General features: G+C 65.1%; 47 protein-coding genes and 8 pseudogenes (2 of these 55 cut by a window edge). 27 read left to right on the top strand and 28 right to left on the bottom strand.

Features of this window, described 5'->3' with window-relative positions; genetic code table 11:
• Nucleotides 1-1,035, top strand: the end of a protein-coding gene (locus OG331_RS03165; RefSeq protein WP_406191360.1) for a hypothetical protein. The gene continues 1,179 nt to the left of window position 1, outside the view; only the last 1,035 of its 2,214 coding nucleotides appear in the window; its start codon lies beyond the left edge, outside the window; the stop codon is at nt 1,033-1,035.
• Between the two features lie 224 nt (nt 1,036-1,259).
• Here the strand turns inward: OG331_RS03165 and OG331_RS03160 are convergent, their stop codons facing one another.
• The 4 genes from OG331_RS03160 to OG331_RS03145 form a co-directional block, all read right to left on the bottom strand.
• Complete coding sequence (locus tag OG331_RS03160; RefSeq protein ID WP_406191358.1) at nt 1,260-1,622, bottom strand: hypothetical protein; 363 nt, start codon at nt 1,620-1,622, stop codon at nt 1,260-1,262.
• Between the two features lie 2 nt (nt 1,623-1,624).
• Nucleotides 1,625-2,017 carry a hypothetical protein gene (locus OG331_RS03155; RefSeq protein ID WP_406191356.1) on the bottom strand — a complete coding sequence of 131 codons (393 nt, stop codon included), beginning with the start codon at nt 2,015-2,017 and terminating at the stop codon, nt 1,625-1,627.
• A 184-nt stretch (nt 2,018-2,201) separates the two neighbouring features.
• The gene (locus tag OG331_RS03150; RefSeq protein ID WP_406191354.1) at nt 2,202-2,579 is read right to left on the bottom strand and encodes a hypothetical protein; all 378 of its coding nucleotides are present in this window, start codon (nt 2,577-2,579) and stop codon (nt 2,202-2,204) included.
• A 307-nt stretch (nt 2,580-2,886) separates the two neighbouring features.
• Nucleotides 2,887-3,909 (bottom strand): tyrosine-type recombinase/integrase, encoded by a 1,023-nt coding sequence (locus tag OG331_RS03145; protein WP_406191352.1) that lies wholly within the window; start codon nt 3,907-3,909, stop codon nt 2,887-2,889.
• A gap of 522 nt (nt 3,910-4,431) precedes the next feature.
• Between OG331_RS03145 and OG331_RS03140 the strand changes: the two genes are divergently transcribed.
• Nucleotides 4,432-7,236 (top strand): AAA family ATPase, encoded by a 2,805-nt coding sequence (locus OG331_RS03140; RefSeq protein ID WP_406191350.1) that lies wholly within the window; start codon nt 4,432-4,434, stop codon nt 7,234-7,236.
• Between the two features lie 651 nt (nt 7,237-7,887).
• Here the strand turns inward: OG331_RS03140 and OG331_RS03135 are convergent.
• Genes OG331_RS03135 through OG331_RS03115 form a run of 5 tightly spaced genes read right to left on the bottom strand, consistent with a single transcriptional unit; the run spans nt 7,888 to nt 12,570 of the window.
• Nucleotides 7,888-9,177, bottom strand: coding sequence for an ABC transporter substrate-binding protein (locus tag OG331_RS03135; protein WP_406191348.1), 1,290 nt, complete (start codon nt 9,175-9,177; stop codon nt 7,888-7,890).
• Nucleotides 9,170-10,207 carry a branched-chain amino acid ABC transporter permease gene (locus tag OG331_RS03130; protein WP_406191346.1) on the bottom strand — a complete coding sequence of 346 codons (1,038 nt, stop codon included), beginning with the start codon at nt 10,205-10,207 and terminating at the stop codon, nt 9,170-9,172. The genes OG331_RS03135 and OG331_RS03130 overlap by 8 nt, the downstream gene beginning before the upstream one ends.
• Nucleotides 10,204-11,070 (bottom strand): branched-chain amino acid ABC transporter permease, encoded by an 867-nt coding sequence (locus OG331_RS03125; RefSeq protein WP_406191344.1) that lies wholly within the window; start codon nt 11,068-11,070, stop codon nt 10,204-10,206. The genes OG331_RS03130 and OG331_RS03125 overlap by 4 nt, the downstream gene beginning before the upstream one ends.
• An 11-nt stretch (nt 11,071-11,081) precedes the next feature.
• Nucleotides 11,082-11,852 carry an ABC transporter ATP-binding protein gene (locus OG331_RS03120; RefSeq protein WP_406209657.1) on the bottom strand — a complete coding sequence of 257 codons (771 nt, stop codon included), beginning with the start codon at nt 11,850-11,852 and terminating at the stop codon, nt 11,082-11,084.
• On the bottom strand, nt 11,797-12,570 hold the full coding sequence (locus OG331_RS03115; RefSeq protein WP_406191342.1) for an ABC transporter ATP-binding protein: 774 nt from the start codon (nt 12,568-12,570) through the stop codon (nt 11,797-11,799). The genes OG331_RS03120 and OG331_RS03115 overlap by 56 nt, the downstream gene beginning before the upstream one ends.
• 882 nt (nt 12,571-13,452) lie before the next feature.
• Here OG331_RS03115 and OG331_RS03110 point away from each other — a divergent pair.
• Nucleotides 13,453-13,735, top strand: a pseudogene (locus tag OG331_RS03110) (transposase); the annotation flags it as partial.
• Nucleotides 13,736-13,828: 93 nt separating this feature from the next.
• On the opposite strand, the gene OG331_RS03105 reads toward OG331_RS03110, so the two are convergent.
• From OG331_RS03105 to OG331_RS03085, 5 genes and pseudogenes are all read right to left on the bottom strand, one after another.
• Nucleotides 13,829-16,636 (bottom strand): ATP-binding protein, encoded by a 2,808-nt coding sequence (locus OG331_RS03105; RefSeq protein ID WP_406191340.1) that lies wholly within the window; start codon nt 16,634-16,636, stop codon nt 13,829-13,831.
• 617 nt (nt 16,637-17,253) lie between these two features.
• Nucleotides 17,254-17,452: pseudogene (locus tag OG331_RS03100) on the bottom strand (hypothetical protein); the annotation flags it as partial.
• A gap of 361 nt (nt 17,453-17,813) precedes the next feature.
• Entirely contained in the window at nt 17,814-19,628 is a 1,815-nt protein-coding gene (locus tag OG331_RS03095; RefSeq protein WP_406191338.1) for a flavin-containing monooxygenase, read from the bottom strand.
• A 266-nt stretch (nt 19,629-19,894) separates the two neighbouring features.
• The gene (locus tag OG331_RS03090) at nt 19,895-22,534 is read right to left on the bottom strand and encodes a response regulator (protein ID WP_406191336.1); all 2,640 of its coding nucleotides are present in this window, start codon (nt 22,532-22,534) and stop codon (nt 19,895-19,897) included.
• Nucleotides 22,535-22,591: 57 nt separating this feature from the next.
• The gene (locus tag OG331_RS03085; protein WP_406191334.1) at nt 22,592-23,776 is read right to left on the bottom strand and encodes an FIST signal transduction protein; all 1,185 of its coding nucleotides are present in this window, start codon (nt 23,774-23,776) and stop codon (nt 22,592-22,594) included.
• Nucleotides 23,777-24,591: 815 nt separating this feature from the next.
• Here OG331_RS03085 and OG331_RS03080 point away from each other — a divergent pair.
• Both OG331_RS03080 and OG331_RS03075 read left to right on the top strand, forming a co-directional pair.
• A complete protein-coding gene (locus OG331_RS03080) occupies nt 24,592-24,957 on the top strand; it encodes an Hpt domain-containing protein (RefSeq protein WP_406191332.1) in 366 nt (121 codons plus the stop codon).
• A 96-nt stretch (nt 24,958-25,053) separates the two neighbouring features.
• A complete protein-coding gene (locus OG331_RS03075) occupies nt 25,054-25,203 on the top strand; it encodes a hypothetical protein (RefSeq protein ID WP_406191330.1) in 150 nt (49 codons plus the stop codon).
• Nucleotides 25,204-25,397: 194 nt separating this feature from the next.
• Here OG331_RS03075 and OG331_RS03070 read toward each other — a convergent pair whose 3' ends face one another.
• The 3 genes from OG331_RS03070 to OG331_RS03060 all read right to left on the bottom strand — a co-directional run bounded on the left by OG331_RS03070 (nt 25,398) and on the right by OG331_RS03060 (nt 27,919).
• Entirely contained in the window at nt 25,398-26,054 is a 657-nt protein-coding gene (locus tag OG331_RS03070; protein ID WP_406191329.1) for a hypothetical protein, read from the bottom strand.
• Nucleotides 26,055-26,339: 285 nt separating this feature from the next.
• A complete protein-coding gene (locus OG331_RS03065) occupies nt 26,340-27,425 on the bottom strand; it encodes a hypothetical protein (RefSeq protein ID WP_406191327.1) in 1,086 nt (361 codons plus the stop codon).
• A gap of 2 nt (nt 27,426-27,427) precedes the next feature.
• Nucleotides 27,428-27,919 (bottom strand): hypothetical protein, encoded by a 492-nt coding sequence (locus OG331_RS03060; protein WP_406191326.1) that lies wholly within the window; start codon nt 27,917-27,919, stop codon nt 27,428-27,430.
• 306 nt (nt 27,920-28,225) lie between these two features.
• Here OG331_RS03060 and OG331_RS03055 point away from each other — a divergent pair, with 306 nt between their 5' ends.
• The 4 genes and pseudogenes from OG331_RS03055 to OG331_RS03040 all read left to right on the top strand — a co-directional run bounded on the left by OG331_RS03055 (nt 28,226) and on the right by OG331_RS03040 (nt 30,202).
• Nucleotides 28,226-28,768 (top strand): winged helix-turn-helix domain-containing protein, encoded by a 543-nt coding sequence (locus OG331_RS03055; protein WP_406190674.1) that lies wholly within the window; start codon nt 28,226-28,228, stop codon nt 28,766-28,768.
• Nucleotides 28,693-29,295, top strand: coding sequence for a transposase (locus OG331_RS03050; RefSeq protein ID WP_406191324.1), 603 nt, complete (start codon nt 28,693-28,695; stop codon nt 29,293-29,295). Before OG331_RS03055 ends, OG331_RS03050 begins: the two co-directional genes overlap by 76 nt.
• Before the next feature lie 315 nt (nt 29,296-29,610).
• Nucleotides 29,611-29,790: pseudogene (locus OG331_RS03045) on the top strand (ISAs1 family transposase); the annotation flags it as partial.
• Nucleotides 29,791-29,839: 49 nt separating this feature from the next.
• On the top strand, nt 29,840-30,202 hold the full coding sequence (locus OG331_RS03040) for a hypothetical protein (protein WP_406210904.1): 363 nt from the start codon (nt 29,840-29,842) through the stop codon (nt 30,200-30,202).
• 116 nt (nt 30,203-30,318) lie between these two features.
• Here OG331_RS03040 and OG331_RS03035 read toward each other — a convergent pair whose 3' ends face one another.
• Nucleotides 30,319-30,597: a hypothetical protein gene (locus tag OG331_RS03035; protein WP_406191323.1), complete on the bottom strand. Its 279-nt coding sequence runs from the start codon at nt 30,595-30,597 to the stop codon at nt 30,319-30,321.
• 63 nt (nt 30,598-30,660) lie between these two features.
• On the opposite strand from OG331_RS03035, the gene OG331_RS03030 reads away from it, so the two are divergent.
• On the top strand, nt 30,661-30,783 hold the full coding sequence (locus OG331_RS03030; RefSeq protein WP_406191321.1) for a hypothetical protein: 123 nt from the start codon (nt 30,661-30,663) through the stop codon (nt 30,781-30,783).
• A gap of 57 nt (nt 30,784-30,840) precedes the next feature.
• On the top strand, nt 30,841-31,299 hold the full coding sequence (locus OG331_RS03025) for a hypothetical protein (RefSeq protein ID WP_406191319.1): 459 nt from the start codon (nt 30,841-30,843) through the stop codon (nt 31,297-31,299).
• A 186-nt stretch (nt 31,300-31,485) separates the two neighbouring features.
• On the opposite strand, the gene OG331_RS03020 is transcribed toward OG331_RS03025, so the two are convergent.
• Entirely contained in the window at nt 31,486-31,896 is a 411-nt protein-coding gene (locus OG331_RS03020) for a hypothetical protein (protein WP_406191317.1), read from the bottom strand.
• 695 nt (nt 31,897-32,591) lie between these two features.
• Between OG331_RS03020 and OG331_RS03015 the strand changes: the two genes are divergently transcribed.
• On the top strand, nt 32,592-33,788 hold the full coding sequence (locus OG331_RS03015) for a S8 family serine peptidase (protein WP_406191315.1): 1,197 nt from the start codon (nt 32,592-32,594) through the stop codon (nt 33,786-33,788).
• Nucleotides 33,789-33,934: 146 nt separating this feature from the next.
• On the opposite strand, the pseudogene OG331_RS03010 reads toward OG331_RS03015, so the two are convergent.
• The 3 genes and pseudogenes from OG331_RS03010 to OG331_RS03000 all read right to left on the bottom strand — a co-directional run.
• Nucleotides 33,935-34,228, bottom strand: a pseudogene (locus tag OG331_RS03010) (phosphotyrosine protein phosphatase); the annotation flags it as partial.
• A gap of 52 nt (nt 34,229-34,280) precedes the next feature.
• The gene (locus OG331_RS03005) at nt 34,281-35,588 is read right to left on the bottom strand and encodes an ABC transporter substrate-binding protein (protein ID WP_406191313.1); all 1,308 of its coding nucleotides are present in this window, start codon (nt 35,586-35,588) and stop codon (nt 34,281-34,283) included.
• A 361-nt stretch (nt 35,589-35,949) separates the two neighbouring features.
• A complete protein-coding gene (locus OG331_RS03000; RefSeq protein WP_406191311.1) occupies nt 35,950-36,264 on the bottom strand; it encodes an ABC transporter substrate-binding protein in 315 nt (104 codons plus the stop codon).
• 223 nt (nt 36,265-36,487) lie between these two features.
• Here OG331_RS03000 and OG331_RS02995 point away from each other — a divergent pair, with 223 nt between their 5' ends.
• Nucleotides 36,488-36,712: a hypothetical protein gene (locus OG331_RS02995; protein WP_406191309.1), complete on the top strand. Its 225-nt coding sequence runs from the start codon at nt 36,488-36,490 to the stop codon at nt 36,710-36,712.
• A 115-nt stretch (nt 36,713-36,827) separates the two neighbouring features.
• Here OG331_RS02995 and OG331_RS02990 read toward each other — a convergent pair whose 3' ends face one another.
• Both OG331_RS02990 and OG331_RS02985 read right to left on the bottom strand, forming a co-directional pair.
• Entirely contained in the window at nt 36,828-37,226 is a 399-nt protein-coding gene (locus tag OG331_RS02990) for a hypothetical protein (protein WP_406191307.1), read from the bottom strand.
• Between the two features lie 483 nt (nt 37,227-37,709).
• Nucleotides 37,710-38,141, bottom strand: coding sequence for a hypothetical protein (locus OG331_RS02985; protein ID WP_406191305.1), 432 nt, complete (start codon nt 38,139-38,141; stop codon nt 37,710-37,712).
• Nucleotides 38,142-38,351: 210 nt separating this feature from the next.
• Here OG331_RS02985 and OG331_RS02980 point away from each other — a divergent pair, with 210 nt between their 5' ends.
• The 4 genes and pseudogenes from OG331_RS02980 to OG331_RS02965 all read left to right on the top strand — a co-directional run bounded on the left by OG331_RS02980 (nt 38,352) and on the right by OG331_RS02965 (nt 40,599).
• On the top strand, nt 38,352-38,582 hold the full coding sequence (locus tag OG331_RS02980) for a cold-shock protein (RefSeq protein ID WP_406191303.1): 231 nt from the start codon (nt 38,352-38,354) through the stop codon (nt 38,580-38,582).
• A 238-nt stretch (nt 38,583-38,820) separates the two neighbouring features.
• Nucleotides 38,821-39,084: pseudogene (locus OG331_RS02975) on the top strand (transposase family protein); the annotation flags it as partial.
• Nucleotides 39,085-39,106: 22 nt separating this feature from the next.
• Nucleotides 39,107-39,901, top strand: coding sequence for an ISAs1 family transposase (locus OG331_RS02970; RefSeq protein ID WP_406209655.1), 795 nt, complete (start codon nt 39,107-39,109; stop codon nt 39,899-39,901).
• Between the two features lie 356 nt (nt 39,902-40,257).
• Nucleotides 40,258-40,599 (top strand): hypothetical protein, encoded by a 342-nt coding sequence (locus OG331_RS02965; protein ID WP_406191301.1) that lies wholly within the window; start codon nt 40,258-40,260, stop codon nt 40,597-40,599.
• A gap of 1,149 nt (nt 40,600-41,748) precedes the next feature.
• Here the strand turns inward: OG331_RS02965 and OG331_RS02960 are convergent.
• Complete coding sequence (locus OG331_RS02960) at nt 41,749-42,168, bottom strand: hypothetical protein (RefSeq protein ID WP_406210901.1); 420 nt, start codon at nt 42,166-42,168, stop codon at nt 41,749-41,751.
• A 137-nt stretch (nt 42,169-42,305) separates the two neighbouring features.
• Nucleotides 42,306-42,992 (bottom strand): annotated as a pseudogene (locus tag OG331_RS02955) (ISAs1 family transposase); the annotation flags it as partial.
• Between the two features lie 469 nt (nt 42,993-43,461).
• Between OG331_RS02955 and OG331_RS02950 the strand changes: the two are divergent.
• The 3 genes from OG331_RS02950 (at nt 43,462) to OG331_RS02940 (ending at nt 46,104) form a co-directional block, all read left to right on the top strand.
• On the top strand, nt 43,462-44,004 hold the full coding sequence (locus OG331_RS02950) for a winged helix-turn-helix domain-containing protein (RefSeq protein WP_406190674.1): 543 nt from the start codon (nt 43,462-43,464) through the stop codon (nt 44,002-44,004).
• The gene (locus tag OG331_RS02945; protein ID WP_406191299.1) at nt 43,929-44,531 is read left to right on the top strand and encodes a transposase; all 603 of its coding nucleotides are present in this window, start codon (nt 43,929-43,931) and stop codon (nt 44,529-44,531) included. The genes OG331_RS02950 and OG331_RS02945 overlap by 76 nt, the downstream gene beginning before the upstream one ends.
• Before the next feature lie 145 nt (nt 44,532-44,676).
• Nucleotides 44,677-46,104, top strand: a complete 1,428-nt coding sequence (locus OG331_RS02940) for an IS1380 family transposase (protein WP_406191297.1) — start codon at nt 44,677-44,679, stop codon at nt 46,102-46,104.
• A gap of 651 nt (nt 46,105-46,755) precedes the next feature.
• Here OG331_RS02940 and OG331_RS02935 read toward each other — a convergent pair.
• On the bottom strand, nt 46,756-46,977 hold the full coding sequence (locus OG331_RS02935; protein ID WP_406191295.1) for a hypothetical protein: 222 nt from the start codon (nt 46,975-46,977) through the stop codon (nt 46,756-46,758).
• A 169-nt stretch (nt 46,978-47,146) separates the two neighbouring features.
• On the opposite strand from OG331_RS02935, the pseudogene OG331_RS02930 reads away from it, so the two are divergent.
• A pseudogene (locus OG331_RS02930) lies at nt 47,147-47,557 on the top strand (transposase); the annotation flags it as partial.
• A 493-nt stretch (nt 47,558-48,050) separates the two neighbouring features.
• Here the strand turns inward: OG331_RS02930 and OG331_RS02925 are convergent.
• Nucleotides 48,051-49,058 (bottom strand): hypothetical protein, encoded by a 1,008-nt coding sequence (locus tag OG331_RS02925; RefSeq protein ID WP_406191293.1) that lies wholly within the window; start codon nt 49,056-49,058, stop codon nt 48,051-48,053.
• A 165-nt stretch (nt 49,059-49,223) separates the two neighbouring features.
• Here OG331_RS02925 and OG331_RS02920 point away from each other — a divergent pair, with 165 nt between their 5' ends.
• The 6 genes and pseudogenes from OG331_RS02920 to OG331_RS02895 form a co-directional block, all read left to right on the top strand.
• Entirely contained in the window at nt 49,224-50,141 is a 918-nt protein-coding gene (locus tag OG331_RS02920) for an RNA-guided endonuclease TnpB family protein (protein WP_406191291.1), read from the top strand.
• Nucleotides 50,142-50,470: 329 nt separating this feature from the next.
• Entirely contained in the window at nt 50,471-51,052 is a 582-nt protein-coding gene (locus OG331_RS02915) for a Uma2 family endonuclease (RefSeq protein WP_406191289.1), read from the top strand.
• A 129-nt stretch (nt 51,053-51,181) separates the two neighbouring features.
• Nucleotides 51,182-52,491: pseudogene (locus OG331_RS02910) on the top strand (transposase).
• Between the two features lie 2,738 nt (nt 52,492-55,229).
• The gene (locus OG331_RS02905; RefSeq protein ID WP_406191287.1) at nt 55,230-55,760 is read left to right on the top strand and encodes a hypothetical protein; all 531 of its coding nucleotides are present in this window, start codon (nt 55,230-55,232) and stop codon (nt 55,758-55,760) included.
• An 811-nt stretch (nt 55,761-56,571) separates the two neighbouring features.
• Nucleotides 56,572-56,880, top strand: coding sequence for a hypothetical protein (locus tag OG331_RS02900; RefSeq protein WP_406191285.1), 309 nt, complete (start codon nt 56,572-56,574; stop codon nt 56,878-56,880).
• A gap of 96 nt (nt 56,881-56,976) precedes the next feature.
• Nucleotides 56,977-57,671, top strand: the 5' portion of a protein-coding gene (locus tag OG331_RS02895; protein WP_406191283.1) for a hypothetical protein. It continues 34 nt past the right edge of the window; only the first 695 of its 729 coding nucleotides appear in the window; its start codon is at nt 56,977-56,979; the stop codon falls past the right edge of the window.

Raw genomic sequence — 57,671 nt, 5'->3', positions numbered from 1 at the left:
GCAATCCTCACATGGGGGCGCGATTACGCCACAGACAGTGAGCGCGGTTTCGTCATCTGCGAGGAGGAGATCTACATCTTCACGCTAAACGCTGCCTTCACCAGGAAGAAAAACGGATCACTCGAATATGTCAATCCCATAACGCCGGCGCTGTGGGAGAACGCGCCTGCCGAAGACGGCGACGTGAGCCAGTACTGCCTCATCCATCACTCATCCATGTCGCTTGGAGCTGACGTCCTGGCGGCCGGGACGCTGGTTTTTGATGACGGCGGGTACATTATCTCAGTAACCGATCAGAGCGGGCACTATGTGCCGGGCGAGAACGCGACGACCCGGGGCACTCTGTGGCTCCAAGCGAAGAAACTCATCGGGCCGGAGACGTCTATTAAGCTTCACGAGATAGAACCCAAGCTCAAGCAGAAGGAACTCGCACGGGACCGGAGCAAAGCGAGCCGCGCACACCACCGCGACCTTGAGGGGAGATTGAAAGAAAAGGCAGCAGAAAGACGGAAGAAGGCGGCGTATCCTGAATATGAAAAGGAATATGCAGACTATCAAGAGGAGGTGCGCAAGTGGGAGGTCGAACTCGCTAACGCGACTCTGCGTGCGGAGGGCAAGGACGAGGACGAGGGCGACAGGATAGTCGGGGAAGTATTGCAAATGCGGCCCAAACCTCCCACGCCTCCGGCGGATCCGGGAGAGGCAGGAGTGTATGAGGGAATGAAGGAGGAGAAGGAGGAGAAGGAGGAGGAGAAGGAGAAGGAGGAGGAACGGCCCTCCAGGAGCCTACCCTCGTCTAGGCCTAGGGATCGCAGGCGTGATGCCGTTAAACTCACAAACACAGGGTTTATGCTGCGGAGTACGCCTCCTAGTACGCGTGATGATTCGCCTCCTGATACGCGTGATGCGTCTCCGGGGACGCCTCCAAAGAAGCCGGAGAAGAAGAAGGGAAGCGGTAAATTCAGTATCAGGATACTGACGGGGAAGAAGAAGAAGAAGAAGGAAGAGGAGGAGGAGAAGAAGAAGAAGGATTGAAGGCCTGTGGGTTTGTAGCGGAGCTTTAGGCCAAGCCGTGAAGTTACGGTGGTACGGCTCCTCCTTCCTGGTCTTCGCCGGGTCGGGGTCCGCCGTCAGGTGACGGCGGGAAGCTTCGTCGCGTGGTGGCAGGCGGTGGCGAACGCCGATGCCTACGGCCACGATTGGTCCAGGTGGAGGGTGCGCCTGGGCGTGGGTGGTGCGTGCGGGCAGGTGGTAGAGCTTCATTCTGATCGTCTCCGGTTCGGCCTTGGCCAGTTGGGTTCGTCATGCGGGAGAAGCAGACGTGTCCGGACGTCGAGGTCGGCGGCGATCGTGGCGGCCAGGACCCAGGTTGTGTTGAGCTGCCAGGATTTCGAGGGCAGCGGTCCCAGGCCGACCCGTTTGATCGCTTTCACCCGGTCTTCCACCTCGGCATGGTCACGGTAGAGGGCGTCGACGAACCACACCTGCCCGGAGCCGGGCACTGTGGACAGTCCGTTGCGGGCGGGGATGTTCGGGGCGACGATCTGGTAGCGCCAGCCTGTGCGTTTCTCGAAGTCGGTCAGTTTCTTCAGGTCCCGGCGTGAGGGTTTGACCCGGCGCACGATCAGCCGCGTTTCCTCCGGCCGGTCAGGTCGCGCAGGCCGGTGATCTCGGCGACCTGGTAGGAGACCGTCTCGCCGTCGGGCCCCTTGATCTCGTGGATCTCGCCGTGCTGTCGCAGTGCGGCCGTCCACACCTGTTCCGGCAGCAGCGCGATCGCTTCTGCGTCCTTGGTGTGGATGGCCCAGCCCGTCACCCAGCGCACCCGGCGCCGGCTCGTGGTCAGGGACTGGAGGTGGTCGAGGACGTCATGGCTGAAGGCCGCACCGTCGATCCTGATCAGCAGCTTCGACCACAGCGGCAGCGGGAGCTGACGCAACGCGGCGGCCAGGAAGCTCTTGTGGTCGACGACGTCGTTGGCGGCCGGGTTGCCGGCCGCAGCAGCATCGCCAGGCACTCGCGGGTGTTGGCAACCCAGGCCCCGAGCGGGTGATGCCCCCACGTTCCCTTGAACGTGCCCGCCGCCCCTTGTTCCTGCTGCTGCAGGTCACGACGGTGGCGTCGAGATCGAGGACGTACCAGCCGGTCAGCTGCCGACCGCACACCGAAATCCAGGGGAAGCCTCCGGGACGCAGGGCGAGCTACGTCCACACCACGCGGCGTATCGCGGCACGTATGCGCTCGATCCTCGCCGCGACCGGGCCGTCGGCCGAGGCCAGGCACCGTCGCAGCGTGCTGTCGGAGACGGGACGCGGAAACAGGTGCCGCCAGTGCCGCTGAAGTTGCTCGGCTTCCAGAACGTTCGTCGCGCCGAGCGCCATCGCACAGGCCAGCCGGACCAACACGACGCCCCGGTCCCGCCGGCCCCGCCCGACACCCCGCGGAAACGCGGCGGCCAGGGCACGGGCGAGCCCGACACGATCGGCGACCTTCCGCAGCAGCACCACGCCCGCGTGACCGATCAGGTTCTTGTCATCGGCCCGCACGTCCAGCCGCTGGTCCCAAGCGGTAGTCTTCACCCGTTGGGTGCCTCTCCACGCGACGTTCTTGATCTAGACAGTCCAGATCATCGCAGTTCGGAGGCACCCTTCTTCTGTTGGGGCATCAGATCCCCCTTGCAGCTGAATACATGAGGTTAGGCACCGTTAGGCGCGCCGAGTGTCCGAGGGGGGTTTCATCCAGGGCCCTTGCAAGGCAATGTCGCGAAGTTTGGGTCCGGCCGGGGTCGTCAAGGGCTTCGGTGAAGTCGGTGTAGGCGGGCAGGGCTCCTGCTATGAGAGGTAGTCGACCAAGACAACTCTCGGTAACAGGAGCCCTGTTGATGCCTTACTCTGCCAGTTCTGCACGCCTGGATGTGTACGCTCCCGGGCACTCGTCGCGGGTCTCGCAGAGTTGGAGCCACTCGGCCAGCGAGATCCGGTAGCCGGAGGTGCTGATCGGTCTGTCACCGCGGAGGTTCGCGTCGGTGCGGGGGAAGAGGACCGACACCCCCTCGGGCCACTCCTCCAGGACTCGGCGCTGGTGGTCACGGAGCTGTTGTTCGAGTTCTTCATCGATGGGGACCAGCGCCTCGCGCTTCATCTTGTGATTGAAGTAGCGCAGGTAGGGCGCCCCTTCGGCGTCATCGACGACGGGGTCGAGCGGCAGGCTGATGGCGTCGGTGATGCGCAGGCCGCAGCGCATGAGGACGAGCGTGATCAGCCGTCGTGCGGGGTCCTGCCGGCGGGCGAGGTTGGCGGGGTCTTCCAGCTGGGCCATGACGTACTCGGCCACGGACCGGGGCAGCAGGGGCGGCGGCGTGGGGTAGTCCTCGGGGACGAAGGCCGCGTTGCCCGGCAGTGTCTCGTCCCAGCGGTGCACGCGGATCGTGCGCAGGAAGGTGTTGAGGTTGCTGATGTGCGCGTTGTGTGTGCTGCGGCCGCCCATCGCAGCATGGAGATCTGCCAGATAGCGTTCGAGTAAGGCGCGGTCGACCTGGGCGAGTCCGGTCACCCCTGCCGGGAGGAACGCGGAGAACCGGGCGACCATGCGCACTCCCGCGCGTACGGTGCCGGCACCGAGGCCGCCGGACAGCCGCCAGCGTGCCCAACGCTTGGCCAGATCCCGCAGCCAGGACTGGGTGATCTTCTCGAAGGTGATCGTCGATGTGTGCGAGTGGACGATGCCGAGATTGCGCAGCCGCCAGACGGGGCGGGGATATTCCGCTTCCCAGCCGCGACCGTAGACCAGTTCCTCGATGCGCCGGCGGGCGCCAGGAAGGAACCCAGCCCGTGGCCCAGTTGTCGGACGGACCGCGGAAGGTCTTCCAGAAATCTTCCGGCTCGTCGAGAAGGGACCGGACGTGGGCATCGGCGAGGGCGTTGACCAGGCGCTGGGCCCATGCGGGCCTGATCTTCTTGGTGGCTTCGTCATGGCGGCACTGCAGCGCGTACTGCATCTCCAGGCGTAGTTGCACGGGCAGTCTGCGCAGGTCGATGTGCTCGGACCCGCCGGGTCCGCTCTCCTCGTAGGAGGCGCTGAAGTCCTCGCTGTCGGGGCGTCCGAGCGCCTTCCAGCGGCCGTCGTGTCCCGTGCAGAACGCCGAGGTTCCCCTCACCCACAGGTCGCAGTAGCTGATCCGGCAGACCTCGGGCAGCGGTGAGTGCCCGGGGCTCGCGCACCCGGGCCCGGACCGCGGCTCATCTGCCGGCTGTCATCGACCAGGATGACCAGGTCATCGCGATGTCTGACAACGCCCTCGGCGCTGATCGGTCCTATCCTCGAAGGGGGCTGCCGTGGGGTTGTGGGAAGCCGGTGACGAGCATGAGTCTGGGGCCCGCTGAGGGGATTCCGTCAGTGACCGGTGGGCTGGTCGGCGTGGGGAGTGCTGTTGTGTCGGGGGTGTGGGAAACGGGCTTCGCGGGGCGGGAGGAGGAGCTGGAGACGGTGGCCCGCTGTCGTGGGGAGGCCGTTGCCGGGAGGCCGTGGCTGGTGGTGGTCGAGGGGGCCTCGGGGATCGGGAAATCCGCGCTGGTGCGCCGGGCGCTGGCGCCAGGCAAGGATGGGATGCGGGCCTGCTGGGCTGGGTGCGACCGCAGCGAGCAGGACTTGCCTTATGGGGTGGTCGATCGGCTACTGCGTCGCCTGCCGGCAGGTACTTCCGGTGTGCAGGAGCTGGCGGGTTCACTGGCGCCAGCTGCCTCGCCGCTGGCGGTGGGCGCCGATCTGCTGGCGGTGGTGGCCGCCGTGAGCGATGGCGGCCCGCTGGCGGTGGTCGTGGATGATGTCCCGTGGGCGGATGAGCAATCGGTGAAGGCGCTGGGGTTCATGGTGCGCCGCCTGTTCACCGAATCGGTCCTGGTGGTGCTCATCGCCAGGACCGGCGAAGCTGGCTCCGGCGGCACCCCCGCCGGGGGTGGATCGGGCTGGCAGGGCCTGGCCCGGGGCGCTGCGCCGGTGCTTCCGCTGCGTCTGAAGGGCCTGGGCAGGGGCGAGACGGCCCGGATTGTGGCCGGGGCGGGCTTCGGGGGGCTGGGGCGGGCGGCTGTGGACCGGTTGCACGAGTGGACTGCTGGGCATCCGCTGTATCTGCTGTCGCTGCTGGCCGAGGTCACTCCCGAGGCGCTGGCCGACCGCAGCCGCCCGTTGCCGGTGCCCTCCAGTCTGGAGGCGGTCATCCGCAAGAGTCTGGGGCGGCTTCCGCAGGAGTCGCGCCGCTTGGTGGAGGCCCTGGCCGTGCTGGATACCACCGTGCCGCTGGGCATCGCCGCCCAGCTGGCCGACTTGACTGACGCTTCTGGGGCGTTGGGGCCGGCCCTGGCCCTCGGGCTGCTGCGGTGGCAACCGGACAATCCCACCACCCCACTGCGCATTCACCACCCGTTGCAGCGCAACGCCGTCTACCAGGCCCTTTCCCCCACCCGCCGCCGCGCCCTGCACGCCGTCGCTGCCACGCTGGTCGGAGCGGACCAGGCCTGGGCCCACAAGGTGGCCGCCGCTTCCGGCGCTGCCGCCCAGTCTCTGGTTGAGGAGCTCGCCGCGGAAGCCGACCGGCTGGCCGACCATGGCTACCTGGACCGCGCCGCCACCCTGGAGCTGTGGGCAGCAGACCTTTCACCTACCCGCGACGGCCACGAACACCACCTCCTGACCGCCGCCACCCACCTGCTTGTCGGCGAACTGCCGGCCCGTGCCCTTACCTTGCGTGACGCCGTTGAACACTGCGTCCCCACTGCCCGCTGCGATGCGATCCTCGGCCGGCTCGCCTCGGTGAGAGGCGATTTCGACAGCGCCGAGCAGCTGCTCACCCACGCTGTTGCCACTGCCTCCGACGCCCAGACCCACTTGCTCGCCAGCACCTGGCTCGGCTCCAGCTGCATCCTGCAGATTGACGGGGCCGGGGCTGCCGCCGCCTTGCGCCCGGTCGTCGACGCCGTGCCGGCGGGGCCTGCTGCTTGCAGGGCGCGCGGCTCCCTCGCCACGGCGGTCGGGTTCGCCGACGGCCCGCGGGCCGGTCTGGAAGTGATCGCCGAGGCCGGCCTGCCCGAGCACGCCGACTCGGTGCCCAAGCCCGAGAGCAAGTTGCTGTATTTCCGGGGACTTCTGCGGATGCTCGCCGGACAGCTGTCGGCTGGCGCCGAGGATCTGACTACGCTCATCGCCCGCCAGCACGCCGACGCCAACATCCCGGTGTGGCCCTCCGATCATTACGCGCTGGCCCTCGCCCGCTACCTCACCGGACACCCGCAGGATGCCGCCATCAGCGCCGAACAGTCACTGCTAGTCGCCGACACCGCCGCGCAGCCATGGGGCCTGCCCCTGGGCCATGCCGTCGCCGTCCTCGTCCATGCCCTGCAGGGGCGTTGGGAACCAGCGTTGGAACACCTCGGAGCCTGCCGCCGCACCGCAAGAACCTTCCCGGCGTTCTCTTCCTTCTTCCTGATGCTGGCCGAGGCGACGCTGGCCCAGGCCAGGGCGGACCACCGGGCCATGCTCCAGGCGCTCCGACCGCTCGATGACCCGACCACCGTCCCCCCCGGCATGCGCACCAGCTTCCTCGTGTTGTGGGCGCCCCTGCTCATCGAGGCTGTCACCGCCGACCAACAGCCCTTGCCAGAGGACCTGCACCGAGCCGAAGACGCCCTCCACGCCAGCGCTGGCCTCGCCCGCAATACGCCCGCGCTGACCGCGACCTCACATTGGCTGCACGCCCGCCTCGCTGCCGCCCACGGCGACACCACAACCGCCCTGACCCACTACCAGGCCGGAATCAACGCCCCCACACGAGCGGGCGACGACATCCCCCTGCACCGCGCCTTCCTCCACCACGACCTGGCCCGCCACCTCTTGGCCACCGACGGCGACCGTACCCAGGCCACCAACCACCTCCGACTCGCCCACAAGATCTACACCACCCTCGGTGCCACCCCCTACACCCAACGCGCCGCCGACGACCTCACTCGCCTCCACCCCCACACCCACCCCACAGCCACACCCACTCATCTCCCCGCCAATGCCCTCACCGAACGCGAGCACCACGTCGCCCACCTCGCCGCCCAGGGCATGACCAACCAGGAAATCGCCAAGGAGCTCTTCCTCAGCCCCAAAACCATCGAATACCACCTCAGCCACGTCTACACCAAACTCGACCTCACCAGCCGCCGCCAATTGCGCGCCCTCCAATTCACCGCCGCATGACCCCCGAGGCTGAACGGAAAATCGATCTTCGGCAGGGCAGGCGGCAGCATCCGGGCCGTGTGCGGACCGGATGTCGGTGCGGTGGGCGGTCAGTCTGTGGTTGGGGTGAGGGCGACTTGGTGGCCGAGGGCCTGGAGCTGGCGGACGAGATCGCGGGTTTGCGGGCGGGACTGAGGTGGCGGGGAGTTTGAGGGGAACGGAGAAGCTGATCGGCGTGCTCAAAGGCGACAGTGTGTGGCCCCTCGGACGGCTCCCTCACCAGACTGCTATACGGGCTCACAGCCCAAGCACCAAGCGGCGTCGGCGGACAGCCCACGTACCGATTTTCACGCTCGCGAGGCGTCATCCGCAGGTGAACGGAAGACTGCTATATCGAGTCAAGCCGCTTGAGGAAGATCGTTAAGGTATGCTCCGCTATCCCGGTTGGAGCGTTCCAGGATCTTGAGCCTGAACCGCCCGGGTTTGATGGAGACATCGAAGACCCCGGGAGGATGCCGATCATGGCTGCTCCCCGTAGATACCCCGACGAGCTGCGTGAGCGTGCGACGCGTCTGGCGGTCGAGGCCTGCAAGGACCCGCTCGGCCGGGCTGGTGCGATCGAGCGGATCGCCGACCAGCTGGACGCACACCGTGGCCCTGCGCGGTGCCGGGCTACCTCGTGGTGGGGATGCCGTTAGCCGGAGGGGTAGCCGGCGAAGCGTCATAGGGTACGACGGGCCCATTGCCGTTATCGGTGGTCATGGGTGGGCCTTGGTACTCGATGGCGGTGCCCTTGATGCTGCCGACGCGGGTGCCGGTGCCGCCGGCGTGAGAGGTCTTGCTGAAGGCAAACGGGACGAAGCTCGGCCCGGTGAATCCGCCCTTCTCCATGGCGCTAACCATAGATTGCCGGGTCAGGTCAGGCCCGGCTACTTGAAGCGCCTGGACGAAGGTATAGGCAGCGGTCATGCCTGCGACCATGGCTGTGGTGAGCGGCAATGATGTCGCGTACTCGTTGCGGACCTTGGTGAAGAGTTGAATCCAGGGGTTTCTTGTTTCGTTGGGCAGGGGCGCCGCCGCGTCGGTGATGATGCCCTGGATCAGCGAGGTGGCGCTCTGGTCGGGGGTAGCGTCCTGCAGCAGACGCACGAGTGTGGTGGGCTCTCCGCCGCTGCTGGTACTCAGCACCAGCTGGGCACTGTTGCCGAGTTTGAGCTGGGCCTTGCGCAACTGTGCTGTGTACTGCGGGATTCCGAACGCCACAATCACGTCGGCCTTGGCCTGATCAATGGCCGCAACCTGGGGGGTGATGTCGAGGTTGCCGGGCTGGTAGACCTGACGGGAGACAACCGATGCAGCCGGGATTTCCTTGTCCAGTCCCTTGATGCCGTCCTGGCCCAGCTGGTCGTCCTGGGTGAAGTAGGCGACGCGTTTGCCCGGGAAGTTCTTCTTGATGTAGGCGCCGAGGATCTTGCCCTCGCGGACGTAGTCGGTGAGGTAGCCGAAGGTGTAGGGATACTTCTCGGGTGCATCCCAGCAGGTGCAGCCAGATGTCACGAGGAGGTCGGGCACCTTCCGGGCGTTGAGATAGTCCACGACCTTGGTGTGCGTCGGTGTGCCGAGGCCGTTGAAGATGGCGAACACCTTGTCCTGCTCTACGAGCTGGCGGACCACGCTGACAGTTCGGACGGGATCGTAGGCATCGTCACGATACTTGTAGATGATCTTACGTCCGTGCACGCCGCCACGGGCATTGACGTAGTCGAAGTAGGCCTTGGCCGCTGGCGCGACGTCGCCGAATCCCGGAGAAGCCGGCCCCGTCAGCGGCTGATGGCTGCCGATCGTGACGGACGTGTCGGTCACCCCCGTCGAATCGCCGCCCTCGGACGAATCGCTGCTGCAGCCGGCCGCCATAACCACGCATGCTGTCAGCATTGCGACGACACTTGATCGCTTACTCATCGCTTCCCCTTGCTCGGCGAAATGTCATGAGGGAGAGCATCCGGGGCCCCGCGCGGCGGCAAGCCTTGGCAAGTCCTCCCTGGATCCCGGCCGGAAAGATAATGATCATGGTGGTGAGGATTACTCCGAACACCCCATTAGGCAGGTTGTTCTCCACACGGACCGGAAGCTCCAACGCTACGGAGAAATTCGACACCCAGATCGGAACCAGCACCAACAGCAGCGAGCCCCAGATCGCACCCATAAGGCTGCCAAGGCCGCCGATGACGACCGCGGCGATCAACATCAATGACAAGATCAATGTAAACGCTCCTGGCGCAGCAAGCGAGGTCACCCACGCAAGCAGACCTCCCGCCAGACCACCGCAGACAGCTGAGACGACAAAAGCAATCAACCGTACCCGGGCAACGCGAATGCCGCTGAGTGCCGCCGCCGCCTCGTCGTCACGCACTGCCCTCAGTATCCTTCCGTACCGGCTTGCGGATAGATTTGCCAGCAGCCACAAAACAACGGTGGCACTGGCACCAGCAACCCATGCCTGCCACTGCGCCACAGGGATGCTCGTGCCGAACACGGCTGGCAGCGGGCCGATCGGCACCGACAGCCCGTTCTCCGCCTGGAGTACAGGCCGCAGGGGTCCAAGATTGGTCAAGGACGGCAACGCCAATGCCAGCGCAAGTGTCGCCCCCGCCAGGTAGTGTCTCCGCAGTCGCGTACAGACCAGGCCCACCAGCATGCCCACCCCGCCCGCCGTCGCCGCAGAGGTGACCAGGGCCAGAATCAACGAGGACCGCTCGCTGTTGAGCAGCAATGCTGTCGTGTAGGCGCCCACCGCTATGAATGCGCCTTGCCCGGCGGAGATCTGGCCGCTGAGCCCGATGAGAACGGTCAGCCCCGCGGCAGCGCAGAGCATGCAGGTGGCCCGAGTGAGCTCGAACTGCCAGTACGGTGACACTAGAGAGGTCAGGACACCCACGGCTGCCAGGCCCGCAATGGCGAAAACGGTGTGCCGCACAAAGGTCCTTTTCATACCTTTCTCCCGGCTGCGGAACCGAACAGCCCGGCGGGCCGAATTGCGAGTACGGCGATAAGGAATCCGAAAGTGGCGAGCGGGCCGAGGGCCGGGCTGGCGTAACCCGAGATGAGACTCAGTACGCAGCCGAGCACGATACCGCCGACGACGGCACCGACCGGGCTCTCCAGGCCGCCGATGACCGCTGCAGTGAACCCATAGATCAACACCGGGTCGAACTGACTGGGGCCGACGGAAGTGGTTGGGGCCACCAGTACTCCGGCCAGAGCCCCGACCATGGCTGCCAGCGCCCAGCCCAGGGTGAGCATCCGGTTCACCCGAACGCCGAGCAGTTGTGCAATCTCCGGTTCGTAGGCGGTGGCGCGCATACGCAGGCCTACAGCGCTGAAACGGAACATGACCACCAGTGCAGCCAGCGTGGCACAGACCGCGCCTACTGTGAACAAATCGGCTGGTGACAGCAGCAGGCGAGCTCCGCCGATCGTGAAGCCCTGGACGCTGAACGCCGTTGGATACGACCGCAGAGTCGATCCCCAGATCATGCCGGCTACAGCTTCGAGCACGATCAGAAGGCCGAAAGTAAGGATGACGGAGTTGTACAGATGCCTGCCCTCGACCCAGCGGATCAAGAAACGCTCAGCAGCAGCGCCTAAGACAAGCCCGGAAACGAGTGCTGTGATCAGAGAGAGCCAGTAGGACCCGGAATGCTGCAGCACGGTCCACGCAATGAACGTCGTCAGCATCAACATGCTGCCCTGCGCAAAGTTGATGACCTGGGTCGTACGCAAGATCAGCACCACGGCCAGCGCGACAGCCGCGAGCACGAACCCCTCCGTGAGGCCGGCCAGGATCAGATTCAAGAACCTCAGCACTAGAACCCCAGATAGGCACGGCGCAGCCGGTCCATGAGCTGTTCGTCAGCGGCGAGCGTTGCGGCGTCGGCGTCCAGGACTACACGGCCCAGATCGAGCACGACGGATCGGTCGGCGATGGCCAGAGCACTGCGTGCGTTCTGCTCAGCCAGCACCACCGTGTACCCGCTCTCGTCCCGCAGTTGGCGGACGCTGGCCAAGAGCTGAGCAACGACCAGAGGTGCCAGGCCCAGCGACGGTTCGTCCAAGACAAGGGCCCGAGGCCCCCCCATCAAGGCCCGCCCGATCACCAGCATGCGCCTTTCGCCACCGGAGAGAGTCGAGGCGAGGCGGTCCCGGCACTCGACTAGGGCAGGGAACAACGCATAGACACGATCGGCGGTGGCCCGGCGCTCCCTGGACCCACCCGGCGCGATCAGCCCGCCCAGCCGCAGGTTTTCCTCGACGGTGAGTTCCAGAATCACGCCCTGTCCCTCAGGGACGTGCCCCAGCCCAAGGCGGGCGATGTCTTCAGCAGGCCGGCCGCTGATCTCCCGTCCGACGAAGACGATGCTGCCCGCCGTCGGCTTGACCAGACCGCTGATCGTACGCAGCAACGTCGTCTTCCCCGCCCCGTTGGCGCCGAGCACAGCGGTAACTGTGCCCTCCCGGGCGCTTAGCGTCACCTGGTCCAGGGCTCGAACCGCCCCGTAGTCGACCGTGAGGTTACGGATCTCAAGCACTACTGCCGCCGACCCCCTTACCCAGGTACGCCTGAACCACCTCAGCATCGTTACGCACGACGTCCGGCGGGCCATGGGCGATCAACTTCCCGAAGTTGAGCACCGCGACGTTGTCACAGACCCTCATCACGAGGTCCATCCGGTGCTCCACCAGCACCACAGAGGCTTCGAGACTGGGCAGTAGCTCCGCCAGCTCCTGAATCTCCGCACTGGAAAGTCCAGCGGCAGGTTCATCGAGCAACAACAGTTCCGGCTCGGCAACTAGCGCCCGTGCCAGTGCCACCCGCTTACGGATCCCATAGGGCAGCTCGCCCGGCATCCGGTCCGCTGTGTCGCCGATACCAAGAGCTGCAAGCCGCTCCCCGGCCCGCGCCCGCAGGGCTGCCTCGTCACGATCCGCCCGGCGCAGCGCCAAAAGCGCGGAGAGCAGCCCCGCCCGCGCGTGGGCGGTGGCCCCGGCCATCACATTCTCCACCACCGTGAGACCGGGGAAGAGCCCCAGACCCTGCAGGGTCCTGGCGATACCCAGTTCAGCAAGACTGTGGGTCTGGTGCCGAAGCAGGTTCCGTCCCTTCCAGATGACCGAACCGGATTCTGCCCGGACAAATCCACACACCACGTTGAACAGCGTGGTCTTACCCGCCCCGTTAGGGCCAATGACACCCAGAACCTGCCCCGGCAGGATGCTCAGGGAAATCCCATCAAGGACTTTCACTCCATTCAAACGCACAGTCACGCCAGCGAGTTCCAGCAGGGGAGGCGCCATCAGTATCTCCGGCAGCCAAGCGGCGAGGCAGGTTTGGCCGGGTGCAGATTATCAACCCATGCCGTTGATGGATTGCTGCTGGAACTCATCATGCCTTCATATGGCTTAACTCTCCAACCTCATGTGACCGTTGACCGTTATAGTCAATCCGCACCGGCGCAACCGTCCGAAAACGTCAGCGGCGGACATTCTTCCAGCCTACGTCAAGGAGCCACGTCAACCGGGACGACTCGCCCGAGGTTGAACCGTTCCGGGTTCGGCGGAGATGGTATGCCCGGTTCTGATGGAGCCGGGTAGCTGGACAATTGACTTCCAGCAGGTGCTTCACATTGCCGGCTGGGGCGTGGGATGAATCTTCGGATTGTCCGTGTGGGAAGAGTGCGGGGGCGTGTCGGATGTGGTGCCGTCGTACCGGAATCACCGCCATCCGGTGGAGGTCATCTCGCACTGTGTGTGGCGGTACTTCCGAGGGATCTCACCCCACTTCAGACCCCACCGGCCGGTACCGCTTCGAGATGATGGTCCGCCTCACCATCTGGAATCACATCACCAGCGCCACCAGCCTGCCCACCACCGGCTGAGCCACAAGCCGCCGGCCTCCGCCATGCCCTCAGCCGGCCACGCCCCCAACAACGTGACAATGCCGCGACGTTGCCCCATAGACCGCCCAACGAGCGGTCACCACAAAGGGGACCGTCGCAATCGGCAGCCTTGCTGACCAGGTTGAAGAAGCCACGGTCCTGCTCAGATGCCGTGGGCTTCTGTCATTGTCGGTCGGCGAGGATAGCCGGACTTTGTGCTGAACGGTCAGCAGTTTGCAGGATCGCGTAAACCAGTCAGGAACTCACATGTTCGCCAACTCGCCTTCAGGTCAACTCTATTCTGTGGTACGACTCCTGGGCAGAGATGGTGCCCCTCCTCTCCTTCGACGTCGAGATCCGCAAGGTGATCTGTTCGACGAACGCGATGGAGAGTGCGAACGCCCGCATCCGCAAGGCCGTGAGGGCTCGTGGGCACTTCCCCTCGCCGAAACGCCGCATTGAAGTGCGCCTGCATGGCGCTGACGAGCATGGACCCGACCGGCAAGGGCCGACGCCGCTGGACGATGCGCTGGAAAGCACCGCTGAACGCCTTCCGGACCGCCTTCGAAGGCCGACTCACCCCCCTGCCGGCCACTGAACCTCAACAGCCACGATCAGCCGTTGATCGGACAGACCCGGGCGGGCAGCTCGTCCTGGGACCATCCAGCAGCCGCATTTCATTGTGCTGTCACCGAGCGGCCTGCGGCTCCGGCAAAGGAGGTGCGCAACTGGCGGCGGCTGGTGAGGCGAAGTTTGGTGAAGACGTGGCTGAGGTGGTATTCGACTGTCTTCGGGCTGAGGAATAGTTCGCGCGCGATTTCCTGATTGGTCAGACCCCTGGCGGCTAGATGGGCGATGGTCTGTTCGCGCTCGGTCAAGGCGGCGTCGACCTTGAATGCGGCATGCGGGATGCGAGCTTGGTGCGGATGGAGTCGGGCAAGGTCATCGGTGATGTGCAGGGCATACGGTGTTGCACCCAGTGCGGTGCAGACGCCGAGTGCCTCCTGAAGATGGTGTGTCGCCTCAGCGAGCCTTTGCCGACCGCCAAGGGCCTGCAAGTGGTGAGCCAGGTCGCGATGGCAGAAGGCCCGGTGGAGGGGGATGTCGTCCTGGTCCGAGGCGGGAGTGGCCACAGCGGCCCGGTAGTGGGTGAGTGCGTCTGGTGAGTGGCCCAGGGCAGTGGCCAAGCGGCCGCGCAACCAGGCAGATGTGCAGGCGGAGGCTGGTGCGCCGGAGGTGATCTGGTCATAGTCGGCAAGGGCCCGCTCGGCGCGGACCAGATCAGCATGGTCCAGTCCTGGGCTGGCCGTGGCAGCCTCGATGAGCAGCGGTGCCCACAGCACACAGAGGCTGGTTCGAGTGGTCAGTGGGACCCGTGCGGGGTCGTCCACAGCGCGCAGAGCCTGAAGCACGGCCTGATGGTTGGCTGCTGCCTGTGCCAGCACGGCCTGCAGCAGCATTGCGTACATAGAGGTGCGCTCCGGGAAGAGGGGGAAGCGGCGGCAGGCGTCGAGATGCTGCTGCGCGCCATCCCCTTTCCCTTGCTGAGCGAGAGGAAGACCGGCGGCCGCATGCGCTATGGGAAAGGCCCAGGCCACCGCCTGGGTTTCGGCCATGAGGAGTGCTTGTTCGGCGTTGATGGCGGCATCCGCCCACCGGCCGGTGAGGTACTGGGTCAGAGCAAGGATGGCGTGCTCGCCGGGCGGGGAGGGAATCTCGAGGTCAGTGCGTTTGCGCGCGATGAGAGTGGTCAGATCCTCTGTGGCTGCTGCCAGATGGCCTGCCTCTGCCCGGATCATGCCGCGGTAGAGCAGCAAGCTGCTGTCGTGCTGGGGGACTTGCGTGGCCTGGTCGGGCAGCCCGGCCTCGGCCATGCCTCTCAGGGCCGCCAGCGGGCCGTCGGCGTAAGCGGTGGCCTCGGCGAGCAGCCCGACGGCGAGACTGCGAGCAGGGCCGGGGGATATGGCGTTGACGACGGGATGCAAAGTGGCCATGGCTTTAGGGCCGTCCGCCCGCAGGAGCAGAGTCGCCCCCAGCCAGCGACCGGCGAGCAGGCGCAGAGCCGGATCAGTGGCGGTGTCCCGGGCGCGAGTGAGGAGCCTCTCGGCTTCGTGCGGTTCTTCTCCCGCGGTAGCGGCAAGGAAGCCCAGGACGGCATCTCGGCGTGGGCTTGGAGCACACTGGCAGATGGCACCACGCAGGACCTGGGCTCGGCGATACAGGCGCCCGTTTATCAGGCCGATAGCGGCGGCGAGGAGGAAAAGGTCGTGTTGCTCACGGCTCGGTGACATGTCCATTGCCCACAGCTGCAAGGTGGCAGCGCGGCCGAAGCAGCCCTGGGCTGCCTGCCGCTGGGCTTCATCAGCAAGCTCTCTCACAAGATCGGGGTCGCTGCGGGCGGTGGCAGCAACGCGATGGGCCCATGCCATCTCCACACCCACCAACGTGGCGGCGCGCGCGTGCAGGGCCTGCCGACGGCTGGGCCTCATCGCCTCATAGACCGCATCACGCTGCAGGGAGTGATGGATCCGCACCGGGGCGGTAGGCTGCGTGGGCTCCCAGTGGGCCAGGCCGCTGGCCAGCACGGAGGCAAGGGCAACGCTTGGGTCGGAGATCTCGGCGAGGTGCGCGGCGGTGGCCAGTGGGGTGGTGCCATCGAGCACCGCCAGGGCTTCGACCAGGCGGCGCGCGTCCTGCGGCAGCCCGGCCAGGGTCTGGCGGACGAGAGCCTGAAGCGTGGCCGGCAGGGGGAGCGGTTGGGTGAGGTCGGCGATCTCACTGACCGGGATCTGGTTGAATACAGATCGCAGATGCAAGGGGTGACCTGCCGTACGTTGGTGCAGTCGCTCAACAGCAACGCGCCCCAGAGCCTCGCCGCCCGCATCCGCAGCCATTTGCGTGGTCTCGTCCACGGTCAGCCCGGCCAGCTGCACCGGCAGGACGCGCGCCCCGGCTCGGGGCAAGGCACGCCAGTCCGCGCCAGACGCAGTCTGATCGCTGGAATCATGAGAACGGGCAGTAAAGATCACCAGCAGCCGATCGTTAAACAAACGGCGCAGCACGAATCCCAGCGCATTCACTGAGTAATCGTCTGCCCACGGAACATCATCGATCACGATGGCTGTCGGGGTGCGGTCGGCAGCAGCCGCAAGGATCATCAGCAGATCGCCACCGACCGCCAGGGGAGATGCCTTGGGGGTGAGAACCCGCATGAGGTCCCCGGCGCCAGGTATTTCGGAGGGCAGACGGCGGAGGATCTGGTCGATGAGGCCGAACGGAAGGTCCTGCTCCAGAGGATCGCATCCCGCCCAGCACACCCACCACCCATTGGCTCTGCCCACCGCCTGACGCGCCAGAGCGGTTTTCCCGATGCCTGCTTCCCCCTCGATCACCACGGCCCAGGCGTCACCGGCAGCGACCTGGGCGCGGCATCGATCAATCGCGGACAGGAATGTCTCGCGCCCCGAAAATCTGCCGGTCTGCATCTCTTTGGGAGGCTTGCCGTCCCAGGCAGGCCTCCCTTCGCCTCCGGCTGCTGTACGCATTACCACGACCAAGCAATTGGCAGTACAAGCCTATTTCATCATAAAACAGGCACATGCGATCACTCTGGTGCCGAGTTATCCGTGGGCGGTTCGTGAGGTGACGTCCGTTCTGGTTGGAGTGGGATCAAGGACGCTGGTGGAGGTTCTGCCGGCCATCACTTCCTGGCGAGGGTTGCCGGTGTCGGCCTCGGTATGGATCCCGAGTTTGACCAGGCGTTTCAGCCTGGCGTGGGTGCCTTCGACGTTCCTCGGCAGCATTTCGTGGCCGAGGGCCTCTCGACGTCCTTGGCCCGTAGCGGCCCGGTCGCGTGGTTGAAGGCGGCGAGGATGCGGGGTAGTCCGGGTGCTCGGGCAGGTCCGGCGCGACGGCCGGGGAGCCGGTCGGCGAGGCCATGACGTGTGTGAGGTGCTCCAGGTGCATCGCGGCCTCCCACAACCGGGTCTGCAGGTCGTCGATCTGTGCGCGGAGGTCGTGGGCCAGGGCCCGGGCGGAGTCTTCCCGGAGTCCAGGGCGTCGAGCAGGGGCCGGATGTCCACGCTGCCACCGCCATGCCCGCGCGCCAGACGGTGGCGTTCGCGCCGGTGAGGCGTCGGGTCATGACGTGGGTCATCGCCCTGTAGAGGCGGGAGGCGGGAGGCGGGAGGCGGGAGGCGGGAGGCGGGAGGCGGGAGGCGGGAGGCGGAGGGGCGGTGCTCGTGGTCACGGGCCGGGCGCCGGTGCAGTGTCAGGATCCCGTAGGTCTGCTCGACAGCCCAAGTGGGCTCCGTGGCCGTTCCTCGGCTCCGGCGCCCCCACCGGCGCCTCCTGCGGTGAAGTGAAGCGGTGACCGAAACACCGTCCAAGGGTCTGGACGTCATGGCCACACGGGGCAGGTCATCTTCCTCCCCGTCCTTCGCGTCTCGAGCTGCGGAACACGACGCGGACAAGGGCCCTCAGTCCATCCTCGACTCACCCATGAAACCAGCCCGAGACCACCCCTCAACAGTCAACGCGGCAGCAGCTTTTGGGTGACGTAGACCAGGTGACTGGGTTGCGTTCGGCCGCGAAGACACCGAGGTCAACAGCCTCGGCGTGGGTGCTTTGGACGCCTCGCAGCAGTCGGGGATGCCCGGCATATCAGGACAGGTGGTGCACCTCTGGGAGGCCGTACACCGGTGTCGGGATGCCCTCCGCACGTGCCTTCAGCTGCAACGCCAGGTACAGCGAGTAATGCCGCGACTGGTGCAGGTTCCCGCCGTGGAACCACAATCCCGGCTGCTGTGTGGGTTTCCACATGTTGCGTTCCTCGCCCTCCCACGGGCCGGGGTCCTTCGTGGTGTCGGATCCGAGTCCCCACACCTTGCCGACCCGGTCGGCGACGTCCTGGCCGATGAGATCCGCGGCCCAGCCGTTCATCGAGCCGTAGCCTGTGGCGTACACGACCAGGTCGGCGGGCAGTTCCGTCCCGTCTTGCAGTCGTACGGCGGATTCAGTCAGCGCTACGACCTGTCCGTGTGCGAGCTTCACCCGGCCGTCGAGCACGAGGTCTGCGGCGCCGACGTCGATGTAGTAACCCGACCCGCGCCGCAGGTACTTCATGAACAGTCCGGAGTCGTCGTCGCCCCAGTCGTGCTGGAAGCCGGCGGCCTCGAGGCGGTCATAGAACTCCTGGTCGCGTTCCCTGATCGCGGCGTAGACCGGTTGCTGGGCGGTATGCATGATCCGGTATGGCACGGAAGCGAACGTCAGGTCCGCTCTCTCCGTCGTGATCCCCGCCGCAAGCGCGCGTTCCGAGTACAGGTCGCCGAGACCGAGGTCCATCAAGGACTCGGACTTCACGATGTGGGTCGAGCTGCGCTGGACCATCGTCACATCCGCGCCCGTTTCCCACAGCGCACCGCAGATGTCGAAGGCCGAGTTGTTCGAGCCGATGACTACGATCCGCTTACCGCGATATGCGTCAGGGCCGGGGTGGGCGGAGCTGTGGTGCTGCTCGCCGCGGAAGCGGTCCTGCCCGGGCAGGACCGGGATATTCGGCTTGCCGCTCATGCCGGTGGCCAACACGAGCTGCTTCGGCCGCAGAACCAGCTCCTCGCCGTGACGGTCCACGCTCACGTGCCACTCCTGGGCGCCGGAGTCGTATCGGGCGTGCCGACACAGCGTCGAGGGCCAGTAATTCACCTCCATCACCTGCGTGTACATCTCCAGCCAGTCGCCGATCTTGTCCTTCGGCGAGAATACCGGCCAGTTGCGGGGGAACGGCAGGTGGGGCAGGTGGTCGTACCAGACGGGGTCGTGCAGGCACAGCGACTTGTACCGGCCGCGCCACTGGTCGCCGGGACGTGCGTGCCGGTCGATGACCACATGCGGCACCCCGAGCTGACGCAGCCGCGCGCCGAGCGCGATGCCGGCCTGCCCGCCGCCGACCACGAGCACATACGGCTGACGTGTTCTGCCCAGCTCCACCTGTTCCGCCGTGCGTGCCTCGGCCCACGTCACCCGCTCACGGTTGACGCCGTGCTCGACGCCGTTCGGCCGGTTCGCGTCCCTCGGCTCCTCGTGGCCCTTCAGTTCGAACAACGTGGTGAGCAGAGTGAACGCGCCTTCAGGCGTGAGCCGCAGGTGTCCCGTGCCCCGGCCGGCTGCGGTCTCGAACCCGAGCCACGCCTCGGTCACGCCCTCGCTCTCGGTGGGTTCCTCGGTCACGTGGAAGTGGTGCGCGTCGGTCGTCGCCATGGTGGCGCGCAACAGATCCGCCACCCCGTCACGGTTCTCGACCGTGGTGATGTTCCAGGTGAACGCGACCAGGTCACGCCAGAACGACGTGGCGGCAAACAGATCAGCGCCCGCCTCCGCGTCACGGGCGGCGAGCGCCGCCTCGAACGACGAGAGCCACGCATCGACCAGCCGCCGAACGGTGGTCGCGCCGTGCAGTTCACGTGTCTGGGCCATGGCGCCTCCCTGTGCCATCGTCCGTCACCGATGCCCAGGTTCCGGACTACCGAGGCGACGAGTCGACGGGATTCCCATGGTGACGCCCGTCGCGGCGAGTCCGGGCCTTGGCCTCTCGGCCTTGGACTTCAGCGGCATTTCACCCGCCCTCGAATCCGACGGCCCTCTGCGTAGCGTCGCCCGCAGGCACACCCGGCCTCGAGACGGTCTGAAGCGTCGCGGTTTCTACGCGGACCTCATTCGACCATGATGAGAATCGAGGCTGGTTACAGCAACTCTTGTTCCCAACACCTTCTCAAGGCGGAGGCCAGCTCCTCTTGGCGGATCGGTTTCGTTATGTAGTCGTCCATTCCGGCATCCAGGCAACGCTCTCGGTCTCCTTCCATGGCATTGGCCGTCATAGCGATAATCCGAGGACGTGATGCGATGGCGTGGCTGGCCCTGATGCGCCGCGTGGCTTCCAGGCCGTCGAGTTCGGGCATTTGCACATCCATAAAGACGACGTCATACGGCTGACGTTCTACGGCAGCTACTGCTTCCAGGCCGTCCGCTGCCATGTCGGCACGGTAACCGAGCTTTTCAAGCAAAAGGAGGCCAAGTTTTTGGTTCACCTGATTATCTTCGACGAGTAGAATTCTGAGAGGCGGCCCGGAAAATACGGACTTCTTCTGGCGCTGTGATTCGGCGTGAACATCAGAAACCGTATCTCCAAGGATGACGCCCATCAGCGCGTCGAAAAGCTGCGACGGCTTGATCGGCTTGGTCAGAGTAGCTGAAAATTTCATCTTCCTGAGATCTGGGTTTCGCCTCAACGCTGACGAAAAGAGGATCGATGGGATCCCTGTGGCATGAATTTTTTGGATTTCCGTCGCGGAGAGGGATCCTCTTGCCCCACCGGTCGGAGCGTCAAGGACCGCGACATCGAACGTCTCGCCCTCCTGCAGCCACTCGAGAGCTTTCGCCAGCGACTTGGTATCACGTGTCTTGAGGCCCCAAGTCGTGAGCAGGCGCCGCAAGATGCCTCGACTGGCAGAATGGTGCTCGACTATCAACGCACGTTTTCCCTCCAGCGACGATTGGACCTCTGTCAGGTAACTCCTCTCCTTCTCCAATGTTGCCGGCTGGAGGGGGATGGTGAAGTGGAAGACGCTTCCCTGGTCAGGTATGCCATCACTTTCGACCCAGATCTCGCCCCCCATCAGGTTGACCAATCGCCTGCTGATCGCGAGGCCCAGACCGGTGCCACCGTACTTCCGAGTCGTGGACGAATCCAACTGGGAGAAGGACTGGAACAGGCGGTCCACGCGGTCCGACGGTATGCCGATGCCGGTATCGCATACAGCGAAGTGGAGATGACGGCCACGTCGCCCGTCTCGACCGGGGTCCTGATCACTGGCCACAGTGAGAAGGACTCCGCCGGAATCGGTAAACTTCACGGCATTCGAGAGCAGGTTAAGCAGAATCTGGCGCAGTCTTGTCAGATCACCCACGATGCCCGGCGGGACGTTTTTGTCCAGGAAGTAGGCCAGATCTATCTGCTTCTCTTCGGATTTTGTGGCAACCAGGTCAAGTGCGCTCTCGATGCATTGCCGGAGATCGAACGAGTCCAGCTCAAGATCCAGCTTTCCTGATTCAATCTTGGTGTAATCGAGGATGTCATTAATGAGAGTCAACAGCGATTCGGCGCTACCTCGGATGACTTCTGCAAACTCGCGCTGACTCGGCGAAAGATCCGTACCGAGCAAGAGCCCAGTCATGCCAATTATTCCGTTCATTGGCGTACGGATTTCGTGGCTCATGGAAGCCACGAAGGCGGTTTTCGCCTCATTTGCAGCAACGGCCTGTTCACGAGTAGCACGAAGCTCTTGAGTACGCTCCGACACCTCCCGTTCCAGAGTCTTACTGTAGTCGGCAAGCAGTCTCTCGGCCCGCTTTCGTTCGGTGATGTCACGAATTATTCCGTGATAGGTGAGTGGCCTTCCGTCAGCTGCTACCTCAGCCGTGGACGTCAGCAGACAGTCCATCATCACGCCGCTCTTGGTCTCCAGAGTCGCCTCGAAGTCACGGACTGAACCAGCCCGCTCGAGCTCTTCCTGAAACCTCAGCCGCTCCGCTGGGTGGACGTAGTGCTGATCCACCTCAATGGTCAGTATTTCTTCCCGACTGTATCCAAAAAGATCAAGCAGGGCCTGATTGGCATCAAGAAGCTCGCCATTGGACGTGCTGATGAAATGCGCGTCACGTGAGCTCTCGAAAAGCCTGCGATACTTCTGCTCGCTTGCGCTCATCACCTGGTAGGAATGAACATTCTTGATGGCGGAAGTTGCCTGGCCGGCCATATTGGCCAACCCGACGAGTGCGTCGCCTTCTGCCACGATCCGAGTGAAATAGCGAACGCGCTCTTCCCCGTTACCTACGGCAAGCAGTCCGCTGGGGGTATTCGGCTCACCTCCCAAGGGAACAACGACATACTCGCCCATCCCAATTTTGCCCCCCAATGCAGTAAGTGATGCGTCCACGCACGAGGCAGGGCATACAACTTGCTCCCCCCGTGACAGAACCGGTTCGAGCGCCGCTTCAGCAAGCGGGAGCCGGAGCTCGTGGATCCGCTGCCGATCCCTCTTCTCATAATATCCGTCAGCCATGCGGACCGTCAGCTCCGGCTTATCCTGTGACCGGACGAGGATTACACACCGACTAAAATTGAGTTCGTACACGCAGAAATGCATGACGCGTTCAAGAATAGCCTCGATATCGTTCGCCGCGTTGAATCTCCGGCCAAGTTCGTATAGCTGCCGGTAAAGGCGGACCTGATTGTCCAGGCGTTCTTGGGAAGCGCGCAAGCTTACCTCGGTTCGAAGCATGCGCTTCACTTGGTCGCTGAGCTGTCGATTCTGCTCCGCCATGCGCAGCAGCTCCCCAAGGAAGCTTTCCCTTCGCTGCTGGACCATGGCAGACCACCGTCAGGAACAAACGAGCGCGGCGACAACCGAGGTGAATTGATGCACACGGTTTCGCCCCGATACCGGACAGAGCTCGCCATATCCGTAGAATCCGATCCTCGGAACGCTAGGGAGCTGGCTCTGCAGCCGCCTAAAAAGTTGCCGGGTCGGCTCTTCTCGAAGGAAGTGCCGCCCCCGGCCTGCGCATTCAAAATGCATGATAAGGTCGGGCGTCCGATGGCCTAGATCCTCGTTGACCTTCCGAGCGATCTCGTCGGCGCTCGTGAGGAGCAGATCGATATCTCTCCGCATCAGCCGGACGCGCGTTCCCTCGCTGGCGAGAATCGGCAGCCTAATTGCCCCGGTTTCGGCATTCTGTGACAGCGAAACGTAGGGGACATAGCCTTCAACACCATCAGCGCCGACTGCGGGGAATCCGAACGGAAGGCTCAAGATGACCGGCTGCCAGTCCGTCAGCTCATCCGATGACAGGTAATCGCGAAATACCTCTATCGCCGGTTTGCCGTCGATTTCTTTCACCGTCTGACGATCGACGTCGGTGAGGGTAAGGTCCAGTCCGATTGGAACGCAGCCGTGGCCGACCACAGGTACAACCTGGACCGCACCCGAAAGGACAGCCCAGGCTGCCCCATCCTGCGCCACCTTGCCGTCGTAGTACTGATAGCTTTGTTCGTATGTATTGTTATCTGCGGCCGTCCCTCCAAGGACCGGGAGATGACCGACCTCTTCCAGTCCCTCGTCGAACCCGGCCAGCAGCTCGTCTGCAGTGACGGTCATTCCGTCGGGGAATAGGAAGAGCAGGCGATCATCGGCGGTGAGCGGAGCGACCTGATCCGCAAGAGTCCGTCCAGCACTTCCGCAATTTTCTTTGAGGCCGCTCACCAGGCCGTGACGGAACGATACGGAGTCGGACTGTCCGAGTAGCAGCGCAACGGCGAAGTTCGACTCGTCCGGTTCGTCGCCGACAATAATTCCTTCGCCTGAACAGCCCACGAGGGGAATGCGCCCTGCAGCTTCCCATACGCTCTCGACAAGAGCGGCCTGATCATATCCGACCGAGGCGAACAAAAAAGCAAAATCTGGCTCATCGATAGGACCGGTACGGAGTGCCTGGTCGACAACTTCCTGTGCGGCGGCCTCCGGATTGCGCTGACGGCTCATACCGGTGCCAAATATCGTGGACATGGCCTGACTCCTGGAGATCAGGGCGGGAGCCACGATCAGATCTATGGATCCGGGTTAGTCCATGATCCGAAAGTAGTCTGACTTTTAAATAACGTTAGCACGCGGCAGCGGGGTCGGACACTGGTGATCTTTGATTTCGGTTGACGGGTCGGTCATGCCGCACCGTGCACGCCCGGCTACACGGCCACCCAGATCAGCGTCATCAGGCGCGACGCCCTCGTCCGCAGAACAGTCCCACAGCCACAGACAGCAAAGCCGGCCCCGCGCCGGCCTGCATCGCCGCCTCCGCTCGGCCTCCTGCCAACGGCAATCTCGATCCTGAGGTAGGAACAACGCCTGAGGTAGGAACAACGCAGTTCCTTCCCTCGCCCACCCGCGCCTGTGGCCGGTGCGATGCGGCATCCTCCGGAATGTTCCGGAATAGGGACCCATAACAGGCCCAGCGGCACCGGATGCGACAAGCAGTGCGCTACTGCCATTCTTTTTGCGTCTGCCCCTGGCAGGCGGTCTATCTGGTCGGTCGGTAGAATGACAGCCTCACCCTTTCCAGGGGAGGAGTTGGACGGTGTCAGGTGCCGGCGCCCCCTTGAGTACTTCACCGTCGCCTGGTGCTGAACCCCTTCCTGTCCGCCTGGCGGACTCGCGGGCCTGCAAGTGCCGCCAGGGGTTTGGCGACACGGCATCAGCGTGCGCGACTGGCATGGGGGAGAGGCTCGGCCCGTACAGCCCCTCCGTCGGGCGGGCGTCAGCCGGCGCCGGCCACCGATCGCGGGCGGCCCCGCAGCCCCAGGTCCGGCCGAAAGGTGACGACAGACATGCCAGCCGTACAGGTGCTGAATCCGCAGGCCGTGCAGGATCTGGTGGAGACGTTCGATGCCGCCATCGTGCTGGAGCTCATCGAAGCGTTCCTGGAGGATTCGCTCCAGCTGGTCCACCAAATGCAGCAGGGGATTCAGAACAATGACGCAGAGGTAGTGCAGCGGGCTGCCCACACACTGAAGTCACAAAGCAAGACATTCGGCTTGGAGCAACTGGCGCCCCTGTGTCAAAAACTGGAAACGCTCGCCGCAGGAAGCGAATTACCCGACCACGCCTCAGATACTTCCAACGAAGTCCAGGACGCCTACCGGCTTGCGCAGAATGCCCTCAGAGACCTCCGAGAATCTCTCAGGGCCTACTGAGCTTGAACTCGGGTGGTCGTCGTGAGTTATCCGAGACGGAAGTCACCCGGGTGCTGGGTCCGCGACGTAGTAGGTGCTGGTTGCGCTCTTCAGTCCGTGGCCGGAGAGGACACGGCAGATCGGCTTGACGCCGAAGACCTTCTTGAACTCATAGATGAACGCTACGAGCGTTTCGATGGCCGGTCGAGTTCGGCCGCGAAGAAAGTCGACGCCGCCTTCAAGACGTCGTCGGCCGCCGCAGTTTGACGTTCTCGGCCCGCAGACGTTTGATCTCCGAAACCGCACACCCACGAAGCTTGCAAGGATTGAGGGACAGATATGCCATGACACGGATCTCTCAGGGAATCGAGTGGGGCCCCGGTTCTTGTGGAGTCGGGTTGCCGGACAACTGTCCCCGCAGATCAGCGACCGGCCGCGTTTCGGCCGACAGACTTCCTAGGTCAAGACGCATCAATCAGTACGTAAAGAAATTCTTCCTGTCCCTCCAAAACGCCCCAAAATCTGCGATATTCATCGGGCGGGAAAGTTTGACAGCCGGCCGAGCCGGTGCGGTCGGGTAGCCCGGCATGAAATAGGAAGTCATTCACGTCGAGCCCATTCTGCAAATCGGGGTGTACTGAGTCCCGTGCGTCGAAGAATCCATCATGATTAGAGTCGCGGAGCGATGTAATTGCTCCCCGTGAACGCAGGACGTCGCCGAACTTCTTCGACTGGCTTTTATAGTAAGTGTAGACGCCGACCGGGATGCATCCCAAATCTCGACGGCCGTCGCCGTCGACATCGACACCCACAGCAGTCCCATTCCGGCTGGTCCTGGCGTCGCCTACATCTTCATAGAAGGCCGCGGGCTCGGTGTTGCCCTGGAATTCCGCAGCATGCTTCCCTGCCGTGTCGCGCCACAGCACCACGAAGCGATCGTCGTACAGGCCCAGACCGTCATTGGCATGGGTGTTGGTGATAACTCTTATTCCCAAAATGATGCGCCTGCCCTCGGCGAGCTCGCGCTCCGCCCGGGCCGCGCCTCGCCGGACAGCAAGATTTTCGTAGAGGAGGTACTTTTCCGTGGATGTCATTTTCGAAGTGTCCGGCAGCGTCATTTTTTGACCAGACCCCGCTGCGTTGGGAGGCGGAGGTATGAAAGGCGAATGCTGCATGACGTTCTCGCGTTCAGTGACAATGGGGCAAATTAGTGTTTGATGGAAAGTCGGCGGCCAGAAACAGGCGAGGCGTGAGGATGGTGTCGTATATTGTCCTGCCTGGCACACGTGGGACAGACTCCGGCATGCCTAAGATTAGACAAGGAAGCCGGCGCGAAATGACCTTTAGGGAATCAATCGAGGCTCACTCAGCGGTCCCCACACTGGAAGCACCGAGGAATATCCTTACACCGGATGATTAGCCCGATAAGTATCGTAGTAGGCCGCTTGTGCCTGTTCGGCTTCCGCACGGAGCCTTTCCAAAATGGCCACCAACGCCTCAAGCTTCGCGAGGTCGGATCTCACCTGCTTCAGCTTTGTCACGCGTTCCAGGGTCTTGGACTCGTCTTCGGTGCGTGAATAACTGGAAGCAAGAAATATTTCGTCCCGCAGCTTGTAGGTCTCACTGTGAAGCTTGGCCCATTCCTTGGCGGCTTCCTTGTCATCATCCGCTATCTTGTCCAGCTCCTCGTCGTGAGGAGCGGCTCCATCCGCTGCATTTTCGCGATCGATGTCCTGTCGATGAATAGTGTCGTATTTTTGAGTACACCATCCCATGTAAGCCCTGAGTAGTCCGATACCCATGCCTATGGCAGCAATCCCACTTGTCAAAGCCACGGCACCACCCGTGTAGTTTCCGGTAGACACTGCCCCCTGCCACTGCCCGGTAGCCCAAGCTGGGTCCCGACCGCCACTCATTGTGAGATTCTGATCGGGTGGTGCATTTGCAGAAAGCGTGCTCCAGCCCGGAGCCTGAATAAGCATCAGGCCCGCACCACCGAGGGACCCCAGGCCGGTAGTGATAAGGGCCACCGCCCCATATAGTTGTACACGCTCCCCGCTGGTCCGACCGCGGACGCGTGAAATGGACTCCTTTTTCATGGACTTATCGGCTTTTCTACGCAGGTCACTCCGCCGCTTGAGCTTCGCTTGGAGAGTCACCCAAGTGTAATCCTCGATCGAACTGATCTCGACAGGGCTCAAATGCGGGTATTTCTGTTGGATGAAAAGCATTGTGTCGGTGACAAACTGATGATTGGGAATCGGTTGGTACCCTGGCGCAAAAGCGATTGTGCCGTGCATCAATTTCGCATGATTCACCTGCTCCCGGATTGCGTTCATGATGTCTCCCAACGCGTGCGTCTGTTGGGTATCCAGATCCTCCTCCGCACCCTTTTGTGGCTCGTCCCCCCCACCTGTGTTAACAATTTTTCGCCTGGACTTGGGCTTGGGCTTGGGCTTGTGCTTGTATCCGAGATTATCGTTCTCCACGGTCAGTCCCTTTCGTCGACAAGTTGCTCAAACTCGGCAAATCTGGCAACGAGAGCATCATCGATATCCATCTGGGCCAAAAACTGCTCCGCTCCCGCCTCATTGCCATTGCACATTTCCGTCAAGGCCTTCAGCGTGGGATACTCGTCAAGCGTGGGAAGAGCCGGCGCCTGCTGACTCAATACCGCTTCGTCCTGGGGGCCGTCGTCGTACCCCTCCCCGTCGTCCTCAGGCGCGAAGTACAGGGGAATTATGGCGGCTTCCAATTCTTGCGGGTAGACTTTTGCGCTCTCGAGCATACGGAAAAGATTTACAACATCGGGATCCTGGCTTTGTGCCCAATCTGTAGCCATTCCAAGGAATGCCTGAGGCGGAAAGATCACATCACGTAGCGTTGCGTAAATGTCGTCATACAGCTCGGCGCACCATTCTCCTTTGGTTACGTAATCGATCAGCCACATGGCGTACTTTTTGACCAGGTCAGTATCAGTCATTCCTGATGGCTCCCAAAGCGCAGGTACATATAGAATGCCCGCCCGTCAAAGAGCGCGCTCTTTAAGAAACCACCTCACTGCCCTGGCTTCTAGTGCCTATCGGACACTTGATCGGGCACTTATAATGCGTGTAAGGGAAGTGGGGTCACCAACTATGCGTCCACCACACCCGCAGGAGGCATGCGCACACGAAAGGAACAACTGCCCCAGGTTGACTCGGTGGGTCGCGGTCTTGTGGTACTCAGCTTGAACTCGTAGACGCCGAGAGGGCGTGACGGTCCTTGATCCCTGCGGTATGGCAGGTTCATGCGGTATGCGCAGAGGGGCGGGTATACGCCTGCCGAGCAGGAACGACGTGAACAACTGCGGCTGAAGGCCGCTGAGTTATTTGAGCAGGGCGAGAGTTCTGGTGCGGTCGCGGCGGAGTTACGGGTAGCGCCGCGCACTGTGCGGCTGTGGCGTCAGCGGTGGCGCGAGGGCGGGGTGCAGGCCCTGCGTTCCAGGGGACCGGTGTCGCCGGAGCGTCTGTCGGCGCGGCAGTTCGCGCGTCTGGAAGCAGAACTGCGGCGCGGCCCGCCGGCGCACGGATTCGCCGACGACCAGCGGTGGACGCTGAAGCGGATCAAGGCGCTGATCGGGCGGCTGTTCCATGTGGGCTACACGGTGCAGGGCGTGTGGAAGCTGATGCGGCGCCACGGCTGGTCGTGCCAGGTCCCGGTGCGCCGGGCCGTCGAGCGGGACGAGGAGGCCATCGAGGTGTGGAAGCAGGAGGTGTGGCCGCAGGTAAAACCAGTGCGGCGGACCTGGGCGCCTACATCTGCTTCGAGGACGAGGCGGGGCAGGGCCTGAGGCCGCCGAAGGGCCGCACATGGGCCCCGCGCGGGGCACGGCCCGTGGTGAGGGTGCGTGGCAGAGGTTCCGGCCGGGTCAACGTGGCCGGCGCGGTCTGCTTCCGCCCCGGCGAGCGCCCGCACTTCTTCTGCCGGCTGCACGTCTGTCACGGGCGCAAGGGCGAGCCCAAGAGCTTCGCCTGGCACGAGTACCGCGAACTGATCCTCGCCGTTCACCGGCAGCTGCACGCGCCGCTCGTGTGGTGCTGGGACAACCTGAACGTGCACCTGTGTGCACAGATGAAGGAGTTCGCCGACGAACACCAGGAGTGGCTGCGTGTGGTCCAGATGCCCGCGTATGCACCCGAGCTGAACCCCACCGAGGGCGTCTGGTCACTCCTGAAACGCTCCATCGCCAACTTCGTCGCCGCCGACCTGGGCGGCCTCGTCCGCATCGTCAAGCGCAAGCTCAAGAAGATCCAGTACCGGCCCGACCTGATCAACGGCTGCCTCACCGAGACCGGCCTGGTGATCGAACCACCGTGATCCACCAGCCGGCGTCTACGAGTTCAAGCTGAGTAAGCATTCAGAAGGGTGCGGCTGCTGATCCTTAGGGCCGCCCTTGACGATCTGTCAGGGTGGGTATATGAGCGGTATGGGACTCCAAACCCGTCCTCCGCGCATGCTTCTTTGTGATGACGTGATGGTCTGGCTGGCACCTGGGGTGGGCGCAGGGCTTCGGCGTAGTCGCGTGACGTCCGGTTCGTGATGTTCTACCGGCTTGCCGGTGCCCCGGAACGTGACAGGCACGGCTTCCAGGATCATGGAGTTCTCTACGCCCCGTGATCCGAGTGGAAGACCGTGCCTGCCGACGCATCTTCGCTGATCCCCTCTGCCCTTGACCAGCTCCGTGAGCAGCCCGAGGTCGTATCCGCCGAGGTCCCGCGTCTGCTGGAGCAGCTGGCCGGGGTATCCGGCCCGCGAGATCCGCGCGGCGTACGGCACGCTCTGGTCGCCGTCCTCGCGCTGACCGCGTGCGCGGTTCTGGCGGGGGCGACCTCTGTGCCGGCAGTCAGCGAGTGGATCGCCGATGCCCCGCCCGCACATCCTTCAACGCCTCGGCATACGCCTCGGCCCGCTGTTCCCGAAGCGGTTGCTGCCTGCGGAAACGACGGTCCGGCGGCTACTGGCCCGCATCGACGGCGACGCGCTGGACCGGGCGGTCGGACGCCGGCTCGCCGACCGACGCCCGAAGGCGACCGGGCTGCGCGGCCTCGCAGTGGACGGCAAAAGCCTGCGCGGCGCGGCCAAGGCGAAGGGCCGCAAGATCCACCTGCTCGCCGCACTGGAGCACACCACCAGCCTTGGCCCAGCTGGACGTCGGCGAGAAGACGAACGAGATCATGTGCTTCCAGCCGCTGCTGGACACCGTCGCCGACCTCCGGCGCCGTAGTCACCAGCGACGCGATGCACCCCCAGCGCGAGCATGCCGACTACCTCCTCAGCCGGGACGCCCACTACATCGTGATCGTCAAGGGGAACCAGAAGAAGCTGTGCTGACAGCTCAAGTCACTTCCCTGGAAGGCCATCCCGCTCCAGGGACGCACCCGGGGCATCGGCCACGGCCGCTCGGAGATCCGCCGGATCAAGGCCGCCACCGTCAACAGCCTCCTCTTCCCCGGAGCCCGCCAGGCCGTCCAGATCAAGCGCCGGCGCACCGACTTCAAGACCGGCAAGACCGCCGTCAAGACGGTCTACGCCGTCACCAGCCTGACCGCCGAGCAGGCCACCGCGTGCCAGCTCGCCGAACTCGTCCGCGACCACTGGAAGATCGAGGCCCTGCGCCATGTCCGCGACACCACCGTCGCCGAGGACGCCTCCCAGCTACGGACGGGCAACACGCCCCGCGCGATGGCTACCTGGAGCAACCTCGCCATCGGAGCCCTCCGCACGGCCGGAGTGAAGAACATCGCGGCCGGCCTCCGCCGCAACGCCCGCGACCCTCGCCGCCCCCTCGCACTCCGCGGCCTCTGACGATCACAAACCGGACGTCATGCGACTACGCCGAAGCCCTGGGTCATGGAGACCTCGATGCTCAAGACCCTGGCAGGGAAGCACAAGTCGGCCGTCACGAAGATGGCCCGCAGATACAAGGCGAGCATCGACACTCCTGACGGCCGGCGGACCTGGTTCCAGGTCACAGTGCGGCGAGAGAAGGGAGAGAAGCCGCTGGTCGCCCGCTTCGGCGGGATTCCGCTCAAGTGTCAGCGCACCGTCGTCATCATCGACCGCCAGCCCGTCATGGCAACTACCCGGCGAAACGAGCTGATTCACCGTCTCCTTGCCGGGCAGTGCGAGATCTGCGCGGGACACGCTGGGCTACAGGTCTACCATGTCCGCAAACTTGCTGATCTCAACAGGCCAGGACGGCCCGAACGGCCGTCGTGGGTGCACCTGATGGCTATGCGAAAGCGCAAGACCCTCGTGGTCTGCGAACGCTGTCACCAGGACATCCACGCGGGACGGAGTACGGCCTCAGTCCGGAATTGATTACTGGAGAGCCGGGTGCGGGGAAATCTCGCCTGCCCGGTTCGGGAAGGGGCCGCCGGAAAAGGACCTCAACCAGAGGAACCTCGTCGGCGGCCTACTTCACTCTGTGAGAGCCCGGGGGCAAGTCCCCTCGGCTGCTCGGCAGGTGCACGTCGAGGCCCGCAGGCACGGCCATGTCCATGGCGGTCAGTACTTTCTTGACCTCCACTGTCCGGTGGCGGCGGTGGAGGTCACCGACGACGTGTCATCAGCGATGTTGAAGGCGGCGAACAGGCTGGTGATGTCGTGCCGCAGACAGTTGTGGGTGCGCCGTTCTGGCATGCCCGGCAGCACCGGCTGTGACCGGGTCCAGCGCCTGGATCTGTGGGCTTCATCCACGCCTAACATCAGCGCCTTCTCCGGCGGGTTGCGATGGAGGCCGACGACGTCGACGACCTTCTCCACGAACTGCGGGTAGGTGGAGAGGGAGAATGAGTCCTGCAGGTGTGGTTTCTTCCAGATCCGGACGATGGTGGACTTCGACAGTCCGGTGCGGGCGGCCATCGAGGCACGCGCCCAGGGGGTGTCTTTGCCCGGCGCGGACACCAGGGTCGCCACGGTGACGTCCTCGACCTGGTTGAGCAGGGTCGAGGGCAGCGAACCGGTGCGCGGTTCGTCCTGCAGGCCGTCGAGGTGATCGGCAACGAAACGGCCCGCTCTTCGCCCGCCTCGACCAGCGCACCGGTTGGGCCCGTTCGTCCGACTAGGTCCAGATGTCCGACGCTCGTGCGGCCGGGCACGTGCCTCCCAGGCCGCGGCCCCATGGGGACCAGATGCAGGCCCCGTACCCTCCCATCGAGCTCATCGGGGGACACACTCTGTGCAAGTACACGAATCAGGGTGAGGTGAGCGAAGCGGAAGCTCAACACCCAGATCATTCAAGCCGATTCGATACCTGCGAGTTCTTCTCTGACTGCTGCGCCTCCTCACGGCGCCCACGTTTTCCGCAGGGCTTTCACGCTCGGCGCGCGCAGCGCGCGCGTCTGCCCTGCCCGTCCGGTTCGACACGGGGACGCAGGGAAGGTTCACGTTTTCTCGACGGAAGCCCCATACATGCGAAGGAGAGCCGGGCGTGTCGCGGCGGGGCCCGGTTCTGTCCGGTTCCCGCGTTGACCCGCGGCTGATCGGGTCGCGAGTGCATGGAATCCACTGCATGAGCACATCAATGAGTCACGGCTTTCGCCGCAGATCACCGGAGATTTTGCGGTTGAACACTCAACCCCCCACAAAGACCGGCGAGGAGACCCCTCTTCATGGCAACTCACAAGCGCTCGAACCGGATCCGGCTCACCGCCGTCACCGTCGCGGCCGCCGCGGCAGGCGTCACGCTGCTGAACCCGTTCTCCGCCGGCGCCGCGGCGCCCGCCGAGGGCAAGATCTACGGAGCGAACGCCGACGGCGCCGTCGCGGGCAGCTTCATCGTCATGCTCGACCAGCAGGCCGACAAGCAGGAGTTGGCCAACGAGTACGGCGGCACACTGAAGCGCACCTACCGCTCCGCCATCAACGGCTTCTCGGCCGGCGGCCTTTCACAGACCGAGGCCAAGCGCCTGGCCGCCGACCCGGCCGTCGCCAAGGTCGTGCAGAACAAGAAGTTCACCATCAACGCGGAGCAGCAGAACCCGCCCTCATGGGGCCTGGACCGCATCGACCAGGCCGACACCGCCGGAGACAGCAAATACACCTACCCCGACTCCGCCGGCGAGGGCGTCACCGCCTACGTGATCGACACCGGCGTCCGCATCTCGCACAAGGACTTCGAAGGCCGCGCCACGCACGGCTTCGACGCGATCGACAACGACGACAGCGCCGACGACGGCAACGGTCACGGCACCCACGTCGCCGGCACCATAGCCGGTGCCACGTACGGCATCGCCAAGAAGGCGAAGATCGTTGCCGTGAGAGTCCTCGACGACAACGGCTCCGGCACCACGGAGCAGGTCGTCGCCGGCATCGACTGGGTCACCCAGCACCACCAGGGGCCCTCCGTCGCCAACATGAGCCTGGGCGGCGGCGCCGACGAGGCCCTCGATGAGGCCGTTCGCAAGGCCATCGCCGCGGGCGTCACCTTCGCTGTCGCAGCCGGCAACGACTCCGCCGACGCCGGCAAGGGCTCCCCGGCCCGCGTCAAGGAGGCCCTCACCGTCGCCTCGTCCACCAAGGACGACGCCCAGTCCGACTTCTCCAACTTCGGTGAGGTAGTGGACATCTACGCGCCGGGCTCGGACATCACCTCCGCGTGGAACGACAGCGACGAGGGCACCAAGGTCCTCTCCGGCACCTCGATGGCCACCCCCCATGTCGTCGGCGCCGCCGCGGTCTACCTCGCCGGCCACAAGGACGCTACCCCGGCGGACGTCGCCACCGCCCTGACCAAGAGCGCCACCCCCGACAAGATCACCAGCCCAGGCGCGGGCACACCCAACAAGCTCCTGAAGATCACCGAGTAACACCCCCTCGCACCCGCCGCGCCCCGAGGCAGACCACGGCCCGCACGGCGCGGCGGGTGGCACGAGCCGTGGGCCGACCAGGCAAAAACTCGTCGCAGCCCAATCGGCCGCAACTCCAGCTCGTGGGGTCCGCCTTCTCCCGAACAGTCGACGCCCTTGCCCGCCGGGTCCTGAGCGGAGCCCTGGCTATAACCTGCAGTAGGCGAGGTACTTCTTGCCGGGGAGGATGGGGCAGGCGTCGTCGCAGCCTGTGGTGATGGCGTAGTCGGACGCCTGGTCGGCTTCGGTGGTGAGGATCTTCGGTCTGGCCGCGGAGATGTCGATGCCGACCTCGTTCATGGCTTCGACGGCGGCCGGGTTGACCTGGTCGCTGGGGATGGAGTCGGCGGAGCGGACCTGATCCGGTCGCCCGCGAGATGGGAGAGGAATCCGGCGGCCATCACTCCCCGGTCGTCAGGAGGAGGCAATCCTGGCGGTGCGAGCACTGCAGGGTCAGGGTCTGGGGATGCCGTTGGCGGGGGGCTGGGGGGACGTAGCGGTGTGGGGTTGCACGGGGCCGTCTGCGCCGTCGGTGGTCATGGGCTTGCCCTGCAGCACGATGGCATTGCCCTTGATGACGCCGATCTGGGTGCCGGTGTAGCCGGCGTGCGAGGTGCGGTTGTAGCGCAGCGGGGTCACTCCCGGCCCGGGGAAGTCGCCCTTTTTTAGGGTGTCCACGAGTGATTGTCGGGTTAGGTCTCTGCCTGTTTGCTGCAGTACTTGGACGAATAGGTACGCGGTCAGTACGCCGAGCTCGGTGTACCGGCTCAGGGGCTGTGCCGGCAGATAGCGGCTGTGGATCATTCTCACTAGCTGGATCCACTTGTTCGAGGTGTCGGTGAGTGGCGGCAGATAGTTGTCCGTGATGATTCCTTGGATAAGGGGGTTGGCGCCGCTGGACGTGCCGTTGTGGGGGGCGGCGGACTCGAGGAGGTCGGACAGGGTTGTCGGATCGGATCCGGAGTAGTTGACCACCAGCTTCGCGGTGTTGCCGGACTTCTGTTGGGCCAGGCGCAGCAGGACCGTATGACTGGGGACGGAGAAGCTGACGATGACGTCGGCTCTGGCTCTGGCGATCGCCTGCATCTGCTCGGAGACGTCGTTGAAGCCGGGCTGGTAGCTCTCGCGGGCGACCACTGATGAACGCGGGATGACCTTGTCCAGGCCTGCGACGCCGCTCCTGCCCAGATCGTCGTCCTGGTAGAAGTAGGCCACCTTCTTTCCGGGGAAGGTCTTGTTGACGTGGTCGCCGAGAATCTTGCCCTCCCTGGTGTAATCCGTCTGCAGGGCAAAGGTGTAGGGAAGTTTTTTCGGATTGTTCCAGCAGGGGCAGCCGGAGGCCGGGAACAGGTCAGGGACGTTCTCGGCATTGAGATAGTCGACGACTGCCCGGTGGGTAGCGGTACCCAACCCTGAGAAGAGGGCGAATATCTTGTCCTGTTCCACCAGCCTGCGCACCACCTGGGTGGCGTTGTCCGGGCTGTAGGCGTCGTCCCGGTAATTGAAGTAGATCTTGCGGCCGTGGATGCCCCCGTTGGCGTTGACATAGTCAAAATATGCCCTGGCTGCCGGTGCGAAGTGGCTGAAGCCGGCAGACGCCGGCCCGGTCAGCGGCTGATGGCTGCCGATCGTGATCGCGGTGTCGGTGATGCCGGGTGCGGAGTCCTCGTTGCTGACCTCTGCCGGAGAACTGCAGCCCGCGACGACGAGGAGGAGGGCCGCCAGGGCAGCCAGGCCTGGGATGCGTAGAAGCCTGTTCATGCGATCTCCACGGCTTATGTCAGCCGACGCGAGCGTCGTCCAGCCGGGCCAGCTGGGCTCGCGGCCGCCGCTGCCCTCGTGGCCGTGGCGTGCAATCCCGTGCGAACAGCTGCAGTCACGCTCACACCATTACCGTCCTCCCCCCGCACAGCAACCGCAAATCGCCCCCAACGTCGCATCCGCGTCAGGCCCTGCCCGCCGGGCGAGTCAGGGTCGGTTTGGCATGCTCAAGAAAGCTGAGCCAGGCGGCAGCAGCGAGGTCGGCACATGTCCCGGCCAGGTCACACGTCGGCCCGCCGGCGGCGCAGACAATCCGACGCCGTCTCGTCCACACCAAGATCATCTCATCCCTGACCAGGAGTTACGGGACAAGCCTTAGTCTGCGTACCACCTTCATGGTGTTGTTCGGACGGTAGGCGTCGTCCCGGTACGTGAAGATGATCTTTCGGCCGTGGACACCGCCGTTCGCGTTGACATGGTCGAAGTACGCCTTGGCCGCAGGCGCTACACGGCCGAAGCCGGGGGCCACCGGGCCGGTCAACGGTTGGTGGCTGCCGATCGTGACGGTCGTGTCGGTTACTCCCGGTGTCGCGGACTCGTCGCTGGGACGGCTGCACGCCGCCGCGGCGACGAGTAGGAATGCCAGTGCGCAGGCGAGCCACGAACGCCTTGCCATGATGCCTCTCCTCGGCAGATGCTCGGCAGCCGGTGGGCCTGACAACACCACCGTGCTCCCACACAACGGGCCGGGCAAGTTCTGACGTCCTGCGACGTGACGGACTGTTTCAGGCTGCCGGTGCCGGCATCGGTCACGGTGATGGTCACGGGCTGGTTGTCTGCCTCGGCCGTCGGCGTGAGTGAACCACCCAGCAGCCCTTTCGTTGCACGGATGCCTGGCGATGACGGTCCGGATCCGGCAACTCCTCCAACAAGGGTGCCAGTTCGTGGTGGCCACATATTCGTCGATCCTGCTGGCCATGCCCGGCGCACGGATCCTGCAGATCGAAAGGGGCGGCACCATCGAGCAGGTGGAATATGAGCAGGCCGAACCTGTCGCTTTGACCGGCGCGTTCGTCAACCGCCCTGACCGCTTCCTGGACCGCATGTTCGCCGAGGATGCGTAGACCAGCCACTTCGACGGCGCTCCCTGCCCGGACAGGGCCCAAGTTCGCCGCTGGAGGTGAGCCGGACCTGCTGGATGAACCTGCCGTGAGCGAGGGGTCAACGGGCAGTCGGCGATCAGGAGTTCCTGGCTTCGAGTTCTCCGTGAATGAGCATGGTGATGATCGCTTCGAGGTCACGGGCTATGGGATCGCTATCGGGTCGCTCACCGCCGCCGGGCAACGGGTCGATGTGATCGCGGACAACCATAAGCAGTGAAATGATCATCTCGGCGTCGATCGTCCGCATCTGGCCTTTCAGCGCCATGCTGTCGATGGAGCTGGCCAGGAGGAGGATCGCTTCAAGAGCATTGGACGTGCTGACTACGTGCCTGCGGCTTGCCTCAGGCAGGGGCTTTTGCTGGGCTGAGGCGGCTACGAGTGCGCGTGCCACCTTGCGTAGCCGGTTCTGAGGTGATGAGGCCAGGCCACCTCCGAAATGGTCATTTTCCATTGCGCGCCTCGGCCCCAGCTGCATCGGCAATCTCCATGCTCAGGCTCGAAGTCATTTCTTTCCCCTCCATCAGGAGAGTCACTTGCGTGCGCGACATCCTGCTCCAGTAGATGCCCCCAGTTCGCCGATCCGGCTCTCCGCGTCTCCTTGCACTGAAAATACCGTCTCAGCCACCTCCGGAGACATTTCTGCCCCCCGGACCTTCAAATCTCCACGTCCATGACACGGGCTCATGCTTCCAAAAAGATCAGCTGCGTCCCGGCGCCTCACCTCTCCCAGCACACCACACCGCGCAGCTGCTGCAACCCGAAGGTCAGTCGTGCCCCTGTACCCAGCCGTTCCCTCACACCACGCTGGCTTTGTGACACTTGTATTCGTCAGAACCGATCCAAGCCAGGGCCGAGCTGGTTGAGGATGAAGCCACCGGCAGAGCTCGGCGAGGAAGGCGAGCAATGCTCAGATCATGTGGACGCCATCGTGCTTTGAGACACCTTCACTGTAATGAGGTTAACCCGCCTGCTGCTCCTCAGGCCAAGAGAAAAGAAAGTACTCTTTCGCGAGTCGATCCAGCGGTATGAAATCGATAATTCCGCATGCCGTCAAGACCTTCACACAGTGCCCGGATGTGTCGTCGTGAAGCTTCTCCACTATGGAGATGCGTTCTTTCTCATCCCTGTCGTGGGGTGCATACGATTCCCAAACCTGCCCTGCAGCGGCCAGAACGTACACGTCACTGAAGGCGTAGGCTGTGCATGCCACAGCGAGGGCTGCCCTATCCGGGAGGCCGTCTTCCTGCAGGAGACGTCGCCTGTACTCGTTCACCAGCTCTGCGGCACGGTACGGGCCAACGATTGCGTCAATGCTGTACAGCATCACAAACATCTGTCTGCACTGCGCTGCCCTCTCTCGGTCCTTAGGAGTTGTCATCCTGCTAGCCACCGAAGCAGGGTTGGTTTTCCATGATCCGGTATGGCGGCCTTGCGCTGTAGGGCTGGCAAGGCAGCTATCCCCACCCATCACGTTGCCTCTTTGGCCGCCCGAAGGAGATGGGTGCAGTCGACTCCTAGGTATTCACTTAAGGAGCGTCAGCGCCCGGTGGTGACCGTTTCAGTCATTCCGGTTCAATGGATACTCGGCACGGAGAAGTAAATGTCAGAAGTAGTAACTGGTACGGTCAAGTGGTTTAACAGCGAAAAGGGCTTCGGGTTCATTGCGCCGGATGCCAAGGGTCCCGATGTTTTCGTTCACTACAGCGCCATCAACGGGCACGGTTACAAGAGCCTCGCTGAGGCGGACCGGGTGAGCTACGAGCGCAAGCAGGGCGACAAGGGGCCGCAGGCCGTGAACGTGACTGTCCTGCCCGTAAAGCCGAGGCTCTAAATACGGCAGCTGCAGATAGCTCTGCCTGTGCTCATCGTGGCTGGCCTCGATCCTTCAGCGAGGTTCGAGCCAGGGCTGATGTGTTCTCAGCTGGCGAGATGAGCTGATCGCCTGTGTACGGGCCGCTGCGTGCGGTTCGCCCGGTTCGGCAACGAGAGACGCGACCCCTGATGATCAAGGTTGTCGAAGCCTTTGATCACGAACAGGGGTCGCGTTCGCGTGCCATCTTTCCTGATCGGTGTCCTGCAGCCACTGCGAGGACATCGACTCTGCCTGCCCGGATCCGCAGCAGTTCACCTCCCTGGCCGAAGTGCTGGGGCGGATACCCGATCCCCGCCGGGTCCGGGGCCGCCGCTACCGCCTGGGCTCCCTGCTTGGGCTGTGCCTGGTCGCCGTCCTCGGCGGAGCCACGTCCCTGGCCGCCATCGCCCGCTTCGCCGCCGATACCGACTACGGCCTGCGCGAACAACTCGGGCTGACCTCCAGCACGCCGAACGCCTCCACACCGGGACGCCTCCCCGGCCCTGAACGGCGACGCCCTGGCCGGCCTGGCCGTCGACGGCACGGCCGTGCGCGGATCCCGCGCCGACGGCACGGCCGTCCACCTGCTCACCGCCGCGTTCCACGCCTGCCAGACCGTGATCGCCCAGCGCCGGATCACCGCGAAGAGCAACGACATACCCGCCCTCGCCCCACTGCTGGACCGGATCGACCTGCGCGGCGCCGTCGTCACCGCCGATGCGATGCACACCCAGCGCGCCCACGCCGAGCACGTCATGGCCGCCGGCGGCCACTACGTCCTGGTGGTCAACGGGAACCAGAAGAAGCTCCGCAAGCAGCTGCAGCGCCTGCCCTGGAAGCAGATTCCCCTGCAGGCCCGCACCACCGGTGCCGGGCACGGCCGCCGCGAGGTCCGCCGTCTGAAGGTCTGCACCGTCCGTCCCGGCCTACTCTTCCCGCACGCCGTCCAGGCCATGGAGGTCAAGCGCCGCCGCACCCACCGCAAGACCGGCAAGGCCGAAACGAAGACCGTCCACGCCATCACCAGCCTCCCGCCCGAACAGGCCAGCCCGACACAACTCGCCGAACTCGTCCAGAATCACTGGTCAGTTGAGGCCCTGCACCACGGCAGAGACGTGACGTTCGGCCAGGACGCCTCGCGCATACGCACCGGCTCCGCACCCCGCGCCATGGCCACCCTGCACAACCTGGCCATCGGACTCATGCGCCAAGCAGGCTGGACCAACATCGCCGCCACAGCCGATCACTACCGGTCACGCCCCCAGCACGCAACAGCCATGCCCCGACTCACAACCTGAGAACGCATCGCCCTTGAGGTTCGAGCTCTGATCGACTCGGCGGTTCGCCTGTAATGTTCTCGTGTCCGTCGAGGTGGGCCGTCGAGTGACGCTGCGGGCGCGCCGGGTTCCACGGGCCCGGAATGTTGCGGGTGTCTTCCGTTCTGGTCTTCGTCGGGGCTGGTGCCGGTCGTCAGGCGACAGCACCGACGGATTCCGCCAACGAGTAATCGAAACGGAATGGGGGCGGTGCCATGATCGCGGATCTGTGCACGACAGTCTGGCTGGCACGCACGACAGCCTCGACGCCCTGATCGGTGCAGCAAAGTTTGCCGAACGAGAGGGTCGCCCCGGCTGCTGGCTGACAGACCCGCCCGGTGACGGCAACCTGTCGGGCTCGGGATCTGCGTCACCCTCGCCCTGCCTTCGACGCGCTGCACTCGGTCAAGGCGAACGTCTCCTGGCTGGTCGAGACCAAGAAGGCCCACTCCATCGCCGTGATCAAGACCAACCAGCCGACCGCCCACAGCCAGCTCGCGGCCCTGCCCCGGCGGGACATCGCCGTCCAGCACCACCGCCTCCGCCTGCGGACACGGCAGGCGCGAGTCCCGCTCGATCAAGACCTGCGCCGTCGCGGACGGACTCGACGGAATCGCCTTTCCCCGCGCACGCCTGGCCATCGGCGTCCACCGCCGCCGCAAGCCCACCGGCCGGCGTGAGCCGTGAGAGTGTCTACGCCGTCACCAGCCTCGACGCCCACCAAGCCGGCCCCTCCGACCTGGCCACTGCGATGCGCGGGCACTGGGGAGTGGAGAACTCCTCGCACCACAGAGCCCTGGCCGGGCCAGAGCTCAAGCGTCCCGTCCATGAAGATGCAATTCCGGCCCGTTTCTACCTCGTTTCGGCATCGCTCTGGTCTGGAAGAGGCCGCGGCGCGAGACCGAGTGCCGTGGATGTATGAGGAGACGACTCCCGCTTCGATGCGGGCCCGTGGACTATGCCGTGCGGCAGATTTCATTGCCGAGTCAGACGGAGAGAGCGACGCTGAACTCACCCACGAACAATGACCAATCGAACATTTCGGAAAATTTTAATGCACAAATAAATTTAAATATCCCGGCTTGAAATCATCTATGGTGGCAGATTAGTCGATAGGGTTGCGGCAGGTGCAGAAGAAACCTGAAAGGAAAACGTGATGCGTCGGATCATCGCTGGGGCCGCAGTCGCAGCGGCAGTCATTTTCGGTTCAGCCGTACCGGCCGTGGCGGCACCCCCGGTCGGTCTCGAATCTTCTGATCGGACTTTCACCGCCTATGCGGGAGACCCCTATACTGCCCTCATTGGGGCCCGGAAAATGATGAATGATTACGGGTCTGAAATTAGTGGAGGCTGTGAAGAAATCGAGAGTAAGGACGCGTGGATGAAGCGCCCTGGAATTGTACCCAACACCTGGATCTATACAGGGGTCGCCACTGTGAAAGCCCAGTGCTGGGAGTAACCTCTTCCTGGCTCCTGGTGTGACGGTCCGCCGAGCCATCCGGCAGACTGTACCGAGTCTCAGCTTTCCAGATGTTTCTGTCTGGAGGTCCGTGTCGGTGTCACCCCTGCGTGGGTTGTGCTTCGGTGTCCTGACGGCGGTCTCCCGTTTCCTTTGCCGCTGGTGCGGCAGGCTCGCGCCATCTGCCCGTCCGCCCCGGCCGGTGTTTGGGCCGGGGTGTTGGCGACGGGTCTCACGGTCGGCTCCACGGGGTTTCGACACGCGGGGCGTGTCCTGGTCTCCGGCCACTCCGGTACCTGTCGTGCGGGCCGCCGCGAGGGCGGCCAGGTTGCGGGCTGCGTTCTCGTCCCGGTCGATGGCCAGGGCGGCTTCAGGTTCCCGGTAGGAGTGGGCTGTCGGTGATGCCCCAGATCCAGATGGCGTGTTCGGGTGCGTCCCGGATCGCTCGGGTGGTCTTGGCGATGTTGTCCGCTCCCAGCAGCCGCAGCCTGCCGATGGCCAGATTCCGCAAGGCCGCCATCGCTCGCGGCGCGCTGCCGGTGTGGACGGTGGAGGCGTCCTCGACGAACACCACATCTCTGACATGGTGGCTGGAATTCTCGATTCCCCAGTGCCCGCGGACGTATCCGCCCAGGTCAGCAGGGCTGGCCTGGTGGGTATCGAGGCTGGTGACGGCGTAGACCGTCTCCCGGGTCTGCCGCTTGCCGCTGTCCCGGCGGCGCCCGTGGATACACAAGGCCAGCCGTGCTTCCGGAAAAGCGATCCCGCCCAGGTTCGCCGCGATAGCCATCGCCTCGACCGAGCGGGACTCCCGCCGCCCGTGCCCGTCCCGGAGACGGTGTGCGCTATCGGCACCTGCTCCCATGGCAGGGCTTTGACCTGGGCGGACGCGGTCGGCTGGTTTCCTTTGATCACGGCGATGCAGTGGGCTTTCTTCTCCTCCACCAGCCAGCGCACCTGGTCCTTGACACTGTGCAGGGCGTCGAAGGTGACCACGGCACCGGCCAGATCGAGGGTTCCAGCAGCGGCCGTCTCGTTGGTCTTGGCCCCCACCTCCCGCTGGGCCAGGGTGACGGTGGGGGCGTGGGTGACGGCGGACAACAGGGGCCGGTGGCGCTGCTGTCGGTGCGCGGAGCCGGACAGCGCCTTGCCGTCCACCGCGATCGCCGGCCGCGGCACCGAGCCGGTGCCGCCGACATCGGTGTGGTCGTGTTCGGCCAGGTAGGCGCCGATCACGGCGTCCAGGGCATCGCCGTCGAGGGCGGCCAGGAGCCGGGTGAGGGTGGCATGGGATGGGGCGCGTCGACGTCCGGGCAGGTGGCGGCGGATGCCGAGCTGTTCCAGCACCGTGGTGCTGGCGCGCTGTCCCCACTCGGTGATCTCAGTGATGGTCCGGGCGCCGGAGACGACTGCGCAGGCGCAGATCAGCAGCAAGCCGGCCAGGGGATACCACCGCCCGCGACGCGAACGGGGGTCGGGGAGGCGCTGGAGGTGGGTGCGCAGACGGCCGGTGTCGCACTGGTGAAAGGGGGCCCAGTTTCGCCAGGACGGCAGGGATCGTGGAGGACGGAGCGGCAGGCACGGGACCTCGATGTGATCAGCAGGCGTAGACACCCTGATGATCACCGGTCTCGTGCCTATGCTGTTGCCCCGTCAACTCCCACCCCACGCGGACGATCCACTCGATCCCGGAACTTGCAACCGCCCTGGTCGATGACCAGGCTGCAGAGATCGCAGGTGAAGACTCGGACGTGCAGCGGCAGTTTGGCTTTCGTCGCGCCGCAGTCCGAGCAGGTTTTGAGCTGGGGTACCAGCGGTCGGCCACGATGGTGGGACACGCGTTGCGTCGGCCCTTGTAGAGCAGTTGGCAGCGGACCTTTTCCGAACCCGGCATCGGCGACGTGGCGGGCGAGCCGCCGGTTGCGGAGCATTCCGGCGGCGTTGAGGTCTTCGACCACGACCGTGCCGTACTAGTGACGGCGTGTCAGTCCGGCAGGGTGTCGGTCCACCGCAAGTACTCAGCTTGAACTCGTAGACGCCGAGAGGGCGTGACGGTCCTTGATCCCTGCGGTATGGCAGGTTCATGCGGTATGCGCAGAGGGGCGGGTATACGCCTGCCGAGCAGGAACGACGTGAACAACTGCGGCTGAAGGCCGCTGAGTTATTTGAGCAGGGCGAGAGTTCTGGTGCGGTCGCGGCGGAGTTACGGGTAGCGCCGCGCACTGTGCGGCTGTGGCGTCAGCGGTGGCGCGAGGGCGGGGTGCAGGCCCTGCGTTCCAGGGGACCGGTGTCGCCGGAGCGTCTGTCGGCGCGGCAGTTCGCGCGTCTGGAAGCAGAACTGCGGCGCGGCCCGCCGGCGCACGGATTCGCCGACGACCAGCGGTGGACGCTGAAGCGGATCAAGGCGCTGATCGGGCGGCTGTTCCATGTGGGCTACACGGTGCAGGGCGTGTGGAAGCTGATGCGGCGCCACGGCTGGTCGTGCCAGGTCCCGGTGCGCCGGGCCGTCGAGCGGGACGAGGAGGCCATCGAGGTGTGGAAGCAGGAGGTGTGGCCGCAGGTAAAACCAGTGCGGCGGACCTGGGCGCCTACATCTGCTTCGAGGACGAGGCGGGGCAGGGCCTGAGGCCGCCGAAGGGCCGCACATGGGCCCCGCGCGGGGCACGGCCCGTGGTGAGGGTGCGTGGCAGAGGTTCCGGCCGGGTCAACGTGGCCGGCGCGGTCTGCTTCCGCCCCGGCGAGCGCCCGCACTTCTTCTACCGGCTGCACGTCTGTCACGGGCGCAAGGGCGAGCCCAAGAGCTTCGCCTGGCACGAGTACCGCGAACTGATCCTCGCCGTTCACCAGCAGCTGCACGCGCCGCTCGTGTGGTGCTGGGACAACCTGAACGTGCACCTGTGTGCACAGATGAAGGAGTTCGCCGACGAACACCAGGAGTGGCTGCGTGTGGTCCAGATGCCCGCGTATGCACCCGAGCTGAACCCCACCGAGGGCGTCTGGTCACTCCTGAAACGCTCCATCGCCAACTTCGTCGCCGCCGGCCTGGGCGGCCTCGTCCGCATCGTCAAGCGCAAGCTCAAGAAGATCCAGTACCGGCCCGACCTGATCAACGGCTGCCTCACCGAGACCGGCCTGGTGATCGAACCACCGTGATCCACCAGCTGGCGTCTACGAGTTCAACCCCGGCTCTTCAGCGGAATTGGTCGATCTGACGCCCTGACGGCAGAAAGGTGCCGCCGACCTGCAAGGATGCGAGTGTCTAGATCGAATCCGGCGCAGGAGTCAGGGCACCTTTCTGGTGAGTGAGCGTACAGGGTGGGACCGCGGTCTGTCTGTGACGGCCGACGGGAAAGGGCTGGTCGGGCATGCCGGGGCAGTGCTGTTGCGCAGGCTCGCCGACCGCGTGGGCCTGACCGACGCACTGGCGGGAGTGCTTCCATCGGGCACGACCTCGTCGTGGCGGGACCGGGCCACCGCGCTCGTCGGCCTCGTCGTCGCGATCACGCTCGGCGCCACGAATCTGCTGGAGGCCGAGCAACTCCAGCTCCACCACGGCCCGCTGTTCGGACCGGCAGTGTCGGACTCCACGCTGCACCGGCTGCTGTCCACGACGGACGAGACGACGCGCGCGCAGATCGCGAAGGTACGACAGCGGGTGCGTCGCCACGTCTGGACGCTGCTGCACCTGCGGCCCGGCGGCTTCCCGTATCTGACCGTCGCGGGGCGGCATCTGAAGGGCTGGATCGTGCTCGACATGGACGCCACGGTCATCACCGCGGCCTCCAGGAAACAGGGCGCCGCCGGCACGTTCAAGGGCACCTTCGGCTTCCACCCGTTGGCCGCGTGGCTGGCCAACACCGACGAGTGCCTGGCGATGGAGCTGAGGGAGGGCAACGCCGGCGCGAACACCGTCGCCGATCACCTGCGGGTGCTGGATGCCGCGCTCGCGCAGATACCCCGCTCCTCCCAGGCCAAGATCCTGGTGCGGGTCGACGGCGCCGGTGCCACGCACGGCCTGCTCAAGCGCCTTCAGGCGCTGAACACCACGCGGCGCACGGTCCGCTACACCGTCGGCTGGACGATCACGCCCGAGGACGAACGCGCCATCGCCCGCCTCCCCGAAGCCGCCTGGGAAACCTCCCTGCGACAGGACGGCGAGGTCCAAGAGGGCTACTTCGTCGCCGAGTTGACCGGGTTGAACACTCGTGAGGGCTGGCCCAAGGGCATGCGGCTGATCGTCCGCCGCGTCAAGCCCTCCCGCCGGCACCTGGGGAAGCTGACGGCGTTTGAGCAGAAGACCGGCTGGCGCTACTCGATCACTGCAACGAACATCCGGCACATGGGTCACATCGCCGGCACCCACCAAGTGCAGTTCCTCGACGTCCTCCACCGCGATCACGCCGAGGTCGAAGACCGCGTGCGCACCAACAAGGCGATGGGACTGGCGAACCTGCCGTCCAAGTCCTGGGAAACGAACGCGAGCTGGATGCTCACCGCGAACCTCGCCGCCGATCTCGACGCCTGGATGCGGCTGCTGGCCCTCCACGACCAAGCGGACCTCGCCGACGCCGAGCCGGACACGATCCGCTTCCGCCTCTACCACCTGCCCGCCCGCCTCGCCCACCACGCACGCCGCCGCCACCTGCGCATCGAACGGACCTGGCCCTGGGCCGAGACATTCACGACCAGCTGGAAGCGGATCAACAACCTGACGGTCGCCACCTGACGACCAGCCCCTTGCCCCAACGCACACCGAGAGGAGGAAGGCCAGCAGCCTCCGGGTCCGTGGAACCCGGCGCACCCCGCAGCGAGACGCGACGGCCCACCCTCACACGGCGAGGGACATTACGGGCGAACCACCAGGCCACTCAACGACCAAACCCCACCGAAGAATCGAGGTCAAGCTGAGTATCCAGGATCAATACCCACGTTGCTGGACACGACTCGCGCCCAGCGTTGCCCCGCTCGGAGGAATAGACCAATCACTTTTGCTCTTCCCTCTTGGTAATTGCTGGAGGGGGCAGGGTCGTGGGGCAGGCTCCGCCGTCCTGTCTTCGTCCGGCCCGATTCACTGCTGTTGGCGTCAGACATCGGCCGAAGGAATCGCAGTTGAGACGCTTTTGAAGACTGTTCAGGCACCTGCAAGCGCTCCGGTAATCGGCATCGGGGTGTTCCATTGCAATTCCCCACTTCGAGGAGACGGGTAAACCGAAGGTAGAGGCGATGAGGCTGTTTACGCAGGGCCTATCGGGATCCCGAAAGGGCACCGCTGGAATACCACCAGGGCGATTGCAAAGATCGCGACATAGGAGCGGGCGCCGAACCGGAAGAAGCTGCGCTGCCGGCTCAAATCCCTTCTCTGGAAGGACATCCCGCTTCAGTGACGCACCCGGGGCATCGGCCACGGCCATTCAGGGATCCGCCGGATCAAGGTCGCCACCGTGAACAGCCCCCGGGGGCCCGGCGGGCCGTCCAGATCAAGCGCCGGCGCACCGACCTCAAGACCGGCAAGACCGCCGTCAAGACGGTCTACGCCGTCACCAACCTGACCACCGAGCAGGCCACCGCGTCCCAGGTCGCCGAACTCGTCCGCGACCACTGGAAGATCGGATGGCGTCCCTTGTTGTGGTGTAGCCGATCAAGGTGCGGGCGTGCGCGGGCGGGTGCTCGGGGCGCACTTCTGTTGGTGCCTGCCGCTCCCTGACGCGAGGCGGGCCATCACGTAACTCTCCTTGGTGAACGCCCAGTTCAACCATGAGGAGTACGCGATGGCCCTGTCCCAGTCTGACCTGATACGGCTGCTGGAGTCACTACGCTCGTCTGATGGAATCGAGCTTGTCCGCAGTGTGGCCGAGCGGATGCTGCAGGAACTGATCGAGGCCGAGGTGAGCGCGCACATCGGTGCCGGCTGGAACGAGCACACCGCATCACGGACGGCCTTACGCAACGGCCACCGGGACAAGACCCTGACCACGCCAGCCGGCGACCTGGACCTGGAGATTCCCAAGCTCCGGACCGGCAGCTTCTTCCCCAGCCTGCTGGAACGCCGGCGGCGTATAGATCAGGCTCTGTATGCCGTGATCATGGAGGCCTACGTTCACGGGGTCTCCACCCGCTCGGTCGATGACCTGGTCAAGGCCCTGGGCGGGGACAGCGGGATGAGGCGCCCCGATGTTTCCGGACAGCAATCCAGCGCGCCTTCGGTGCGCGATGCAGGATGAAAGGGCTCAGTGAGCGCAACCGGGGCTGGCTGGGGCGGTGCCCGCACGGCCGCGATCCCCAGGTCGAGCTGATGACGCTGGTCGAAACGGGCACCCGGGCCGTGATCGCAGCGGTCTTCGGCCTCACTCGGCCAGGTGAGGCCTGGCAGGCGGGGTATCAGGGTCGGTCCGGTGTATCGGCTCGTGGTGGCCAGCGCCCGAACCGGTGATCATCCTTGGGTCAACGTGGTGGCGCGGTCCCGGAGGCGGGGTGGTCGTGTTCTTTCCCTTCAAGTGCGCGGCGGCTGCCCCGCGACTGACTGCGACTTTATATGCGGTCAACGCTGCGAACTGCGACGTGGCTGCTGCTGGTTGTCAGCGCTGATCGTCGTTGAGCACTCTTGCACGGCCCGGAGACGGCCCCGGGTGAACCGGTGCTGTCTCCGGGCCCGTCCGGGCTCGGATCCTCATCTCATCTCGGGTTCTGCGAGCTGTGCAGGTCAAACAGCTGCTCGCGGAGGTTGCGCTCCTCTTCAGTCGGGTGTTCTCCGCCCGTCAGAGCCTCAACCCACCTCCGCGCAACACGCCACTTGGGAGGTACGCTGCCCGTCTCCCAGTTGCCAACGCTTGATCCGAAACCGACGTCCCACTGGCTCAGCCCCCTGTAGTTTCGTAGGCGCTTCATGCAAGCGATGAAGGTTTCGTCGCTCCCTATTTTGAAACCTGTGACGGGTTGGTGCACGGGTTGGTGCTTCTGCTTTTTGCGTGTCGGGGCTGAAGTTTGGGCCTGCCGGTTGTCTTGCTTTCCCTTTGTAGTGGGGTGCGGCTTTGAGGGCGCCGGCCCGGCCGGGTCTGACACCGCTGGGTATGCCTGCTGAGCCGTGTGGGCATGGTGGGCCGGTTGCGTGACTTCGTAATCGTCCTGAGGCCGCTCTTCGACCCAGGTCCACGCATTTGCCGGGTAAGTGGGCGGCTGACCGGTGGGTGCGGGCTGTTGCGGGAGGGAGTTGGGTGCCCCTGTGTGGCCGGGATACTGAACGTACTGGGGGGCATGGGCTCCGGAGCCCGCCGCAGGGCGCCCGGGGGCCGGGTACGGGACCGTGTGGCCCTGCCGGACCGCCGGCATCTGATAGCTGTCGCTGAGACATACGTCCTGTAGCCAGTCGTTCCAGACGGCCGGGTCGTTTTCGGTGACGGACACGCCCTGACTGGCCCCCTGAACGCCAGGGGAGTACCAGGCTGCCGTCTGCAGCCAGTCGATGACGTTCTGGGTGGGCATGCCCCATTGGGCAGCGATAGCGTCCACGGTGGCCGTGACGGCCCCGCTCCTGCAGGCCTTGATGAGCGCGCCCAGCTGCTGCTCATCCTCATCGGTCCACATCTCCACCGCAAACCTCCCTGCTTGCACGCCCGCTCCCCGGTCGAGTCGGGCCACCGTGTCCGAACCGTAGTTGCGCGCGCTACGCTCCTCGGTGCCCATGTAGACAGCAGGGCGGGCACAGATCGCCTCCAGCCGCCGCCGGCCGCCCACCTCATTCCGCCCGCGACATGTCGGCACCGGCAGCCGTCCTTACTGACCCGGCCCACCACTGCCCCCTGCTTCCGCGACGGACCCGCGCTCTGGAACGGTGCTTTCTCAATCCCGATGTCGGCCGATCGCCCGCCGGAGCCGTCCACATGCAAGCTCGGCCGCCTCATCGAGGCGGGGAGCGCGCGGATCAAGTCCGCGACCGTCGGGCAGGAGGCCGAACGCTGGTTCGTCTCCTTCATCGTGGAAGTCCAGCGCGCGGAGCGTACGCCCACCCGGCCGGATGCGGTGATCGGCGTCGATCTCGGGGTGAAGACCCTCGCGGTGTTCTCCGACGGGCGCCCGGCCACCGAGAACCCGAAGCACCTGGCCGAAGCACAGCGGAAGCTGGGCCGCCTGTCCCGTACGGTCTCCCGCCGCCGAGGGCCCGACCGGCGCACCGGACAGCAGCCCTCGAACCGGTGGAAGCGCGCCGACGCCCAGCGCAACCGCGTGCACCACCGCGTCACCGCGCTGCGCCGGGACGGCATACACAAGCTCACCACCTCCCTGGCTGGGGAGTACGGCACCGTGGTGGTGGAAGACCTCAACGTCGCCGGCATGGTGAAGAACCGGAAGTCGGCTCGCTCGATCGCGGATACCGGGTTCGGTGAGATCCGCCGGCAACTCGCCTACAAGACCGCCTGGAACAGCGGACGGCTCGAAGTCGCCGACCGCTGGTTCCCCAGCTCGAAAACGTGCAGTGCCTGCGGCAACGTGAAACCCAAGCTGCCGCTGCGGGTACGCACCTACATCTGCGAAGACTGCGGATTGGTCCTGGACCGGGATGAGAATGCCGCACTCAACCTCGCCGCACTCGTGAAGCGACACGTCGCCGGGAGTGGCCCGGAGACAGTAAACGGACGTGGAGCCGACCGTAAGACCCCGCCTGGCCGGGCAGGTGGCCATGAAGCGTCTACCCCGCACCGGGCGACCCCTGCCCGGGTAAGACGGGGACCTTCGTCCAGTAATGGGCGAATCACTGCGATTCACTGAGAATCCAGCGAACGGCAGTGCACACGGCCCTGACGTTCCTGAGGGCTGAGGACTGCGGGCGGCGTTCGAGCGGCGCAGGGCCTTGATGCTGCCCGGCCCGTCCTTGAGTGACCACCTGACGTGTGCCTCGTGGAAGTGGTAGGCGGCCTCGTCGTAACCGCCCACGGCGTCGCGCCGGTTGTCGGCCTGGGCCAGCGCGCTCTGCCTCGGTCAGCCGCATGGGGGCCTTGCGACTGCGTGACAGCCCGCCGTCGCTGCTCCGCAACTCGCACCACCGACACACGTACGGCTGGCGGATAGGCTGGCCTGGGCGCCCGAAGGAGGACACGATGACGACCGCATGGGATGCGCTCCCGCCTTGGATGCTGCCGCCCCGACCTAGCGGGTGGGAGGCCGATGACCTCGACAATGCCCCGGATCTCCCCCGGCACACCGAGCTGATCGATGGAGCGCTGATCTTCATGATGTCCCCGCAGCGATCCTGGCACGCTCGCGTCGTCACCCGGCTTACGACCGCACTGGAGGACAGGGCACCCGACGGATTCGTCATCGACCGGGAAATGACGGTCAAGCTGAACGCGAAGAACCGGCCTGAACCTGACGTCCTTGCTGTCACGGTCCCATATGACCCGGACCGTACGCGCTATCTTCCCGATCAGGTCGCCCTTGCGGTTGAAGTCGTCTCAGACGAGTCCGCAGACCGGGATCGGTCACTGAAGCCGGTCAAGTACGCGCAGGCGGGTATCTCGCACTACTGGCGCATCGAGGAGGAAAACGGGCTCCCCGTCGTCCACACGTACGAGCTGGACGACACCACCCGCGCATACGTCGCCACCGGCATTTACCGCGCACGCATGAAGATCGCGGTTCCGTTCGTTATCGACATCGACCTGACCCGTCTCGTGCGCTGATCAGCAGGGCTTGTCGGCGACCGGACCTTGGCTCCTTAGCCTCGCTGTTGCACTTGGGTACGGCTGGCTTTGGGGCGGAAACGCGAAAGTGCCTTCCTGACCTGGGACGATGAACCTTGCTGAGGGGTTCTGTCGGTCCACGCGGAGGGCACTTTCTACGTGCAGGCTATCGGGTTGCGTCCCAAGGTCCATGTCAGTGCCGATGGTTCGGGAGTGGTCGGGCATGCCGGGGCACGGTTGCTGGCGGATCTCGCTGATGCCACCGGGCTGACCGCCGCGTACTCCGCCGCTCTCAGGTCGCTTCGGCCGCGCGGGACCGGGCATGATCCGGGCCGGGTCGCCACCGACCTGGCGGTGATGCTCGCCGATGGTGGTGAGGCGATCGCGGATCTGGCCGTGCTGCGGGACCAGGCAGGGGTGTTCGGCCCAGTCGCCTCCACGCCCACCGCTTGGCGGTTGCTCGCTGACACCGACGAGGCTGCACTCGCTTCGCTGCGAGCGGCCCGCGGTTCAGCCCGGGAAGTCGCCTGGATACAGGCCGCCGAGATCGGCGAGGGCATACCTGCTGCTCGGGCCGGCGGACGAGAACTTCCCGGCCTGATTCTGGACTTCGATGCCACGCTGGTCACCTGCCACTCCGAGAAGGAGGCGGCCGCACCCACCCATAAGGGCGGCTTCGGCTTCCACCCGCTGCTGTGTTTCCTCGCGAACACCGGCGAGGCCGTGTTCGGGCGGCTGCGGCCCTCGAACTCCGGAGCCAACACCGCCGCCGATCACATCGCGGTGCTCGACCAGGCGCTCGCGCAGATCCCCGACGCTCACCGGCTCGGCACCGAGATCCTCATCCGCGCCGACAGTGCCGGATCCGCGAAAGCCTTCCTCGGCCACGTCCGCGACCTGCGGAAACGAGGAATTCGTACCTTCTTGGCCTGGTCGATCTGGACGGCTATCCGACCGGCACCCGCATCATTGTGCGCCGGGAGCGGCCGCACCCCGGAGCCCAGCTGTCCCTGTTCGATCAGGACGAGGGCCTGCGGCATCAGGTGTTCCTCACCGACACCCCGTACTCCGCAGGCGGATCCGCCCAGTTCCTGGAGGCCCGTCACCGCGCGCACGCATGCGTCGAGGACCACATCCGGTGCGGCAAGACCACCGGCTTCGGCCGCTTCCCCTCCCGCGACTTCGCCGTCAACGCCGTCTGGCTCGAACTCAGCCTCGCGGCGATCGATCTGCTGGTCTGGACGCGCGTCCTGCTGCTGGACGGGGAACTGGCTACTGCCGAGCCGAAGAAGCTCCGCTACCGGCTGCCACACGTCGCCGCTCGCCTCACCCGCGGCGGCCGACGCCTGCGCTTGCGGATATCGACGACCTGGCCCTGGAGAAACGAGCTGGCCACGGCCTTCCATCGCCTCGCCGCACTGCCCCGTCCCGCCGGCTGACCGGCAAACCCCTAACCCCCCACGACCTGAAAGGCCCTGGAGAACCCGACCACCGCGCCGGGTCTCCACCATGTCCGAACACCGAAATCGGTTCGGCCACCCGACAGTTGCCCCTCAACGACGCCTCATCGCCCCAACCGAAACGGCGAGGTTAGCAAGGGTGACCGTTTTGCTTCCGGCACCCGCAGGCCAAATCTTTCCGGCACGGAAGCAGCTCACTGGGGTGCAGGTCAACATATGAGCGCTGGCCCACGACCGAGGACCGCTCGGTGGCGGGACACGGCGACAGGCCGGGATCGTCAGGGAACGACATGACCTTCACGTCCTGCGCACCAGACGTGCTCACCCCACAGGTACTTGCGGATGTGGCCGGGGAGTATGCAGGCACAACGGGAACAGGAGGAGATGGAGCAACGAGCACGGCACCCTTGCAGATCGTGAAGCGTGAAGAACTCCATAAATGCCGTGCCCGTTTCATGCCCGAGCGCCCCCTATGAGGTCATACCGGACATTGAGGGAACACTCCGGGGCCCTGACACGATCACAGCGACCAACAGGGTTGAGCGTGTTGTTCATTTCCAGGCTCTAAGAAAACAGGGCAGTGTGGTTCTGGTCATCCCATCGGTCCATCACGGATACGTCTTGTCCACCAAGACCAGGGCCGAGACGAGCTGCAGGTGCGTACAGGTCGAATCGAGCATTTCCCAGTTGCCGTAGCGTGTGCGGAATACCCTCCGGGAACCACACTGTAATGCTGACGGCTCCCATACTGGCCTCCTGACGGTCGACAAACCCTTGCCAGGAGGCACCCTGTCCCGTGTTTGGATTTGTACCTGCGTACACGATTACGACTTCAGTGTCGAAGGATTCCATGTCTTCAGTCCTTTCGATGATCCGACCTTGGAGCGGAGCCGTGAGGAGCACATCAGTATTGCTGCCAGACACCCGGTGCTGTCTGGGCCGGAAGGGCAAGCAAACGCGCCATGTTCAAGGATTGGCGGCTGTGGACGCCGGCCAGTACTACAGTCGGAGATCTTGTGACGGGGCTCGTCCTGGGTCTTGGTCTCGGGCATCACATATCTGCCCACGCTCGACGGCTGGTGGTATCCGGCCACGGTCATCGACCCGGCGACACGTGATCCGCACGATCAAGCTGGGCGGCCCCCGGCTGCCGGGCGTGGAGTCGGGGGCCGTCACAGACACGATCGTCGCGGGGGACGTGCACGTGTCTGCCGGTACAACGCAACCGCCGCCAGGAGGTCACGCGCCACGGCCTGACCCAGGCACCGGGCCGTGAGTGAGGGCCTGGCAGGCAATTGTGGATGTACAGCAGGCGGCCCGCACAGAGCAGAGAGGGCGCGGGCCGCCTGTACCACGGCTGTCTTCCAGGGATGTGACGTCCTCGAAGCGGCAGCCGGAGATTCCAGTGGGGGGTGAAGTCGGCATCCCACCGGAATCTCGCGGTGCTGAACGAGCGAAGGCATCAAGCAGTTACGGCTGCAAGAGCCCGACCGTGGCGGTCACCAGCGGGTTGCGGCAGCTGACTGGGCCATGGCCTGGAGCCTGTCCAGGAGGAGGGGGAGGCAGCCGGCGACGGCGTCGGGGGCCCGCCGAGGGACTGGTTTGCGGCAGGTGTCGCGTTTCGGCCGACCACAGGCCGCGCCATCCCGCGTAGGGCACCATCGCGTCGTGCCGACGGGTGCTGCCGAGGCAGGCCCGGGTGGCACACGCGTCGCCGTGACGGCGCAGTGCCCTCTCGAACACCGCCCGGTCGAAGGCGGTTGGACGCCACCACGGCACGGCCATGGAAGGTGTCCCGCAGCGCTGCCCTCTCCCTGCTGACCTCAGCGAAGGGAAGGGAGCGGGGCGTATGCACCCAGCTTTTGGAACGCGCTTATGCCTCATGGGCTCGCGCTCAGAACGGGTGCGCGTCCGCCTTACACGGGGCGGCGCCGGACTGCCCGCGGTGGGAGCGGATGCACCTGTTGTAATGGCGTCCGTCACCAAGGTCCACCGGAACGCGGAGGGAGGCAGCGACGTCTTCGGCGTCGATCTCGACGACCGTGCGGCGCTGCCCTTGTCATTGAAGGTCCGCTGCTTATGCCGCCCTGTGACGATGACGCCTCGCCCGGCAGGGAAGGGGGTACGACCCCCCAGGAGTCCGAAGCGGCCCCGTATCCATCGAACGCGCAGGCTCACGCCTTGCCGGGCCGGGTAGTGCAGAGGGCGGTCGCTCCCGAAGCGTTCATCGAAAGGGCGCTTGAGGTCGAACCCATGGCGTGGCCCGGGTTCAAGGAGCAGCTCCCATCTCAACGTTGTGCAGCCCGGTCCAGGGGCAGGTTTCCATGAAGCGCGGACGCCCGTCGTGTCGGCAACTGTGCCGTGCTCCGACGTGTCCCAGCCTCCTGTTGAACCGTCATGACGGGCAGATCTCTGCACCCGGTCGGGCAGAGCGGGTGCCCCGCTCCCGGCGGCATTGGTGTCCGGCGAGAGCCGCCGCACCGTGGGTCAGCCGCTGCGGCGGGCGGCCGGGTCCCGGGCGGCGACGTGCCTGGCGACGGCGTCGACGCACGGGAGGGCGTATCGCTCAAGTGAGCGGATGGAGGCGTGCCGGGAGTCATGGTTAGGCGGATCTTCCCCTCTGGTCAGGGTGCACTCCCGAAAGTGAATCTTGTAGGGGTGCTGTTGATTGCACGCCTGAGGTGCGTTGGCGGAGTATCGGGGCGCATCCTGGTCCTATGCTCCGCAAGGGTGACAAGCAGGTCTCTCGTGCTGGTGTGATGCGCCTGCGTACGGTCGAAGACATCGATGTGCTGATGGGCAGGCTGCGCGCCATGCGCGCCAAGCTGGTCGCGTGTCCGGACGAGACGGACGAGGTACGTGCGCTGGTGCACGCGTGCGCCACCGTGACCGCGGCCTGGTCGGACGACCTTGCCTGCCAGTTCGCCGACACCGGCTACAGCGCCGAGGATTTGTTCACTGCGGCATGGGAGCTGTTGCAGGCTCTGCCTCCTACACCGTCCGGCTTCGAGACAGCTGCAGACCCGCACTTCTTCGAGGTGCTGCGGGACGCTACGGCCGAGATGCTGGCCCGCCTGTGGATCATCGGTTACCTGTTGGGCCCGGTTCCCACCGACGCCTGGCCCAACATCGATCTGGCCCGCGCCCTGCTCCGGTCGCTGGAACGCCATGCGGATGACCGCACCCTTGCCGACGACCTGCACCAGGCAGGGCTCGCTCCTCCCAGCGACCCACTAGGGCCTGTGTGATGTGATCAATCTTTGTCGATCCGGGTCCCTTGGGGGGATCTGGTTGGAAGACGGTCGTGACTCGCAGGCAACTCACTGACGAGAAGTGGAAGTTGATCGAGCCGTTCCTGCCGATAGGCGAGTACGGGCCATACCCCGAGCGGCTGCGGGATCAGTTCGAGGGGCTGGCAGCTGTTGAGTAATCCATCAGCGTCTCTCGGTCTCTGTTGTCTTGTGCCGTGACGGTGTGCGGTGCTCCGAGTGGGGATCGGTGTCTGATGGCGTGTCCTGTCTGGTACGAGACTCCGGATCTTTGTTTCCCGGAGGGGAACGAGGGTTCCTTCATCGAATGTGTGACCTTTGGGTGTGGTTTTCGTTGGGTGTGGTGGGAGGTCTTCGGGGCTTGGGGTGGGGCTGTCGAGTGAGCGGGAAGTTCCGGCCGCGGCCCGGCTGTGTGGTGCAGGCGTTCCGGTTCGCTCTGCCGCCACCCGCTGGTGACGGCCACGGCCAGGCTCTTTGCCGTAACTGCTTGATCACCTCGCTCGTTCATACCTGCGAGATTCCGGATCGGGACGCCGACTCACCACCCCGCCGGACTCTCCGGCTCGTCGCTACGAGGACGTCACACCTCTGGAAGACGGCCATGGTGCAGTCGGTCCGCGCTTCCTCTGCTCGGTGCGGACCGACTGTTACCGCGAGACAACGGCTGCCAGGCAGCCTGGGCCTGTGTCAGGAGTCCGGTGCACTATGACAGCCCGTCCACGACTGGGTTGTGTACCGCCCTCGCCCCGCGCTCCATGAGGGGCCGGGCGCGGCCGGTATCGTGCCCGGGATGGGGACATGGAGCAGGGCCCAGTTGGACAGGCTGGTCGAGGAGGCCACCGTCGACGCCTACGGCGAGGACGAGGAAATCACGGGCCTGTTCACGATGATCGAGGAACATCTGGCCATGCCGTTCGCCACGACGGTCCTGGGAGTGGAAGTGAGCGTCATCGGCGTCGACCTCACCGAGAGTGGGATCGTGGCGATCTGCACCCGCGGCGAACAGCGGCAGCCCATCGGGCTTCTCGATCTGCCGCTGCGCACTCCCGCACCGAGCGGCACGCAATGGATCGAGGCCTACCGCCACTGGGCGGGCTGACACCCTGCCAGGTTGTGCCCGGGCACGGTACCAGGCGCCGCGGGGGGCCCGCGGTCGGCAGCGACGGGGTTCGGGCTGGTCGGGCACACTGGCGCAGTGCGCGAAGACGATGACACAGAACTGCTGGAACGGGTACGGGCGTTGCGGGCAGCCGGCAGTGGCCCCAAGCAGGTGGCGCGGGCGTTGGGGCTTCGCCCCGGGCAAGCGGGGGCGCTGCTGCGGCGGGCCGCAGCAGCCGACCAGGCGGTGGAACCGGGAGACCGGCCGGTGGTGGGCTGCTGGGTGAGTCCGGGCTGGAGCAGCGGGCTGGACCTGTCGGCCTGCCCTGGGTGGGCGGCCCAGGACTCCTCGGCGGGTGAGGAAGCAACCGGGGCGGGGTTCGCGCAGCTGCTGGTGGCACGCCGGGAACGGGCAAGCCGGGTGACGGTGACCGGTGTGCTGGTAGACGTGTACTGCCTGGGCATCAAGAACGTGATCGAGCCCCGCACCATGGGTGCGGGTTCGCTGAAGGCCTACCGGCGCTCCTACTACAGCGCGTTCCAGGAACCCTCCCTGCCGATCGGTATCGAGCAGGCGCAGGCCATCGTCTACGGGGCCGTGGCCTACGCCCGTGAGCTCGGATTCGAGCCGGCCCCCGGCTTCACGCAAGCAGCCGCAGTGCTGGGGGAACCAGCCGGCGCGCTAGCGCAGATCGGCTTCGGGAACCAGGGGATGCCTTTCTATCTGAACGGTCCCCGCGATGACGCCCGCGCGGTGCTGGCCACCTTGGAGCGCACCCGCGGCGCGGGCAA

Source organism: Streptomyces sp. NBC_01017 (genome assembly GCF_045162795.1).
Lineage (GTDB): Bacteria > Actinomycetota > Actinomycetes > Streptomycetales > Streptomycetaceae > Streptomyces > Streptomyces machairae.
This window is presented reverse-complemented; position numbering and strand designations above follow the sequence as displayed.

Coding starts and splice junctions, on each gene's coding strand:
- OG331_RS03005 (WP_406191313.1), bottom strand. CDS start 35,588: ATGAACAGGCTTCTACGCATCCCAGGCCTGGCTGCCCTGGCGGCCCTC.
- OG331_RS03030 (WP_406191321.1), top strand. CDS start 30,661: ATGGCTACCTGGAGCAACCTCGCCATCGGAGCCCTCCGCACGGCCGGA.
- OG331_RS03120 (WP_406209657.1), bottom strand. CDS start 11,852: ATGCTGAGGTGGTTCAGGCGTACCTGGGTAAGGGGGTCGGCGGCAGTA.
- OG331_RS03040 (WP_406210904.1), top strand. CDS start 29,840: ATGCCCCGCCCGCACATCCTTCAACGCCTCGGCATACGCCTCGGCCCG.
- OG331_RS03115 (WP_406191342.1), bottom strand. CDS start 12,570: ATGGCGCCTCCCCTGCTGGAACTCGCTGGCGTGACTGTGCGTTTGAAT.
- OG331_RS02990 (WP_406191307.1), bottom strand. CDS start 37,226: ATGCAGCTGGGGCCGAGGCGCGCAATGGAAAATGACCATTTCGGAGGT.
- OG331_RS02995 (WP_406191309.1), top strand. CDS start 36,488: ATGACGGTCCGGATCCGGCAACTCCTCCAACAAGGGTGCCAGTTCGTG.
- OG331_RS03015 (WP_406191315.1), top strand. CDS start 32,592: ATGGCAACTCACAAGCGCTCGAACCGGATCCGGCTCACCGCCGTCACC.
- OG331_RS02900 (WP_406191285.1), top strand. CDS start 56,572: ATGGGGACATGGAGCAGGGCCCAGTTGGACAGGCTGGTCGAGGAGGCC.
- OG331_RS03000 (WP_406191311.1), bottom strand. CDS start 36,264: ATGGCAAGGCGTTCGTGGCTCGCCTGCGCACTGGCATTCCTACTCGTC.
- OG331_RS02905 (WP_406191287.1), top strand. CDS start 55,230: ATGCTCCGCAAGGGTGACAAGCAGGTCTCTCGTGCTGGTGTGATGCGC.
- OG331_RS03135 (WP_406191348.1), bottom strand. CDS start 9,177: ATGAGTAAGCGATCAAGTGTCGTCGCAATGCTGACAGCATGCGTGGTT.
- OG331_RS03070 (WP_406191329.1), bottom strand. CDS start 26,054: ATGACGCTGCCGGACACTTCGAAAATGACATCCACGGAAAAGTACCTC.
- OG331_RS03055 (WP_406190674.1), top strand. CDS start 28,226: ATGCGGTATGCGCAGAGGGGCGGGTATACGCCTGCCGAGCAGGAACGA.
- OG331_RS02925 (WP_406191293.1), bottom strand. CDS start 49,058: ATGGGCACCGAGGAGCGTAGCGCGCGCAACTACGGTTCGGACACGGTG.
- OG331_RS02920 (WP_406191291.1), top strand. CDS start 49,224: ATGTCGGCCGATCGCCCGCCGGAGCCGTCCACATGCAAGCTCGGCCGC.
- OG331_RS03025 (WP_406191319.1), top strand. CDS start 30,841: ATGCTCAAGACCCTGGCAGGGAAGCACAAGTCGGCCGTCACGAAGATG.
- OG331_RS02915 (WP_406191289.1), top strand. CDS start 50,471: ATGACGACCGCATGGGATGCGCTCCCGCCTTGGATGCTGCCGCCCCGA.
- OG331_RS02960 (WP_406210901.1), bottom strand. CDS start 42,168: ATGGCTATCGCGGCGAACCTGGGCGGGATCGCTTTTCCGGAAGCACGG.
- OG331_RS03080 (WP_406191332.1), top strand. CDS start 24,592: ATGCCAGCCGTACAGGTGCTGAATCCGCAGGCCGTGCAGGATCTGGTG.
- OG331_RS03060 (WP_406191326.1), bottom strand. CDS start 27,919: ATGACTGATACTGACCTGGTCAAAAAGTACGCCATGTGGCTGATCGAT.
- OG331_RS03130 (WP_406191346.1), bottom strand. CDS start 10,207: ATGAAAAGGACCTTTGTGCGGCACACCGTTTTCGCCATTGCGGGCCTG.
- OG331_RS03105 (WP_406191340.1), bottom strand. CDS start 16,636: ATGCAGACCGGCAGATTTTCGGGGCGCGAGACATTCCTGTCCGCGATT.
- OG331_RS03090 (WP_406191336.1), bottom strand. CDS start 22,534: ATGGCGGAGCAGAATCGACAGCTCAGCGACCAAGTGAAGCGCATGCTT.
- OG331_RS03145 (WP_406191352.1), bottom strand. CDS start 3,909: ATGCCCACGTCCGGTCCCTTCTCGACGAGCCGGAAGATTTCTGGAAGA.
- OG331_RS03095 (WP_406191338.1), bottom strand. CDS start 19,628: ATGGCCCAGACACGTGAACTGCACGGCGCGACCACCGTTCGGCGGCTG.
- OG331_RS02950 (WP_406190674.1), top strand. CDS start 43,462: ATGCGGTATGCGCAGAGGGGCGGGTATACGCCTGCCGAGCAGGAACGA.
- OG331_RS03035 (WP_406191323.1), bottom strand. CDS start 30,597: ATGGCGCAGGGCCTCGATCTTCCAGTGGTCGCGGACGAGTTCGGCGAG.
- OG331_RS02980 (WP_406191303.1), top strand. CDS start 38,352: ATGTCAGAAGTAGTAACTGGTACGGTCAAGTGGTTTAACAGCGAAAAG.
- OG331_RS03085 (WP_406191334.1), bottom strand. CDS start 23,776: ATGTCCACGATATTTGGCACCGGTATGAGCCGTCAGCGCAATCCGGAG.